We start from the raw sequence: 57671 nt of genomic DNA, 5'->3' as shown, positions 1-57671 counted from the left end.
GGAGGGACGGCGCGGCGCACATCGGCGGTGAACAACCTCCGTCAGGACTTCGTCGCGAGGCCGGCGGCCGATCGGACCCGCTCCGGAGCCACCGACGGCCGACCCGCGCCTCGACGACGTGCCGGCACCCGATCCCGCCGCGCTCCAGCTCCTCGCGCTCGCGGCGGAGCCCGACGCGGACCCGCCGCGCCTCGGCCAGCGGCAGCACCGCCTCCGGATCGACGGTCGCCAGCAGGAGCGCCGCCCGCGACCTCGCCGCCACCCGCACGTCGAGGCACGGCGTCGCCTCGGCGAGTCCGAGCAGCGCGGCCACCAGCAGCTCCAGCTCGACCGCCGTCGCGTGGAGCACCAGCACCCGCGAGGCCGGGCTCGACGGGCGGCGGACGAGGAGCGTCGCTCCGGTCATCGTCGCCGCCCTCCCCTGCTCAGTACCGGACGTCCGCCCCGCCTCGGCCCTCGGCGACCGCCCGCGCGACGTCGGCGTGCACGCATGGGTTCCTTCTCTCGTCCTGCTGCGGTGCGAACCGCGCCGCACCTCCATCCCACGACTCGGGCACCCGGCCGGGGAGAGGGTTGCCACGCGCGCGTCGGCGGGTCAGGAGGCGCCGGGGCCGCCGGGGATGAGAGGGTTGCGCGATGTCCACAGCGAGCGTGCCGTCGCCGCGCGCCGGAGTCCGGACCCGGCGCTTCCGGCGCCTCGCCCGCACGGGCTTCGCCGTGAACGGACTGATCCACCTCCTGATCGGCGGCCTCGCCCTGCGCGTCGCGGTCAGCGACGAGACCTCGCGGGAGGCGGACGCGTCCGGAGCGATCGGGCGCATGGCCGACTCCCCCGTCGGGCTCGTGGTGGTCTGGGCCGCGCTGGTCGGGCTGGTCGCGCTCGGCCTCTGGCAGCTCTCCCTCGGCGGGCGCTCCTCCGCGCCGGGGCTCCCCGCCCGCCTAGGCCGCCGGATCGTCGAGTCGGGCAAGGGCTTCGCCTCGCTCACGCTCGCGGGCACCACGCTCGTCTTCGCGCTCGGCGGCTCGACGAGCTCGTCGGCGACGATCCGCCGCATCAACACCGAGCTGCTGACGAGCACGGTCGGCGTCGTGATCCTCGTGATCGTCGGCGGGATCGTGCTGGGCAGCGGGATCGGCTTCGTCGCGATCGGGATCCGGCGCGGCTTCCGCAAGCTCGTCCGCATCCCCGAGGGCCCGACGGGGACGGCCGTGCTGATCCTCGGCGCGACCGGCTACATCACGAAGGGGCTCGCTCTGGGCCTCGCCGGCGGGATCTTCGTGGTCGCGGCGCTGACCGGCGACGCCCGCCAGGCGACCGGGCTCGACGGGGCCATCCGCTTCCTCGACGTCCCTCCGTACGGCACGATCGCCCTGACCCTCGTCAGCGCGGGACTGGTCATGTACGGGCTGTTCCTCGTCGCCCGGGCGAAGCTCGCGAAGCTCTGAGCCGACGCGGCAGTCGTTCACAGTCGCCACCCATATCGCTGAGTATCGTTCGGAGAAACAGGAGGTCATCATGAACGGATCGTCATCGACCGGCGCGTTCGGCACCGGCACGCCCATCGAGAGCATCTGGCGCGCGATGGAGCAGGCCCGCTCCCGCATGGAGAAGCGCGTCGGCTCCCGGGTCGGCCGCGGGGACGTGCGCACCGCGGTGCTCGCGCTCCTCGCCGAGCAGCCCATGCACGGCTACCAGATCATCCGCGAGATCGAGGAGCGCAGCGGAGGCGACTGGAAGCCGAGCCCCGGCTCGGTCTACCCGACCCTCCAGCTCCTCGCGGACGAGGGACTCATCACGGCCGACGAGCAGAACGGCCGCAAGACCTACACGCTGACCGATGCCGGCCGCGCGACGGTCGCCGAGCACGGCACCTCGACCCCGTGGAACGACTCCGACCACGTCGACTTCGGCGCCCTGCCCAAGGCGGGCCTCGAGCTCGCCCAGGCCGCGGCCCAGGTCGGACGCTCGGGCACCCCCGAGCAGATCCGCAAGGCCGTCGCCGAACTCGAGGACGTGCGCCGCCGCCTGTACGCGATCCTCGCGCAGGACTGACCCGGGTGGCCTCGGTCAGCCCGGGTCCTGCCGCCCCGGGCCACCGAGAGCGGGAGGACCGGCGGCGCTACCGCCGGATCCTCCGCTTCGCCGCGTGGCATCTCGCGGTCACCTGGTTCTTCGACCTGCTCCTGCCGCGGGTGGGGCTCACGCGCGTCGCGCTCCGCACCCGGCCCGGCCGGATGCGCCGCTTCGCCCGCAGCTTCCACGTGCTCGCGGTCGACCTCGGCGGCCTGATGATCAAGGTCGGCCAGTTCATGTCGTCGCGCCTGGACGTGCTGCCGCCCGAGATCACCCGCGAGCTGGAGGGGCTGCAGGACGAGGTCCCGCCCGTCCCGTTCCCGCGGATCCGGGTGCTGGCCGAGTCCGAGCTCGGGCTGCCGCTCGAGCGCGCGTACGCCGGAGTCGACGAGTCGCCCGTCGCCGCCGCCTCTCTCGGGCAGGCTCACCGCGCCCGGCTCTCCCCCGTCGACGCCGAGGACACCGGCTACTCCGCCGCCATCATGAAGGTGCAGCGGCCGGGGATCGACCAGATCGTCGAGGTCGACCTCGCGGCTCTGCGCCGCGTCGGCGGCTGGCTCAGCCACGTGCGCCTGGTCTCGGACCGCGTCGACGCCCCGGCGCTCGTCGAGGAGTTCGCGGTCACCAGCCTCGAGGAGATCGACTACCTGCAGGAGGCGGCCAACTCCGTCCGCTTCGCCGCCGACTTCGCGGGCGACGCCCGGGTGGCCGTCCCGGACGTGGTCTGGGAGCGCTCGACCCGCAAGGTCCTCACGCTCGAGGACGTCACCGCGATCAAGATCACCGACCACGCCGCGCTGCTGGCCGCCGGGATCGACCCGCGGGAGGTCGCTCCGGTCTTCGCGGCCGTGATGTTCGACCAGCTCTTCACCAACGGCTACTTCCACGCGGATCCGCACCCCGGCAACGTCTTCGTCACGCCGACCCCTGGGGGCGAGCTGCCCTGGCGCCTCACCTTCATCGACTTCGGGATGATGGGCGAGGTGCCGCCGAGCACCCGCGCAGGACTGCGCCGGATGCTGATCGCCGCCGCATCCCGCGACGGCAAGGGGCTCGTCGACGCGGCCCGCGCGGTCGGCGTCCTCCTCCCCTCGGCCGACTCCCGCGAGCTGGAGCGGGCGCTCACGCAGCTCTTCGCCCGCTTCGGCGGCATGGGCTTCGCCGAGCTGCGGGAGGTGGATCCGCGCGAGTTCCGCGACTTCGCCGTGCAGTTCGGCGACGTGGTGCGCGCGCTGCCGTTCCAGCTCCCCGAGAACTTCCTGCTCGTCATCCGCGCGATGTCGCTGACCTCGGGCGTCTGCAGCGCGCTCGACCCGGCCTTCAACCTGTGGGACTCGGTCGAGCCCTACGCGCAGCAGCTGATCCGCGAGGAGCGCGGCTCCGTCGTGCAGGACGTCGGCAAGCAGGCCGTCGACACGCTCGGCCTGATCTGGCGCCTGCCGCGCCGGCTCGACGAGCTCGTCACGACCCTCGACGACGGCGAGCTCGCGGTCACCGTCCCCACCATCGAGCGCCGGCTGAACCGGCTCGAGGGCACCGTCCGCCGCGTGATCTCGGCCGTGCTGTTCGCGGGACTGCTGATCGCCGGCGCCGTCGTGCGCCCGGACGACAGCGGCTTCGGGACGGTGCTGATGATCGCGTCGGCACTGCCGCTGCTGCACGCCCTGCTGGCCCGCGGCCCGCGCGGCTGAGAGCCGCCGTCAGGCCGCGGCCGCCGCGTCGCATCCGTCACCTCCTCCGCCCACCTCACCGGCGGCGCGGTCGACATCGGCTACACGGACGCGGACAGCTGGCTCGCGCAGCACGGCACCGACTACGGGCTCTGCCAGATCTACGCGAACGAGATCTGGCACTTCGAGCTCGCCACCGAGCCGGGCGGCGACTGCCCGGAGCAGCTGCCCGACGCGAGCGCGACCTGAGCGGCTCTCCCGCGCTCCCGGGATCCGATGCGTCGCGAAAGGTCGTCATCGGAGGCGAAGGGGAGCCGTTCGCGACGCATCGATCGCGCAGGCGGCCGGGCTCAGCGGCTGGTGAGCAGCTCGACGAACTCGTCGGCCATCGCGAGCTGGGCGCTCAGCGCCTCGCGGCGCTCGCGGGCCTGCGCGACGAAGGCGTCGAGCTGCGCGCGGACCTCGGCCGGCGCGTCGTCGCCCTCGGCCTCGAGGGTGTCGATCACGCGGAGCAGCGCGGCCATCTCCTCCAGCGAGAAGCCGAGCGGCTTCATGCGGCGGATGAGGATCAGGCGGTCGTAGTCGGTGGACGTGTAGAGGCGGAAGCCGCCCTCGGTGCGGCCGGACGCCTTCACGAGGCCGATCTCGTCGTAGTGCCGCAGGGTCCGGAGCGAGAGGCCGGTCCGCTCGGCGAGCTCGCCGATGTGCATGGTGCCGATCCTGCTCACCCCTTCAGATCTACCCTTACGTGAGGGTAGGGTTGCCCGTGCTGCTGACACGCCTCTGCAAGCTTGGCATCCCCGCCCGCTTCCGCCGACCCGATGCCGCAGCCCTCCGCGCTCCTCGTCGAGCACCCCTCCCACTCCCTGGAGCCGCCGCGATGGCCCTCGCCTCGAAGACCCCTGCCCGCCCCCACGCCGAGCCCACCGTGATGACGGCGCTGCGCACCCCCCGCATCCTGACCCGCGAGGTCCTCGCCGGCCTCGTGGTCGCGCTCGCGCTCATCCCCGAGGCGATCTCGTTCTCGATCATCGCGGGCGTGGATCCGCGGGTCGGCCTCTTCTCGTCGTTCGTGATGGCCGTGTCGATCGCGTTCCTCGGCGGACGCCCCGCGATGATCACCGCCGCCACCGGCGCCGTCGCCCTCGTGATCGCCCCCGTCGCCCGCGACTACGGGATGGACTACTTCATCGCGACGGTGATCCTCGCGGGCGTGTTCCAGATCGCGCTCGGGCTGCTCGGAGTGGCGAAGCTCATGCGCTTCATCCCCCGCAGCGTGATGGTCGGATTCGTGAACGCGCTGGCGATCCTGATCTTCTCGGCGCAGATCCCCAACCTGATCGGCGTGCCCTGGCTGGTCTACCCGCTGGTCGCCGTCGGCATCGTGATCATGGTCGTGATGCCGCGCCTGACGAAGGCCGTTCCGGCGCCTCTCGTCGCCATCGTCCTCATCACCGCGGCGGTCGTCGTGACGGCGGTCGCCGTCCCCACCGTGGGCGATCAGGGCGAGCTGCCCCGCAGCCTCCCCGAGCTGTTCCTGCCGAACGTACCGCTGACCTGGGAGACCTTCACGACCATCGCGCCGTACGCCGTCGCGATGGCGCTCGTCGGACTCCTCGAGTCGCTGATGACCGCGAAGCTCGTCGACGACATCACCGACACCCCCTCCCGGAAGACCCGCGAGTCGCTCGGGCAGGGCGCCGCGAACGTGCTCTCCGGCCTGTTCGGCGGCATGGGCGGCTGCGCGATGATCGGCCAGACGATGATCAACGTGAAGGCGTCCGGCGCCCGCACCCGCATCTCGACCTTCCTCGCCGGCGTGTTCCTCCTGATCCTCGTCGTCGCGCTCGGCGACCTCGTCGCGATCATCCCGATGGCCGCGCTGGTCGCGGTGATGGTGATGGTCTCGGTGGCGACGTTCGACTGGCACAGCATCCGCCCGTCGACCCTGAGGCGGATGCCCGTCGGCGAGACGGTCGTCATGATCGCCACGGTCGTCGTGGTCGTCCTCACCCACAACCTGGCGATCGGAGTCGTCGTCGGCGTCCTCGCCGCCATGGTCGTCTTCGCCCGCCGGGTCGCCCACTTCGCCACCGTCGAGCGCACCCTCTCGGCCGACGGATCGACGGCCCACTACACGGTCACCGGCGAGCTGTTCTTCGCCTCCAGCAACGACCTCACCACGCAGTTCTCGTACGCGGAGGACCCTGCGCACGTCGTGATCGACCTCTCCGGCTCCCACATCTGGGACGCCTCGACCGTCGCCGCGCTGGACGCCGTCACGACCAAGTACGAGCGCCACGGCACCCGCGCCGTGATCGCGGGCATGAACGACGCCTCCACCCGGATGCACGGCCGCCTCGCCGGGAATCTCGGCGCGGGGCACTGAGGGTCGGGGCTGCGGGACCGCACGCGCAGCCCCTCAGAGCGGCGCGAGCACCAGCGACCAGAGCCAGCGCCCGCCGACGACCCGGTGCACGACCACGAACAGGGCGGTGATCGCGAGTCCGACCGGCAGCAGCACGGCGCCGGCCGCGAGGCGGTCGGCGGGCACGGCGAGCAGCAGGCCGAGCGGCACCGACGCGCAGGCTGCGACCAGCGCCGCGACGAGAGCGGCGCGGCGGTCCCGGGTCGGCTGCGGCACGACGCCGATCCGGCGCCGGACCAGCCAGTGGGCGAGGGCCCACGCGGCCGTGGTCCCGAGGGCGGTGCCGCCCGCGATCGCCGGCACGACGAGTTCGGCAGGCAGGAGGAGCCCGCCGACGAGCGCCCCCGCCGCGACGCCGACGGCCGAGACGACCTGGGTCGCCAGCGAGTCGCGGGCCCGACCCAGCGCGAACATCGCCCGGTTGAGAACGTAGGTCTGGCTGAAGCCGACCAGACTCAGGGCGAGCAGCTGCAGGACTCCGCCGATCACCGGTGTGCCGAAGACGAGCTGCGTGAGCAGTGGCGCCGCCGCGACGAACAGGAGCGTCGCGAGCAGAGTGACGGCGAGCACCGCGTCCTCGGTCCGTCGGAGGTTCACCGCCGCGGCCGCCCGATCGCCGCGGTGCAGGTCCCGGCTGAGCGGCGTGAACATCGCCGTGGCGACGGAGACGACCAGGATGCCGTGCGGCAGCAGGAGCAGCAGCTGCGCGCTCGAGAAGGAGTTGAGGCTCGGCCCGTCGACGCCGGCGCGGTTCATGGCCTGGCCGGCCGCCGTCGCCGCGTTCGAGACGACGATGTACGACACCTCTGCGACGAGGGCGCCGAGGAACACCCAGACCGCGTCCCGCGACACTCCGCCGAGCCCGGCGACGCCGAAGCGCGGCCGCAGGCGGACGCCGACGGACCGCGAGAACGCGACCGCGATCACCCCCTGCACCACGATCGCCGCAGTGGCAGTGCCGCACAGGAGCGCCACCATCTCCGGCGTCCACTCGTCGGCGGGTGTCGACGCCGCCTCGGGGTGGATCAGGAGGAACACCGCGATCCCGAGCACCGAGATCACGTTCGCGCAGGCGGGCGCCCACGCGCCCGGCCCGTACTTCTCGGCGGAGTTGAGCAGCTGCGAGAAGACGGCGAAGACGATGTAGAAGAAGATCTGCGGCAGGCACCAGTAGGCCATCTGGGTGGCGAGCAGAGCCCAGTCGGCCGACCAGCCCCCGGCGTAGAGCCCGACGATCAGCGGCGCCGCGAGCGTGCAGGCGGCCGTGAGGAGCGCCGCTCCGCCGAGGCACACGGTGAGCAGCCGCTCGAGGGTCCGCACGCCCTCCGGTCCGTCGGCCCGCGCCCGGACCATCTGCGGCACGAGCACCGCGCCGAGCACCCCGCCCGCGATGAGCCCGTACAGGTAGGTGGGCGCGGAGTTCGCGACCTCGAACACCTGCCCGCCGACCGACGCGCTCGTGCCGCCGACCGCCACGATCAGGAGCGCCAGCCGGACGAACCCGAGGATCCGCGAGACGAACGACGCGACCACCATCCCCCCGGTCGCGCTGCGCATCCGGGCAGCATAGGCGGTGCGACCCGGGTCGCCACCGACCGCGGCGCCCGCCGGGGTCGATGCGTCACGAACGGTCGTCACGGGCGCGGGAGAGGGGCCGATCGTGACGCATCGATCCCGCGGAGGGCGGGCTAGACGCGCACGGGTGCGACGGAGGCGCGGCGGATCAGCCGCGTCTCCAGCTCCATGCGGGTGGCCGAGGCTCCCGAGGCGAGCGGGGTCGCCGACCGGTGCGCCTGGTGCAGCATCCGGAAGGCGATGGCGCCCATCTCGCCGATGGGCTGCTGGATCGTGGTCATCGGCGGGGTCGCCCAGGCCGACTCCTCGACGTCGTCGAAGCCGATGACGCTGAGGTCGCGGGGGATGCGGAGGCCGGCGTCGTCGGCGGCCTCGTAGACGCCGAGCGCCATCACGTCGGAGCAGGCGAAGAAGGCAGACGGCGCGTCGGGCTCGGCGAGCATCAGCCCGGCGGCCTCGCGGGCCAGCTCGCGGTCCCAGTCGCAGTAGGCGACCCGCGGATCCTCGACCCCGGCGGCGCGGAGCGCGGTGGTGAAGCCGTCGATCCGGGCGCTGCTGTAGAGCTGGGTGCGGGTGCCGCCGAGGACGCCGAAGCGGGTGTGGCCGGCGTCGAGGAGGTGCTCGGCGGCCATGCGGCCCCCGTCCCAGTTGGTCGCGCCGACGCTCGCGACGTCGGCCGGCGGCCGCGTGCTGGGGTCGACGACGACGACGGGCAGCTCGGCGGTGGTCAGCAGGTGCAGCTGCGCGGCCGAGACGTTGACCAGCACCACGATGGCGCCGAGCGAGGGGCGGCGGAGGAGGCGGCTGATCCAGGCGCCGTCGTCGCGGGCGCGGGTGAGCACCAGGTCGACCCCGGCGGCGGAGGCCTCGGCCTCGATGCCCTCGAGGACCGGGCCGATCCACGTGCCGCCGATGTGGCCGACGACGACGTCGACGATCTGGGCGGAGTGCGGATCCTCCACCGGCGGGCGCAGGCGCGGACGGCGGCGGTAGCCGAGCGCGTGCGCCGCCTCCATCACGCGCAGACGGGTCGCCTCCGAGACGTCGGTGCCGCCGTTGAGCACCTTCGAGACGGTGGGGACGCTCGTCCCGGCGCGCTCGGCGATGAGCGCCATGGTCGGGCGGGTGGTCGCTCCGGAGACGTCGTCGTGGTCGGGCATGTGCTCACCGTAGCGGATACCGACTTTCGCAACTGGACCGGCGCGCGGACGGCTTGCTCCCGCCGGGAACCGCGGTGCATGATGGTCGGACGCCGGGGCTCCCGCGCAGAAGTTGCGCAAGTCCTGTTCGATGACGAACCGCGGAGCGATCCGCCCGCACGTGAGGACGACGATGACCGACCACTCCCCGACCACTCCCGGCAAGACGGCCCTCGTCGTCCGAGGGGGCTGGGACGGCCACCAACCGGTCGAGGCGACCGAGCTGTTCCTGCCGTTCCTCCGCGACAACGGCTACGACGTGCGCGTCGAGGAGTCGACCGCCGTGTACGCCGACGAGGCCTACATGCGGACGGTCGACCTGATCGTGCAGTCGAACACGATGACCTCCATCCAGTGGGAGGAGTTCCTGGGCCTCCGCGCGGCGGTCGAGCGCGGCACGGGCCTCGCCGGCTGGCACGGCGGGATCGCCGACTCCTACCGCGACAACTCCGACTACCTGCAGCTGATCGGCGGCCAGTTCGCCTCGCACCCCGGCAAGCACCCGGACGAGCGCACCGGCCAGCAGTCGGACAACTACATGCCGCACACGATCGAGATGACGGCCCTCGCCGCCGACCACCCGATCACGCAGGGCATCTCCGACTTCGAGCTGGTCACGGAGCAGTACTGGGTGCTGCACGACGACTACAACGACGTGCTCGCCACGACCACGCAGGCCGTCCGCCCGTGGGACCCGTGGAAGCGCCCCATCACCTCCCCCGCGATCTGGACACGCCTCTGGGGCGAGGGCCGCATCTTCGTCTCGACGCCGGGCCACCGCGTCGAGATCCTCCAGGACGACAACGTCCGCACGATCATCGAGAGGGGAATGCTGTGGGCGTCCCGCTGAGAGTCGGCATCATCGGCGTCGGGAAGATCAGCGAGCAGTACCTCGCGAACCTCCCGACCTTCCCCGGCCTCCGCCTCGTCGCGGTCGCCGACCTGAACCAGGAGCGGGCGCAGCAGGTCGCCGACGAGCAGGGCGTCCGCGCCCTCACCGTCGACGCGCTGATCGACGACCCGGAGATCGATGCGGTGCTGAACCTCACCATCCCGGCGGCGCACGTCGAGATCGGCACCCGCGCCTTGAAGGCGGGCAAGCACGTCTTCGCCGAGAAGCCGCTCGGGCTGAACCCGGCCGAGGCCGCGCCGATGCTCGACCTCGCGGACGAGCTGGGCCTGCGCTTCGCGAGCGCCCCGGACACGGTGCTCGGGACCGGCGTGCAGACCGCGCGCCTCACCCTCGACTCCGGAGCGATCGGCACCCCGATCGCCGCGCAGGTGCACTGGGCCGCGCCCGGCCACGAGCGCTGGCACCCGGCGCCCGAGTTCTACTACCAGCCCGGCGGCGGCCCGCTGCTGGACATGGGCCCGTACTACCTGACGGCGCTCGTGCACTTCTTCGGGCCGGTCGTCCGCGTCACGGGCCTGGCCACCCGCTCCGACCGCCCGCGCACGATCGAGACCGGGCCGAAGGCGGGCACGCCGATCGAGGTGACGATCGACACGCACATCACCGCGCTGCTCGAGCACGCGAGCGGAGTCGCCACCACCGTCACCGTGAGCTTCGAGGTCTGGCGCAGCCGGGCCCCGAAGTTCGAGGTCTACGGCACCGAGGGCACCATCTCGGTCCCGGATCCGAACATGTTCTCGGACCCGGTCGAGGTCGCCGTCCGCGACGAGGACTGGCGGGTCGTCCCCGACTCCGCCGGCGTGATCGACACCGGTCGCGGAGTGGGACTGGCCGACCTCGCAGAGGCGATCGCGGAGGACCGCCCTCACCGCGCCTCCGGCCGCGTGGCCCTGCACGTGCTCGAGATCATGGACGCCGTGCTCCGCTCGAACGAGGAGAAGGCGGTCGTGACGATCGCGAGCACCGCCGAGAAGCCCGACGTGATGCCGCTGCGCACGGCGGGCTCGATCGGCGCCTGACAGCGCCGGGGGGCGACGACGGGAGGCGGGGGATCGCCGCCAGCGCGTCGCTCCCCGTTCGGGGGTGACGGCGGGGCGCGACGCCGTAGACTCGGCGGATCGACGGTCCTCAGCCGCCGTCGCACGCGGAGGGGGATCGGCCGTGGCAGTCGGCTTCCGGCGGAGCGGTGAGCTCCGTGCCCTCGTGCGCCCCCGGCTCCGGGCGGCCGGCGAACCGCTCTCCCTCGAGGACCACCGCTCCCGGCTGTCCGGCTGGCTCAGCATGCCCGGCGGGCCGGGTCTCGTGCGCCCTTCCGCCCTCGCTCCGGCGTGGGAGGCGCCCCTGCTCCGGCTCGTGCGCGCCGGGGCGCCGGCGGAGGACCTGCACGAGGCGACCACCGGCTCCCCCGAGGGCTCGCGCCTCGCGGCCGTCGTCGAGCTCGTCCGCGACGCCCTGCACTCCGCGGACGACGATCGCGCTCTGCGGCTCACCGGCTGGCTGGTGCGCATCCGCTACGACCCGTCGGCCGACTCCTTCCTCCGCCGCTACGGGATCGCGCTGACCGTCCGCCTGCCGCTGAGCGGCGGCCTCGACGTGGAGGTGCCGCTCGACGCCCCGGCGCTGCGCCTGCTCTACGCGGAGCTGGCGGCACCCACGGATCCGGCCGCGGCGGTCGTGGCGGTCGAGACCCTGGAGCCGTCGACCCTCGCGGCGTCGACGCTCGCCTCCCTCTACTCCGCCCGCCGACGCTGGAGCGACGTGGCCGAGTTCTCGGCGCCCGTCGACAACGTGGACGCCGCCTCCGCCGCGGTGCTCATCCGCCGCGGCGTCGCTCTCCGCGAGCTCGGCCTGATCGAGGGCGCCCTCGAGGCGTTCGACCGCGTGGTGCGCCCGACCGTCACCAGCGCGCGTCCCGTGGAGCTGCGGGCGGAGGCGCTGCTCGAGCGCGCGAGCACGCTCCTCTCGGACGGGCGCACGGCTCCGGCTCGGCGCGATCTGGAGCGCGTGCTCTCCCGCTACCCGGACAGCGCCGCGGCGCACGAGCTGCTGGCGGTCACCGGGCGCTGACGCGACGGAGGGGCGCACCCTCTGCAGGATGCGCCCCTCCGGGGAGTGCGTCGGCTCAGTGCGTCGGCTCAGCCCTCGGCCTTCGAGGGCTTGCCCTCGGCGGGCAGGACCTCGTGCGGGGTGTCGCGCTCGTCCTCGCCCTCGGCCTGCGACGGCTTGTCGGACTGGTCGTCCGGGTCCTCGACGGGGCTCGGGGTCTGGTCGCTCATCGGAGTCCCTCCGGCTCGTCGGACGTGGCGGACGGCTCGGGGTGCGCCTCGAACTCCATCCAGGCGCGGTCCAGATCGGCCTGCGCCGACTCGGGCTCGCTGGCGAAGTAGCCGTCGTAGATCGCGCGGCCGCCGTGCTCGGGCAGGTCGTCGCGACCGCCGAAGGCCTGCGCGAAGCGGCCGACCTCGTCGTCCCTCTTCTGCTGATCCCGCAACCAGGCGGGGAAGGTCTGCGTCATGGTGACACCTCTCTCTCCTGCCCTCCAGCCAATCGCCCGCCGCGGATCCGGGCAAGCCCTTCCGCCGCGGGCCCCGAGGGGCCAGGCTCCGCCCTGGAGGGCGCGGGCTCCGCCCTGGAGAAGCGGCGCTCCGCCCTCTAGAGGACATGTCCGCTACAGGGCGCCCCCGCCCCCGCCGTGGACGAGAGCGGACCCCTAGCGTGAGCCCGTGACCGACCCCGCTTCTCCGCGCCCCGCCCGCACCGCCGCGGGTCTGCGCCGCACTCTGCTCGCTCTGACCGCGACCGTCGCGCTGCTCGCCGGCACTGCGGCCCCCCTCGCCTCCGCCGAGCCGGACCCGGTGCCGGTCGGGAACGACCACCTCGCCAACGGCGTCGCCGCCTGGGGGCGCTACCTCAACGGGGAGTGGGACGTGCCGGCGGGCATGTCCGACCTCACGGACGTCGCGAGCAGCTACAGCCACACCCTCGCGCTCCACACCGACGGCACCGTCGAGGCCTGGGGAGCGGATCTGGAGGGCGAGCGGGACGTGCCGGCCGGGCTCCGCGAGGTGACGGCGATCTCGACCGGGTACCTCCACAGCATCGCCCTCACGATGGAGGGGACGGTCGTCGCGTGGGGCGACGACCGTCAGGGCCAGACCGACGTCCCGGCCGGACTCGGCGGCGTGACCGCCGTCGCCGCGGGCAGCTACCACACCCTCGCTCTGCGGGGCGACGGGACCGTGGCGGCCTGGGGCTCCGATCAGTTCGGAGCGACCGACGTGCCGGCGGGTCTCTCCGGAGTGGTCGCGATCGCCGCGGGCGGCTGGAACAGCCTCGCGCTGCGCGCCGACGGGACGGTCGTGGCGTGGGGCGGCGACGACAGGGGCGCGTACACCGCCCCGGCAGGCCTCCGCGACGTCGTCGCCGTCTCGGTCAGCTACTCCCACAGCCTCGCCCTGAAGCGGGACGGCACCGTCGTCACCTGGGGCGACCCCGCCGACTCCGGCTTGCCGCGGGTCCCCGCCGATCTCGGCGGCATCACCGCGATCGCCGCCGGCATCGGCTTCAGCGTCCTGCTGACGTCCGACGGCACCGTCGTCTCCCTGCACCCCGACGGCGACACGGAGCTGGACGTCCCGGCCGGGATCACCGGCGCCACCGGCATCGCGGTCGGCTTCAACCACGCCTTCGCGATCGGCCCGCTGCCGACCCTCACCGCCGACACCGCCGAGACGCTCGTCAAGACCGGGACCCGCTACTCCGCGACCTTCACGGCGTCCGGCCCGGCCGCGACCTTCGAAGTCTCGTCCGGCGCCCTTCCCGCGGGGGTGGCCCTCTCGCCGGAGGGCGTCGTCTCGGGCAGGCCGACCACCGCAGGCGACTCCACCTTCACGGTGAGCGCGCGGAACGCGTACGGCACCACGGCCGGCGTGCCGCACACGGTCACCGTGGTCCCCGCGAACACCCCGCCCGTCGTGACGGTCGCCTCCGCCACCGACGGCGCCTCCTACGAGAAGGGCTCGGAGCCGAGGGCCGCCTGCGCGATCACGGATGCGGAGAGCGGAACGTTCAGCGAGGAGGCCGTCGTCACCGGCACGCTCGTGAACGGCCTCGGCACCCGCACGGCGACCTGCACCTGGACCGACCCCGGAGGACTGACCACGACCGCCGCGGCGACCTACCGGATCGTCGACACCGGCGTCCCCACCATCACCGCGACGACCGCGCCGGCGGCTCCGAACGCCGCGGGCTGGTTCCGCTCCCCCGTCTCCGTCGGCTTCTCCTGCGCCGACGGCAGCGGCTCCGGGATCCGCAGCTGCACCCCCGCGCGGATCCTGCGCGAGGGCCCCGGCCAGAGCGTCACCGGCACCGCCGTCGACAACGCGGGCAACCGCGCCACGACGACCCGCAGCGGCATCGCCATCGACACCACGAAGCCGCAGCTCTCGTTCACGTCGAGGCCCGAGGGGTCCTACCCGTACGGCACGGTGCTCCCGGAGGCGCGCTGCCTCGCGGACGACGCGCTCTCGGGCCTCACCGGCGCCTGCGTGATCACGGGCGGCGGCCGCTCCGTCGGTCCGCACGTGTACCGGGCGACCGCGACCGACCGGGCGGGCAACGTCTCGACCCTCACCGCGTCCTACACCGTGACCCCGTGGACGATCGGCGGGCTCAGCACCTCGGTGAAGAGCGTGGCCGCCGGAGCCGCGACCGGCATGACGTTCCAGGTGACCTCGACGTCCTCCGCGGGAACGTTCCGCCACTCCGCCCTCGCCGACGTGCGCAGCGTCACGCAGAGGCAGACCTCCTGCACCGCCGGCGCCGTCCTCACCGGAGCGCCGACGACCACCCTGACCGGACGCCTCCGCTACGACACCGCGACGAACCGCTACGTGAAGGCGTGGACGGTGCCCGCGAAGCGGGGCACCTGCTGGACGCTGACGGTCACGACGGCGGACGGCAGCACGGGGAGCGCCCGGTACTCGGTGAAGTAGCGGCGCCGGACGGCCGCCGCGGTCCTGTCAGGCTCCCGCCGCGGCGTACCGCTCCGCGAGCACGCGGAACGCGGCGGCCAGCTCGGGCGGCTCGGCCCCCGCCATCGGAGCGTCGAACCGGCCGAACGACGCGGCGAGCGCCTCCCACGACCAGGCGCCGAGGGCGAGTCGGCAGCCCGCGTCGCCGAGGTCCTCCACCTCCCCGTCGCCCGCGTAGGGCAGGACCTCGGCGGCGGGCGCCTCGAGCACCACCGAGCCGCGGCACGGCCACCCCTCCCCGGGCGCTCCGCCGCGGAACCGCGCCTCCAGGAACTCGGCGGGACTCCGGACCGGCAGCGCCCGGCGGCGGAAGCGGGCACCGCGGGGTGAGCGCGGCTCGAGCCGGTCGACGCGGAACACCCGCCAGTCGTCGCGGTCGAGGTCGAAGCCGATGAGGTACCAGCGGCCCTGACGCGCGACCAGGTGGTGGGGCTCGACGCGGCGCACCGCCTCCGCGTACGCGAAGCGGAGCACCTCCGAGGCCCGGACGGCCGCCGCGACCGCGACCAGCCGCTCCGGAGGGACCGCGGGGGCCGGCGCCGCCGCGACCGTGAAGCGCAGCGCATCAGCTCGGGGCCGGAGCCGGGCGGGCAGGACCTGCCGCACCGTCGCCAGCGCACGGGCCGACGCCTCCTCGAGCCCCGCGACCGGCGCGCGCAGGGCGGCGGTGAGGGCGAGCACCTGCTCGTCGTCGAAGAGCAGCGGCGGGAGCTCGGCGCCGGCCTCGAGCCGGTACCCGCCGTCGGGGCCCTTCGCCGCGTCGATCCGGTAGCCCATCGTGCGGAGTCGGTCGACGTCGCGACGCACCGTCCGCGGCGCGATCCCCAGGCGCTCCGCGAGCACTCCGCCCGGCCAGTCGCGGCGGGTCTGCAGGAGGGAGAGGAGCAGGAGGAGCCGCTCGGTCGTCGTGGGCACGTCCCGAGGGTATTCCGAGAAGAGGACCGTCACCGTCCTCTTCTCCTGGGAGCGTCGGGGCACCGGGTGATCGACCCGGCACGACTGCGAGGAGCGCACCATGAGCATCACCACGACGACCCACCTCAACTTCCGCGGACAGGCCCGCGAGGCGCTGGAGTTCTACGCCTCGGTCACGGGAGGCCGGGTCGACGCGATGTCCTACGCGGACGCGAACGCTGTCACCTCGCCCGACGAGGCCGACCAGCTGATGTGGGGCCAGGTCGTCTCCGAGGCCGGCTTCCGCGTCATGGCGTACGACGTCCCCGCGCACACGGCTTACGACCCGGGCACGATCCCGGTGTTCGTGTCGCTGCGCGGCTCCGACGCCGACGAGCTGCACCGCCTCTGGGACGGCCTCTCGGAGGGGGCGGCGGTCGTCGTGCCCCTGGCCCCGGCGGCCTGGTCGCCCCTCTACGGGATGCTGCGCGACCGCTTCGGAGTGACGTTCGTCGTCGACCTCGAGGTCGCCTGGGGCTGAGGCCCGCGGGCTCGGCGGCGGGGCGCGTCCCACTGCGGACGCGCCGGCCGCCGACTCGGTACGCTCAGCACCGGATCCGGTCGGAGGGACGCTGCATGCTGGAGACGATCTCCGAGGCCCTCTCGCTGGTCACCCTCCCCCTCGGCGTGCTGTTCCTGCTCGCCGCGTTCGTCGCGGCGCTGATCGACGGACGCTGGCTGACGACGACCGCCTACCTCGAGGAGGGTCCGCCCCTCGCGCTGCACTGGGTGACCCGGGCCGGCGAGGTGCGATCGCGTCCGCTGTCCGCCGGGGACCCGCTGACGCCGACACGGTCGGACCAGCGGGAGGTGCACTACCGCGAGGAGGATCCGCACCGCATCCGCCTGCACCGGTGGAGCGACGCGGTGCGGGCGCTGCGCCTGACCGGCCTGATCCTGCTCGGGGCGGGCGCCGTCCTCGGGATCCTGTCGACGGCGCTGGCGGTCCTCGCCTAGGCGACGCTCCGTGCGCGAGGATCGGACCCGTGGATGCGGAACGGGTTCTCGGAGACGGTCGGGCCGACGGGGTGTGGTGCCGGCTCGGGGAGCCGCTGACGGTCGCGCAGATCGCTCGCGGCGGGCCCGCGTGGCTGTGCCTGGACGCGCAGCACGGCGCGTTCGACGACGCCGCGGTCCTCGCCTCCCTTCGCGCGCTCGGCGCCGTGAGCGGGAGGCCGCCCGTCGGCGTCCGGGTCGCCGGGCTCTCCGACGCGCTGATCGGCAGGGCGCTCGACGCCGGAGCGGACGTCGTGGTCGTCCCGATGATCGAGACGGTCGAGGAGGCGCTCGCGGCCGTCCGCGCCGCGCACTACCCGCCGCTCGGCCGCCGCAGCTGGGGGCCGATGTCCGATCTCTGGGGCGCCGCTCCCCCGTCGGCCGCCGAGGCGCGCACCGCGCTCTGGGTCATGATCGAGACGCAGGCCGGCCTCGACGCCGTCGATCGGATCCTCGCGGTGCCGGGCGTGAGCGGAGTCTTCGTCGGCCCGTTCGACCTCGCGATCGGCCTCGGACGGGACCTGTCCGACCTTCTCGCCGCCGACGGTCCGGACGACCCGCTGCCGAGGATCGCCGCGGCGGCCCGGCGCGCGGGCAAGGGCGCCGGGGCCTACGCGGGCGACCGCGAGCGCGCCGGGCTGCTGCGAGCGCTCGGCTTCCCGAGGGTCGCGGTCGCGACGGATCAGTCGCTGATCGCGCTCGGCACCGCGGCGGCGCTCGACGCGGACGCCGCCGACTCCGGCTGCTGAGCCCGAGGCCGGGAACGGGGCCGGACGCCGGTCACCGGCGAGCGCTCCCGCCGGGGGGATGCACGGGCTCCGGCGGCTCGGGGACGAAGCGGAGGCCGCCGGCGGAGTTCGCGAGATCGGTGAGCGCCGAGATCCAGGCGGGGTTGATGCGGGGCATGCGGCCGCCGGCGTAGGTGTAGCGGAGCGTGTGCGAGGGGTGCAGCCAGATCGCGCTGCGGCCGTCGCTCATCCCGTTCTCGTCGCGCCAGGTGAGCAGGCACGACTCCCCCCGGCGCAGCTTCGCGGTGAGGACGATCTGCAGGTGGGCGAGCACCCGGTCCTCGACGTCGATCTCGACCGATCCGTCGTAGTGCAGCTTCCCCCTCGGCGTCTCCCGGCCTCGTCCTCGGAGGACGGGCGCGCCTCCGGCCCACCATCCTCGGGTGTCGTCCAGTGACCAGTTCGGGGCGGCGACAACCAGCGGAACAGCTGGTATCGGCGGATCCGCTGGTCTCGACGGGGCAGGGCTCAGGCCGGCGGGTTCGCCGCCATGAAGTCGCGCATCGGCAGCAGGTTCTGGAGGGGCGCGAAGTACCCGAAGCGGGGCAGGTCGAAGACCACTCCCGCGACTCCGGAGGATCCCATCGCCGCGATCCACTCGAGCGCGGCCGGCATCGGCACCTTCAGCACGCGCGACGCGTCCTCGTCGGAGAGGCCGGCGTGCAGCGCCCCGGCGCGGGCGCGCTCCCCCGTGGTGAAGGCGAAGACCATCGGCCCCGACTCCAGGCCGCCGACGAAGGGGGTGGGCGCGTCGTCCGGCCCCCGCGCGATGAAGCACCACATCGGCAGGGCGTAGACGCTGCGCCAGAGCGCGTCCATCGCGGCGAAGCTCTCGGGGTCGGCGCGCAGGGCCTCCGCCCGGGCGTCGATCTCGACGGTCTGGTCCATGGGGCTCCCCTCGGCGCCGGCGATCGGCGCGGACCTCCACGCTAACGATGGTCCCGCTGGGCCGCACCCGCGATCGATCCGTCAGCAGCGGCCCGTCCCGGCGGCGGGCACGGGCCGCGGACGACGGATCGACGCGGCGGCGGCCCGCTCAGGCCGTCGCGTGCAGCGCGGCGTACGCGCCGCCCGTCGCGAGCAGCTCATCGTGCGTCCCCTGCTCCACGACGCGCCCCTCGCTGAGCACCACGATCCGGTCGGCCGTGCGGACGGTGCTCAGGCGGTGGGCGACGATCAGCGTCGTGCGCCCCTCGCGCAGCCGGTCGAGGGCGAGCCGGACCTCGCGCTCGGTGCGCGGATCGAGTGCGGCGGTCGCCTCGTCGAGCACGAGCAGACGGGGGTCGCGGATCAGGGCCCGCGCGATCGCCAGGCGCTGGCGCTGGCCTCCCGACAGCAGGGCGCCCCGCTCCCCTACGACCGTGTCCCAGCCGTCGGGCAGCTCGAGGACGAACTCCGCGTTCGCCGCCCGCAGCGCCGCCTCGAGCCGGTGGTCGTCGGCGTCCCCTGTCCCGTAGAGCACGTTGTCGCGGATGCTGCCGCGGAAGAGCACCGACTCCTGCGGCACGACCGAGACGAAGCGGCGGGCCGTGCGCATGTCGAGGGCGGCGATGTCACGGCCGTCGAGCAGTACTCGGCCCTGCGAGGGGCGGACGAATCCGAGGACCACCCGGGTCAGCGTCGACTTCCCCGAGCCGGAGGGACCGACGAAGGCCACGGTCTCCCCCGGGGCGATCCGGAGCGACACGTCGTGCAGCACGCGCCGGTCGCCGTAGTCGACGCTCACCCGGTCGAGCTCGACTCCTCCGGCGAGGGCGTCGACGACCGGCTCGCCCTCGTTGTGCTCCACGTCGGGGTCCGCCAGGACCTCGGCGATCGAGCGGCGCGACTCGAGGCCGCGGGTGACCAGCGGAGCAGTCTGGAACGCCGCCGTGATCGTCCCGGTGAGCAGCGCGAAGTACGAGCTCAGCAGCACGACCTCGCCGACCGTCACCGGCAGGACGCCCGTCATCGCGATGACGGCTGCGCCGAAGAGCGAGCCGAGCGTGATGAGCTGGTAGCTGCTCCACGACAGCGCCCCGAAGCGCCCGTTCAGGCGGTCGAGGGCGACGCCCGCCCGCTCGACGCGGCGGGCGGCCTCCACCACCCGCTGGACCGAGACCTTCTCGAGGCCGTGGGCGCGGGTGACCTCGAGGAGCGCGGACATCTCGCCGACGGTGCCGGACATCGTCTCGACGTGGCGCCGGAACGCCTCGTTGCCGGCCGCTGTCCGCCGACGGAGCCAGAGCACGAGTGCGGCCGCGAGCGGGACGGTCAGCGCGAACACCAGCAGGAACTGCGGCACCCTCGTGCCCGTCGCCACTCCGGCTCCGACGAGCACCACCAGCGCTGTCAGCACCGGCCCGAAGGCCTGCTGCAGCATCAGCTCGAGGTTCTCGACGTCGCGCACCACCTTCGTCTGGGCGATGGAGGCGCTGCCTCGCGAGTGGTAGTCGAGCGAGAGGCTCTGCAGCCGCTCGGCGAGCGCCTCCCGCAGCCGCAGGCCCAGCGCGCGGACGGCGGACGAGGAGAGCCGCACGTAGACCGCGTTCGCCCCGATGTTCGCGAGGATCGTCGCCGCGGCGGCCGCGGCCGGCACGACGAGCGCCGATGGCGACCGGCCGTCGACGAGGGCGTCGACCACGGCGGCGGTGACGAGCGGCAGGATCCACAGCGGGCTGTCCTTGACGACGTAGGCGAGCGCCGCCCCGACGACCCGGTGCCGCGACGGGCGCAGGGCCGAGCGGAGCGGATGCTCGGAGGAGATGCCGCTCACGGCACGAGGGCGGGCTCGCGCGCCGCCGCCGTCGATCGGAGGATCAGGGCGGCCGCGCCGATCAGAGGCCCCTCCCCGCCGAGCCCGGACGGGCGGACGTCGAGACCGCGGGCGTAGTCCAGGACAGCGTGCTCCCGGGCGCTCGCCTGCACGAGGTGGAGGTAGTCGCGGGTCACGCCCGCGAAACCGCCGCCGACGGCGAAGTCGTGCACGTCGAGCAGGGTCGCCGCGCCCGCGATCGCCGTGCCGACGGCCTCGGCGGAGCGGCGGACCGCGGACAGGGCCACGGCGTCGCCGTCCGCGGCCGCGCGCCCGAGCTCCTCCCCGGTGCTCCCGGCGAAGCCCCGGCGCCGGGCCCAGGCGACGGTGCTCGGTCCGGAGGCGATGCTCTCGAGCGTCCCGTCGCTCCCCTCCTCGGGGTCGGCGTCGGCGACGTGCACCTGGCCCAGGTGGCCGGCGTTGCCGGAGCGGCCCGCCAGCACCCGGCCGTCGAGGACGATCCCGCCGCCGATCCCGGTCGACACGACGAGGCTCACCGAGGAGACGGCGCCCCGGTTGGCCCCGTACCAGTGCTCGGCGAGGGCGATGCAGGTCCCGTCGAGGCGCAGCTCGACCGGCCGACCGGGCACGAGCCGCTCGAGCGCCTCCCGGAGCGGGACGCCGTGGAGCAGCGGGAGGTTCTTCGGTCGGATCCGGCCGCCGTCGAGGTCGATCGGCCCCGCGGATCCGGCGCCGACGCCGACGACGTCCGCCCCGGCCGTCGAGGCGGCGACGCACTCCGCGAGCCCCCGCTCGAACTCCTCAGGAGTCAGGGCGGGGCCGGTCGCGCGCCGGTGCCGCGTGCCGGGCACGAGCCCGCCCCCGGCGTCGACGAGGGCGGTCTCGATCTTCGTGCCGCCGACGTCGACGGCCAGGGCGGGCTGCGTGCTCACCGCGGATCAGGCCCAGTCGGCGACGAGCTGGTTGGCCGTGCGCAGCACGCTCGGCGACACCAGCGCCTCGGTGTCGAGACCGGAGCCGCGCACCGTGAAGACGACGCTCTCGCCCGGCAGCAGCGTGACCAGCTGGTCGTCGACGACGGCGGACGGGTCCACCTTGTCGACCAGGAGGGTGACGTCGCGCACGAGGTTCTCGGCGGTGACGGTCACCTGCACTCCGCCCTCGACGGGGGCGGCGCTCGTGCGCAGGCGCGCGGCCTCCAGGGCGGAGTCGCGGTACTCGGCGAAGAACCAGAACGCGCGCGTCCCGGCGAAGTCGACGACGAGCAGCTCGGCGGCGGCGTCCTCGGGCGTCGCCACGCCGGACCCGATCGGCAGGGTGCGCACCGAGCGCGCCCCGACCGCGAGCTCCTGCCGCTCCTCCGCCAGCACCGTCCCGTCGAACGCCAGGCGGCGCACGACGCACTCGCCGGCCCACTCCTCGGGGGAGTCGCCCACGGCGACCACGGCGAGCCCCTCCCCGCGCGGCTGCACGGTGAGCAGACGGTCCTCGAAGACGTGCTTGAGCGCGTAGAGGAGCGGCTTGGCGGTGCCGTCGCCGTCCACCGCGGCCCACGAGGTGACCGGCCAGCAGTCGTTGAGCTGCCAGACGATCGAGCCCATGCAGCGCGGGCTCTCGGAGCGCTGGTGCTCGATCGCGAGCGTCACCGCGAGCGCCTGGTTGAGCGACATCGCCCAGTGCCAGTCCTCCGTGTCGTCGGGCAGCGGGAGGTGAGCGACGAGACCGTCGGTCAGCTTGTCGTTGCCGTCGGTCGCCTTCTGGTGGTGGATCATCCCGGGCGACTCGGGAGTCAGCGGCGAGTCCGAGATCGAGCGCTGGATGGTCGACCACGACGCCGGCCCCTGCCAGCCGAACTCGGCGACGAATCGCGCGTGGGCGTCCCGGTAGGCGGGGTAGTCGACGCGGTTCCACAGCTCCCAGAGGTGCACGGAGCCGTGGTCGAGGTCGTTCGCGAAGATCTGCGGGTCGCCCGACCAAGGGCTCCCGGGCGTGTACGAGCGCGCCGGGTCGAGCTCGGCGACCAGGCGCGGGAGCAGATCGAGGTAGTAGCCCAGGCCCCAAGTGCGGCCCTGGAGGCGCTTCTCCCAGCCCCACTCCTCGAAGCCCCAGATGTTCTCGTTGTTGCCGTTCCAGAGCGCGAGGCTCGGGTGCGGCATGATCCGCGTGACGTTGTCGCGGACCTCCGCCTCGACCTCGCTGCGGAGCGGCTCCTCCTCCGCGTAGGCCGCGCAGGCGAAGAGGAAGTCCTGCCAGACGAGGATGCCGCGCTCGTCGCAGAGGTCGTAGAAGTCGTCGGACTCGAAGTAGCCGCCGCCCCAGATGCGGAGGAGGTTGAGGTTCGCGGACTCGGCCTGGTCCATCCTGCGGGCGAGGCGCTCGCGGTCGACCCGGGTGATGAAGGCGTCGTCCGGGATCCAGTTGGCTCCGCGGATCCAGACGGGCTCGCCGTTGACGACGAAGCGGAACGAGGTGCCCTCGTCGTCGCGGTCGAGCTGCACCTCCAGGGTCCGGAAGCCGATCCGCTGGCAGCGCTCGTCGATGACGGCTCCGCCCTGCAGGAGCGCGACCTCGAGGTCGTGGAGCGGCTGCCCGCCGAAGCCCCGCGGCCACCAGAGGGCCACGTCGGCCGCCTCGAGGTGGAGGACCGCGGTGCGCTCGCCACCGGGGACGCTCGCCACGGCCTCCGCGCCGGCGACGGAGGCGCGCACCTCCACCTCGGCGTCCGAGGCCCGGTCGAGCCCCACGTGCAGCTCGACGCGGCCGGTCGTCCCGTCGACCGTGACCACGGGGCGCACCGAGGCGAGGCGCGCACCGCTCCAGGCATGGAGGGTCACCGGCTTCCAGATGCCGGCGGAGGCGGCGTCCAGCCCCCAGTCCCAGCCGAAGTTGCAGGCGGCCTTCCGCAGGGCGTTGAAGGGGTGGGAGTAGGTGTGCGGCCGGTAGCCGATCTCGAGGCTCGCTCGGTCGGCCTCGGCGACGGGCGAGGCGAAGGCGACGACCAGCTCGTTCGCCCCCTCCTGCAGAGCCTCGTCGACGCGGATCCGGTAGGTGCGGTGCTGGTTGCGGGTGCGGGCGATCTCGCGCCCGTTCAGCGTGACGACGGCCACCGTGTCCAGGCCCTCGAAGACGAGCTCGTGCACGTCGCGGCCGTCGGGGGCCCAGTCGAACGAGGAGGAGTACTCCCAGTCCGTCTCGCCGATCCAGGTGACCTTCTTCTCGTTCTGGTCGAGATAGGGGTCGGGGATCAGACCCGCGGCGAGCAGGTCGGTGTGCACCAGGCCGGGCACGACCGCGGGGACGACGGCGGCGACGAGCTCGGCGGGGACGGGCCCGCGGGTCGCGCGGACGCTCCAGCCCTCGTGCAGGCGGCGGGTGGCCGCGGTGGTCGCCCGGCTGTCGGTGTCGATGGTGTGGGTCACTTCGTGGCTCCTGAGGTCAGTCCGTTGTAGATGAAGCGCTGGAGGAAGAGGAAGGCGACGAGGGTCGGCACGATCACCAGGATCGTGCCCGCCGCGATGACCTCCCACTGGGCCCCGAACGGGCCCATGAAGCGGAAGAGGGAGGTCGAGATCACGCCGAGGTCGCGCGAGGGCATGTAGAGGAAGGGGATGTAGAACTCGTTGTAGACCGCGATGCCCTTGATGATCACGACGGTCGCGATCGCGGGCTTCAGCAGCGGGAGCACGATCCGCCAGTACACGGTGAAGCGGCTCGCTCCGTCGAGCATCGCGGCCTCGTCCAGCGAGACCGGGATCGACTGCATGAACTGCAGGAAGATGTAGATCGCGACGATGTCGGTGCCCGTGAACAGCAGGATCGCCGACCATCGGGTGTTGAAGAGGTCGAGGGCGTTGATCACCTGGAACGTCGCCACCTGCGTCGTGACGGAGGGGACCAGCGTCGCGAGCAGGAAGAGCCCGGTCACCAGGCTCCGCCCGCGGAAGCGGAACCGGTCGATCGCGTAGGCGGCCATCGTGCCGATCAGCACGGTGCCCACGATCGAGACGACGAGAATGATCCCGGTGTTGAGGAACCCGGTGACCATCCCGCCCTGCGTGAAGGCGATGGCGAAGTTCTCGAGGTTGAACCAGTTCGAGGGCGGCGTGAGCGGTCCGGTGCCCCGGTACTCCGCCGAGGTCTTGAACGCGAGCATCACGATCGTGACGATCGGCACGAGAGCGAAGAGGCAGGCCACGATCAGCGAGCCGTACTTCCCGATCGAGCCGAGGACGGATCCCGCCGACCGGCGGGTGCGCCGCTCCTTCACGGCCGCCTGCCGCGTCACCGGGAGACCGGTGACCGCCGGGGGGCGCTGCTGGGTGCTGGTCATTCCTGGCTCGCCTTCTCGTCGGGGAACACGCGCCGCTGCACGGCCGTGATGATCAGCACGATCGCCAGCAGCACCACGGCCATCGCCGACGCGAGGCCGACCTTGGAGTAGCGGAAGGCGGTGTCGACGGTCTGGATCACGAAGGTCTCGGACCCGTTCGCGCCGCCGGTCATGATGTAGGGCATCTCGAAGGCCGAGAGCGCCCCGGCGATCGCGAGGATGAAGGACAGCCCGAGGATGCGCCGGATGCTCGGCACGATGATGTAGCGGAACTTGTCGAACGCGCTCGCGCCGTCGAGATCCGCCGCCTCGTACTGCTCCTCCGGGACCGACTGGATCGCACCGAGGAACAGCACGAAGTTCAGCCCCATGTAGCGCCAGACCGAGGTGGCCGCGAGGGACACGTTGACGACGGAGGGGTCGCCGAGCCACTGCGGGGTGTCCTTTACGCCGAAGACGCCGAGCACCGCGTCGAGCGTGCCGTCCGGACGGAAGAAGTAGAGGAACATCAGCCCGATGGCGACGCCGTTGATCAGGTAGGGGAAGAAGATGACGCCCTTGAAGAAGTTGCGGAACCGGGTGCGGAAGCTCAGCAGCGTCGCGAAGAAGAGGGCGAGGCCGAGCTGCGCGATCGCGCCGACGAGGTAGAACAGGCTGACGAAGAAGACGCGGAAGATCTCGGGCCGGGTGAAGATCTCGACGTAGTTCTCGAGGCCGACGAAGGTCTTGTCGGGGTCCAGGCCGTCCCAGTCGGTGACGCTGTACCAGAACATGTTCGCGACCGGGATGTACGTCAGCACGACCAGGAACGCCAGCGGGACCGCCAGGAAGAGCCAGGGGGTGATGCGCCTGCCGGTGAGGCGCTGCCGGCGGCGGGGCCGGATCCGCTTGCTCGCTCCGACCTCGATGGGCGGAGCGTCGGTGATCGCCATGGTCGATCCTTCCGTCGTTCGGGGGTGCAGGAGCCGTGGAGCTCCGGAGGGAGGGGGCGGGCGGCCGCGGGAGGCGGCCGCCCGCGGGGACTACTCGGCGACGTCGGCGCGGGCCGCGGCCCAGCGCGAGTTGAGGTCGGCGAACAGCGACTCCTTGTCGCCGGCGCCCGCACCGCGCGCGGCGTCGATCAGCTCCTGGCGGTAGGCGTTGCCGAACAGGTCGATCTCGGCCTCGTTGGCGATGTCGTTGATGACCGCCTCCTTGCCGACCGGGTCCGGGGCGAGCTCGAGGTACTGCACACCGAGCGCGTCGAAGTCCGCGAGGGTGTCGGGAGCGGGGTCGCTGATCACGGGGCTGATCGCACCCTGGCTCTCGGCGTAGCCGGACTCGTTCGTGAACCAGTCGATCCACGCGCGGGCGGTGGCCTTGTTGTCCGAGTTCTTGTTGATCGCGAGGAACTTGTCCGAGGCGGTCACCGAGGTGAAGGTCCCGTCCTGCGCCCACGGCATCGGCCAGAAGCCGATGACGTCGCGGGACTTCCCGGCCTTCTCGGCCGCGTCCTGCATCTGCGAGACGGCCCAGGAGCCGAGCACCATCGAGCCGATCTCCCCGCTCGCGAGGAGGTCCTTCGACTCCTCCCAGTTCGTGGTGGTCGGGTCCGCCTCGCTGAGGCCCTGCGCGACCGTGTCGTAGAGCAGGCCGTCGATGTTGTACTGGTCGTTGCCCTCGGTCCAGGGCGCGTCGTCCGCGATCATCTCGGTGCGGACGTCCGCCCCCTGCACCGTGCCGAGGTTGCCCTCGATCGTCGCGAGGGGCCACCCGTCCTTGTAGTTCGTGTAATAGGGGACGACGCCGTCGGCCTTGATCTTCTCGAGGTCGGCGAGGTACTCCTCCTCCGTGGCGGGCGGGTCGGTGATGCCCGCCGCGGTCCAGACGTCGCGGTTGAACACGTAGCCCATGGCCGAGCCGAAGGTCGAGACTCCGTAGGCGGTGCCGTCGAACGAGCCCTCGTTGGTGAAGCGGTAGGTCTTCGACAGCTCCTCCGTCGAGCCCAGCGGCTCGAAGTAGTCGGAGTAGTCGTCCTTGGTGACGTTGGAGCTCGGGATGAGCAGCACGTCGCCGTAGTCCTTCGAGTTCAGGCGGATCTTGGTGTCGCCCTCGTAGTCGGTCAGGGCCTCGAACTTCACTGTCGTCCCGGGGTACTTCCCCTCGAACGTCGTCGCGTAGTCGGCGAAGGTCGTGTCGACCAGGTCGGTGCGGTTGGTCAGCACAGTGATCTCGCCGGCCGGCTCGCCGGAGTCGTTCCCCGCCGATCCGCCGGAGCAGCCGGCGAGCGCGAGGGAGGACGTGACGGCGACGGCGACGATGCCGGTCAGCGTGGTCCTGCGGTTTCTGGTGGGTCGTTGCACGGGTGTTCTCCTCGGTAGGGCGTCGCGGTGCGACGGTGAGTGCAGTGGGTGCGGGACGGAGGTCAGTGACGGGCCTGCCACCAGTGCCGGATCGTCGGGAGGTACTGGCGCACCAGCGACTCCAGCCACGACGGCACGTGGGGGTGGGGCGAGGGTCCGGCCGTCGGCGGCGCGGTGGGAGTCGTCGGCGGTGCGGTGGGCGTCGTCGTCGGCGGGGTGGTCGGCGTCGTCGTGGGCGGAGCGGTCGGCGTCGGCGTCGGGGCGGGCCCGGCGGCGACCACCGTCGCCACGTCGTCGACGGTGAGGACTCCGGTCCCCGATCCGTTCACGTAGAGGGCGTACTGGGTCACCGAGGTCAGGTCGAGATCGGCCTCCGGGGCCCACGACGGCGGAGCGAAGGCTGAGAAGGGGACGACGGTCGGCCCCTCCGTCGCCGGGGTGACGGAGGCCTCCCAGTAGGCGCCGTTCGCGACGAACTGCACCGAGAACGGGGCCGCGGCGTCCACGTCGAGGGTCAGCCCGGAGTAGCCCCACCAGTTCTGCGGAGCATCGAACGTCTTCACGACGCCCGCGTAGCCGGCCGTGCCCGTGTCGTAGTCGAAGCGCGCGGCGCTGCCGGCGCCGGAGGGCACCAGCGTCGGCGCGATGGTGCCGCCCCCGCTGTTCCGGACGTAGGCCTCGCGGACCGCCGCGTCGTCGGCGTAGCCCTCGAAGTCGTCGACCACGACGGGCTCCGTCGGCACGGCCGAGGTCTCGAACGAGCGGACCTCGGACACGGCGGAGCCGACGCCGTTCACGGCGGTCACCCGCCAGGAGTAGCGCGTCTCGGGGGCGAGGTCGACGTCCGGGCGGACGGTGGTCGCGGTGAGCCCGGTCGTCTCCACGATCGGGTCGGAGAGGTCCTCCGATGCCGAGAGGGTGAAGCGGTAGAACGCGGCGTCGGCGGCGGGCTCCCACGAGAACGCGGGGGTCGCGGTGATCCCGTCGGCGCCGGCGGCCGGCGCGACGAGCGCGGGGGCGGCCGGGGCGCCGAGCGGAGCGGCGTTCGGCGAGAAGAGGTTCACGGAGCCGATCTGCGGCGTCCACGCCTCGCCCGGGCCCTGCGGCCACGAGACGCGCAGCTGGTTCACGCCGGAGAGGCCGCGCACCGACAGCGTGTACTGCTTCCAGTTCCCGGTGCCGCCGCGGGTGTCGACCGCGATCGGCGCCCACGTCGCGCCGTCGGCCGAGCCCTCCACGGTGAGCGGGGCGACCGGCTGGTCGGGCCAGTACCAGGCCGTCACGTCGGCGCCGCTGATGTCGTCGAAGCTCCAGGTGAGGCTCGCCGGATCGGTGCTCTCGCGCTTCACGCGGGAGACGTCTCCGCCGAACTGCGCGGGCGAGCCGGAGTCGATCGCGAGGCTGCCCGTGCGGGCCGACACCTTCGAGAAGTCGTCGAGCGGGTCCGCGAGGGCCACCGCCTCCGCCGCGCTCGTGACGGTGGCGCGCTCGAGGGTGGCGCTGCCGCTCCAGGAGAGGCGGACGGCGTCGCCGTCGAGGCCGTCCGCTCGGAGGGCGCCGCCGTCGACCGTGGTCGCGGCCGGAGTCCAGGTCGTCCCGTCGGTGCTCGACGAAACGGTCGCGGCCGAGGGGTCCGAGAGGAGGAACTCGGCGGCGGTCACGCCGTCACGCTGCCAGGTGATGCTCGCAGCGCCCGTCGCGGCGACGACTCCGCCGGCCGGCGTCGGCTCGAGCCGCGCGTTCTCGTGTGCCGAGCTGAGGGTCCAGGTCTGCAGCGGGTCGACGAGCACCGTGCCGGCCTCGGGCGCGGCCACGGGGTCGGAGGCGGGGCCGGGGCGATCGCCCTCGCCGACCGCGACCACGCGGTAGCGCGCTCCGTCGGGCGAGTCGTAGTCGGTGACCGGGGAGGCGGAGGCGGAGACGGCGCCGTCGGTCACGTCGCTCCAGGCACCGCCGTCGACCGAGCGCTGCACGAGATAGCCCTGCGCTCCCGCGGTCCCGCGCCACGAGACGGTGGTGATGCCGTACACCTGGTCGAGGGCCGTGACGAGCGGGGCGCCGAGCTCGTGCCGGCCGGGCGTGCTGCCGACGGCCGCGCTGTAGCGCTCGACCGCGTCCACGCTCTCCCGCTCCCGCACCGAATCGCCCGGGTAGTGGAGGGTGAAGCCGTCGTCGTGCGGGACGAAGCCCCCGCGGTCGTTGTTCCCGAACAGCGACCAGAAGAACATGCCCGAGACGTTCCGGTCGGCCGCGGCCGCGTCGAGCAGCGTGGCGGAGGCGGCCGTCGAGGCGTACTCCCCCGCGATGTAGACCTTGCCCGCGTCCGCGACGGTCCGCGCGTCGGCCGAGACCCGCTCGGCGGTCGGCGGGTAGTAGTGGACGTCGACGATGTCGAGGTCCGGCGACGCGAGGGTGTCGGGATCGATGTCGAAGCGGCGGCCGGCGGCGACGAGCTGCTCCGGGGCCTTCTCCTTCAGGTGCGCGACCTGGGCGTCGATCCACTCGCGGGTCATGCCCTCGAGCTCGTTGCCCAGCTCCCAAGCCATGATCGTCGGGTCGTCGACGAAGCGCGTCCCGGTGATCGTGTTCGTGTGGTCGAGCACGTGGTCGACGTAGTCCTGGTATGCCGCGATCGCGGCCGGATCGGTGTAGAAGTCGTCCGACTCGAGGCCGAGCGGAGTCGTGAAGTCGCGGTGACCGCCGTGGTAGTACTCCCACTGGTCGGTGAGCGGCAGCACCAGGCGGATGCCGAGGGTGCCCGCGTAGGCGACCGCGAAGTCGATGGTGCGGAACGCCTCCTCGTTGTACTCGCCGAGCCGCGGCATCAGCGCGAGCGGGTCGGCGTCGTCCTGGCTGGTCGACGTCATCATGTGCGAGCGCACGACGGTGACACCGAGCCCGGCCGCCGTGTCGAGGGCGTCCTTGATGCGGAAGTAGGTCGGGTAGTCGATCCCGCCGACGTTCTCGTCGAGGCCGAGCCAGTAGATGTTCGTCCCGCTGGCACGGAAGCGCTCGCCGTCGAGGGTGAGGGCGCTGCCGTCGCGCTGGACGAACGCGGTGTTGGCGCTGGTCCAGTCGGCCGGCGCGGCCTGGGCGGAGGACGCGGTCGCGACGAGGGTCGAGGCGACGACGGCGGCGATCGCTCCGCCGGCGAGGGCCGAGCGGAGGCGGGAGCGCCTCGGGGCGGGCGGTGCTGCGGCACGGGTCATATGTGTTCCAGGGCTCCTTCGACCGGGGTGGAGGACCGGCTCGCGTCGTTCCGCTCTCGGGATCGGGGCTCGTCGCCCCGCCCTCGTCGGCCGGTCCTCGGACAGACTCCCCTGTCCTCCCCGTCGAGGTCAATATCAAAAGTAAATAATTTATGTAACGAATCGAGACGGCTGTGCGAGCACGCGGGGCGTGGCGACGGCCGTCGACCGACGGTCGGAGATGCTCAGGCCGCCGGCGCGCCCGTGGATCCGCGCGGGACGATCACGACGGCGGGGCTGCTGATCGCACGGCTCTCGCCACCCGCGATGCCGGCCAGGAGCTCCCGACCTGCGAGCATCCCGATGACCTGCACGTCGTGCGAGACCGCCGAGAGCGGGGGCTCGCTGAGCTGGCACTGCGCGGAGTCGTCCCAGGCGAGGAGCGAGAGCTCGCCCGGGACGGCGAGACCGCGATCGCGGGCCTCGTCGAGTCCGCCGAGCGCCATCAGGTCGCTGTCGAAGACGACCGCCGTCGGCCGCTCGTCGCCGTCGAGCAGGGCCGCCAGAGCACGGGCCCCGGAGGCCCGCGAGTAGTCGCCCCCGGCCGTCGGTCCGGACACTCCGTGCCGCGCGCACTCCTGCGCGAACGTCTCCTCGCGGATGCGCGTGTGCAGCAGCTCCGCGGGTCCGGCGACGCGGCCGAGCCGGGAGTGGCCCTGACCGGCGAGGAAGTCGACGGCCGCGCGCATCGCGTTGTCGTCGTCCGTCCACACCGCGCGGAAGCCGACGGCGGCGCTCGGTGGGCCGATCACGACGGCGGGGAGGCCGAGGCCGCGCACGAACTCCGGCCGCGGATCCCCGTCCTCGAGGTCGACCAGGATCACGCCGCTCACCTCGCCGTCCTCGCTCCACCGCCGATAGGTCGCGAGCTCGGCGTCGGCGTCGGGCAGGACGTTGAGGAGCACCGAGTAGCCCGAGGGGCGGACCGCCCGCTCGACACCGGCGATGAACTCGTGGAAGTACGGCTCCGCGCCCATGATCTCGGTCGCCCGCACCAGGGCCAGGCCGATCGGTCTCGTCCGCGTCATCGCCACCGCCCTTCGTCGCCCGTCCAGAGTAGGGGGCCGATCGGCGGCGGAGCCGTCCCGTACGCTGACGAGCGGAACGGGAGGTGACGGCATGGCACGGCGCGAATCGACACCCGCGGCCCCCGGGAGCCGCGCCCTCGTCGTGGACCTGATCCGCTCCTCCGGGCCGATCAGCCGCGTCGAGCTGACCGCCGCGACCGGCCTCACCCAGCCCGCGATCTCGATGATCGTGCGCAAGCTCCTCACCGACGGCATCGTCCGCCAGACCGGCTCGACCTCGACCGGGGGCAAGCCGCGGCAGCTGCTCGAGATCAACGCGCGGGCGAGGATCGCCATCGGCCTGCAGCTCGGCTTCGAGTCGATCACCCTGGTCGCGACCGACACGGGCGGAGGCGTGATCGCACGCCAGCAGATCGACGGCGCCGCGCTCGCCTCACCGGAGGAGGTCACCGCGCGCCTTGTCCGGGCCTACGACGACTTCATCCGCGGGACCGGGATCGACCGCGGCTCGATCGCGGGCGTGGCGGTCGTCGCTCCCGGCCCGATCGACCAGGCCGCGGGCCGCGTCCTCGGCCCGCCGACGCTGCACCACTGGCGCGACCACCCGCTCCGCCAGGAGCTCGGCGCCGGTCTGGGCGCGCCGATCCTGCTCGACAACGACGCCGCCGCCGCCGCGATCGGCGAGTTCTGGAGCCGCGGCGTCTCGCGGCACCGCACCTTCGGGAGCATCTACGTCGGCACCGGCATCGGGGCCGGCGTCGTCCTCGACGGCGCACTGCTGCGCGGGGCGAGCTCGAACGCGGTCGAGATCGGCCACGTCACGATCGTGCCGGGCGGGCGCGAGTGCTTCTGCGGCAACGTCGGCTGCCTCGAGCGGTACGCCTCGCCGACGGTGGTCGTGGAGGAGGCGCGCTCCGACCGCGCCGCGTTCGCCGACCTCGACCTCGCCTTCCGCGCCGAGGAGCACGCCCGCGACTTCGACGTGCTCAGCCTGGCGGCGATCAACGGCCATCCGGCGGCCCTCGCCCTGATCGAGCGCGCGGCCGGGCACCTGGCCGACGGCGCTCTGATCCTGGCCAACCTGTTCGACCTCGACGAGCTGGTCCTCACCGGCCCCGGAGTCGCCATCGCCGGATCGATCCACACCCGCGCGATCCGCGCCCGCCTCGACGAGCGCCGCTTCGCCCGCCGGGCCCACCCGATCGAGGTCGAGCTCTCGACCAACCCGCGCGACGCGGCCGCCGTCGGAGCGTCCTCCCTCGTGCTGCAGAGCACCCTCTCGCCCGGGCACGGGCCGGTGCTCCTGCAGCCCGGAGGGCGCGATGGCTGAGGCCGTCGTCTCCGCCGGCCGGCTGCTCGGGCGGACCGTCGAGACGCCGGACGGAGCGGCGCACGCGTTCCTCGGGGTGCCCTACGCGGGCGACCCCCGGCGCTTCCTCCCGGCTCCGCCGCTCGAGGCCTGGAGCGGACGGCGCGAGGCGTTGGAGCCCGGACCGCGGGCTCCGCAGACGTCGGGTGGAAGCGAGACCGGCTGCCTGACCGTGAACGTCTGGACGCCGGAGGCAGCCGAGGCCTGCCCGGTGATCGTCTGGATCCACGGGGGGCTGCACGTCGCCGGCTCCCCCTCCGAGCCCTTCTGCGACGGAGCACGGCTCGCCGCCCGGACCGGCACCGTCGTCGTGGCGCTCGGCCACCGGCTCGGCGCGCTCGGATTCCTCACCGTGGACCACCTCCTCGGCCACGAGTACCGCGACTCCGCGAACGCGGGCCTGCACGACACCGTCGCCGCGCTCGAGTGGGTCCGCGACGAGATCGCGGCGTTCGGAGGAGACCCCGGTCGGATCACGCTGGCCGGCCAGTCCGCCGGCGCGACGTCGGCCGCGATGCTGCTCGCAGCGCCCCGCGCCGAGGGCCTCTTCGCGCGAGCAGTGCTGCAGAGCGCGAACCCCGAGCGCGTCGGGTCCCGCGAGTACGGCGAGGAGGCGACGGCGGAGCTGCTCGACCTGCTCGGCGCGCCGCCGGAGCGGCTCCTGGACCTGCCCTGGACGCGCCTGATCGAGGCGCAGGACCGCCTGCTCGCCCGCCGCTCGGCCGCGGGTCCGAACACCGTCGCCGTGTTCCGGGCGGGCCTCGACGGCCGCCTGCTGACCCGCGACCCGGTGTCCGCCGTCGCGGCGGGAGCCTCGAGCGGAGTGGATCTCGTCGTGACGACGAACGTCAACGAGGGCTCGGGCTCCGTCGACCTCCGGGCTCCCGACTCCGTCGAGCTGCGCGCACAGCTCGACCGGCACGTCGCCGACCTGCTTCCGGGAGGGGACGCGGGGTCCTATCGAGAGGCTCTGGCGGCCGACCTGGGCCGCACCCCCTCGGACGCCGAGGCCCTGGAGGCGTGCCTCGCCGACGAGATCTACCGGCAGCCGAGTCTGCGGCTGCTCGACGCCCGGACCGCAGCGACCGGATCGACGCGCGCCGCCCTGTTCGCCTGGCGCGCCGACGACTCCCGCGGCGCGACCCACTCCCTCGAGCTGCCCTTCCTCTTCCGCAGCCTCGACGACGCCCGTGGCACGATCGGGCCCGCCCCGCAGCGCCTCAGCGACGAGGTCTCGTCGCGCTGGGCCGCCTTCGCGGCGACGGGCGACGCCGGCTGGCCCGAGTACGGATCCGAGCGCACGACGCTCGTGCTCGACGACCCCGTCCGGATCGTCGACGCTCCCCGCGAGCACCTGCGCCGCCTGGTCGCGTCCCACCGCCGCTGATCCCACCGGCCACTGGCCCCGTCCAGGCGGTTAGGTTAGGTTAACCTTCGCAACCCCCACCACCCCCTTCGAAGGATCGCCGTGCCCGCCACTCGCACCCCCCTCCGCCTGACCGCCGTCGCCTCGCTCGGCCTCGCCGCGCTGCTGCTCACCGCCTGCTCGGGAGGAGCCGACGCCGGCTCCGAGGGCACGTCCGAGAGCAGCGCCGCCGAGAGCGGCGAGGGCTTCCCCGTCACCGTCGACCACGCCTTCGGCAGCACCACCGTCGAGTCGGCCGACCGCGTCGTCGCGACGAGCTGGACCAACCAGGACGTGGCGCTCGCGCTGGGCGTGACCCCGGCCGGCTTCACCCGCGCCTCCTACGGCGACGAGGACGGCGACGGCCTGCTGGCGTGGACGAAGGAGGCGCTCGACGCCTCCGGCGCCGAGACCCCGACCCTGTTCGACGAGACCGACGGCGTGCCCTTCGAGGCGATCTCGGACCTCAGCCCGACCGTGATCCTCTCGGCCTACTCCGGCATCACCCGGCAGGACTACGACACCCTCAGCCAGATCGCCCCCACCGTCGCCTACCCGGGCCTGCCCTGGGGCACGACCTGGCAGGACTCCGCGAAGCTCGACGGCGCCGCGCTGGGCCTCGAGGACGAGGCCGTCGCGAAGGTCGGCGAGATCGAGAGCGACATCACGCAGACCACCGCGTCCTACCCGCAGCTCGCGGGCACCACGTTCATGTACGGCTGGTACGACCCGACCGACGCGAGCACCTTCACCTACTACACGCCGAACGACGCGCGCGTGAAGTTCGTCGAGGACCTCGGGCTCGACGTCGCCCCGAGCGTCGTCGAGCTCTCCGGCGACTCGGAGGCGTTCAGCGGCACCATCAGCTCCGAGAACGCCGACCAGCTCGACGCCGACGTGCTCGTCGTCTACGGCGACGACACGACCCTCGCCGCGCTGCAGGCCGACCCGCTGCTCTCCAAGATCCCGGCCGTCGAGCGCGGCTCCGTCTACGTGCTGGAGGACGGCTCCTCCGCCGCCATGGCCACCTCGTCGCCGAACCTGCTCAGCATCCCGTGGGTGCTCGACGAGTACACCGCAGGCCTCGCCGCGGCCGCCGACAAGGTGTCGTGACCCGCACCGCACCCACCCGGAAGACGAGGGCGACCGCGCTGGCGGTCGCCCTCGTCGCGCTGGCCGTCGCCTCGGTCCTCTCGCTCGTGTACGGCTCCCGCGAGATCCCGCTCGGCGAGGTCTGGCCGGCGCTGACCTCCCCCGATCCGGCGTCCATCGTCGACGCCGCGGTGCAGGGGCGGGTGCCGCGGACGGTCCTCGCGATCCTGGTCGGCGCCGCGCTCGGGCTCGCCGGAGCCGTGATGCAGGGCCTGACCCGCAACCCGCTCGCCGATCCGGGCATCCTCGGCCTCAACTCGGGCGCCTCGCTCGCGGTCGTGCTCGGGATCGCCGGGGTCGGCGCGACGAGCCTGCCGCAGTTCATCTGGCTCGCGTTCCTCGGAGCCGCCGCCGCCGGGGCGTTCGTCTACGCGGTCGCCTCGCTCGGCCGCGAGGGCGCCACTCCGCTGAAGCTCGCCCTCGCCGGAGCCGCCACCGCCGCCGCGCTCACCTCCCTCATCAGCGCGGTCCTGCTCACCCAGGAGACCACGCTGAACCGCTTCCGCTTCTGGCAGGTCGGCGGAGTCGGCGGCGCCGAGACCGCGAGCATCCTGCAGGTCCTCCCGTTCCTCGCGGTCGGCGCGGTGCTGGCCCTCTCCAGCGCGCGAGGGCTCGACGCCCTGGCGCTCGGCGACGACCTGGCGACCGGCCTCGGCCGGCGCGTGGGGCGCATCCGCCTGGTCGCGGGGCTCGCGGCCGTGCTGCTCTGCGGCGCCGCGACCGCGATCGCCGGACCGATCGGATTCATCGGCCTGGTCGTCCCGCACCTCGCCCGCCGCGTCACCGGCCCCGCGCACGCCTGGCTGCTGCCCTCCTCCGCTCTGCTCGGCGCCCTGCTGCTGCTCGTCGCCGACGTGGTCGGCCGCGTGGTCGCCCGGCCGAGCGACGTCGAGGTGGGCATCGTGACCGCGCTGATCGGCGCCCCGGTGCTCATCGCGATCGTGCGCCGCTCGAAGGTGCGGGCGCTGTGAGGACCGCGGAGGCGCCCGCCGCGGTCGGCATCGCGGCCGGCCGCACGCTGCGCCGTCGGCGCACGGTCATCGGCTGCGCGGTCCTCGCGGTGCTCGCGCTGGCGCTCGTCGTCGTCTCGCTCACGGTCGGCAGCACGGTCTACTCGGTGCCGGAGGTCGTCCGCGTGATCCTCGGCGAGACCGTGCCGGGCGCCTCCTTCACCGTGGGCACGCTGCGGCTGCCGCGCACCATCACGGCCGTCCTGGTGGGCGTGGGCTTCGGGATGGGCGGCGTGATCTTCCAGACGATGCTGCGCAACGCCCTCGCCAGCCCCGACATCATCGGCATCACGTCGGGGGCGAGCGCGGCGGCCGTCGTCGCGATCGCGTTCTTCGGGCTCTCGGGCGGCGCGGTCTCGGTGATCGCGGTCGCGGCCGGGCTCGCGACGGCCCTGATCATCGCCGGGCTGGCCGAGGGCGGCGGAGTGATCGGGGCGCGGCTGATCCTCATCGGCATCGGCGTCGCGGCGATGTTCCAGAGCGTGATCGCCTACGTGCAGACCCGCGCCGACTTCGAGGACGTCCAGGAGTCGCTGCGCTGGCTGACCGGCAGCCTCAACTCGGCCGCCTGGCCCTCCGTCCCGCCGCTCGCGCTGACGATGCTCGTGCTGGTGCCGCTGGCGCTGCTGCTCTCGGGCCGGCTCGGCGTGCTGCAGCTCGGCGACGAGTCGGCGACCGCGCTCGGGCTCGACGTGCGGCGCAGCCGGCTGGCCCTGCTCGCGGTCGGAGTCGGCCTCGTGGCCGTCGCGACCGCCGCCACCGGCCCGATCGCGTTCGTCGCCTTCGTCTCGGGGCCGATCGCGCGGCGGATCCTGCCGAGCGCGCGCACGCTGCTGATCCCCTCCGCCCTGGTCGGCGCGGTCGTGGTGCTCGCCGCCGACCTGCTCGCCCAGTACGTCGTCGGCGCGCTGTTCTCGGGCGCGCGCTTCCCGGTCGGTGTCGTCACCGGCGCCCTCGGCGCGCCCTTCCTGCTCTGGCTCCTCGCCCGCCGCAACCGCTCCGGAGGCTCCCTGTGACCGACGCCCCGCCCACCCTCGCCGCCGACGCGGTCACCCTCGCCTACGACGAGCGCGTGGTGGTCGACGGGCTCTCGCTCGCCGTGCCGCCCGGCCGGATCACGGTGATCGTCGGCGCGAACGCCTGCGGCAAGTCGACGCTCCTGCGCGCGATGGCGCGGCTGATCACCCCGCGCTCGGGGAGCGTCCTGCTCGACGGGCGCGCGATCCACCGGCTCCCGACGCGCCAGGTCGCGCAGCAGGTGGGCCTGCTGCCGCAGACCCCGATCGCGCCGGAGGGGATCGCCGTCTCGGACCTGGTCGCCCGCGGCCGCTACCCGCACCGGGGCCTGTTCGGCCGCGGCTCCGGATCGGACGACGACGCGATCGTCGAGGAGGCGCTGCGCGACACCGGCACGCTCGAGCTCGCCGACCGCCCCGTGGACGAGCTCTCGGGCGGGCAGCGCCAGCGGGTGTGGATCGCGATGGCCCTCGCCCAGCGGACCGACGTGCTCCTCCTGGACGAGCCGACGACCTACCTCGACGTGTCGCACCAGGTCGAGGTGCTCGACCTGCTCACCGACCTCAACCGCTCGCGCGGGACGACCATCGTGATCGTGCTGCACGACCTCAACCTCGCCGCCCGCTACGCCGACCACCTCGTCGCCGTGCGCGACGGAGCCCTGTACGCCTCGGGCACGCCCGCCGAGGTGGTGACGCCGGAGACGGTGCGCGCGGTGTTCGGGATGGAGTCGCGCGTGATCGAGGACCCGGTCTCGCGGACGCCGCTGGTGCTGCCCATCGGGCGCCACCACTCGGGCTGAGCCCGGCCGTTCAGGGCCGAGCGGTCAGGGCCGGCCGGTCAGGCCGGGGCCGCGGCCAGGGAGGCGCCGTCGACGAGCGTGCAGCGGAGGAGCTGCTGCTCCCGTCGCGCGGGGTCGCCCTCGATGAGGATCTGCACGGCGCGGCGCCCCATGTCGCGCCGGGGCAGCTCGAAGCCGGCCTGCCAGCCGGTGCGGTCGGCCGATCCGGAGAGCGACACCAGCGACAGGTCGCCCGGCACCGCCACCCCCTCGGCCTCGGCGGCCTCCTGCAGGAGGACGAACTGCTCCTCCTGCTCGGCGAGGACGACCGTGACGCCCTCGGCGGCGATCCGGCGGATCCACTCCCGCGGCGACGCCTCCGGCCCCGGGACGAGGTGGAGGAAGCCGTCGCCGAGCTCGGCCCGCGCGCCGGCCATGCGGTCGGTGTACGACTCGACGCCCTCGCCGTGGCCGGCGTAGGCGAAGCGGGTGTGGCCGAGGGCGCGCGCGCAGGAGATCAACTCGCGGACGATCGACGCGTAGTCGGCGGCCACGTAGGGCACGGGCCCGCCGGCGTCGTCGCGGCGGCCGACGCTGACGAAGGAGAAGCCGCTCGCGTTGAGGAACTCGAGCTCCTCACGGGGCATGTGCTGCCCGAGGAGGATGCAGGAGTCGGCCAGGCGCAGCCGGGTGGTGCCGCCGCTCAGGCCGCCGCGGCGGCCGCCGACGCGGCCGCTGGTCAGCAGGAGGAGGTCGATGTCGCGGTTCTGCGCCTCCTCCTCGATGCCGGCGAGGAACGGGTGGAAGAAGTCCTCGCGGTCGAGCGGGAACAGGCTCTCGTAGGTGTAGACGCCGATCATGCCGGTGCCGACCTGCTTGAGGCGGCGCGCGATGGGGTCGGCGACGTACCCCGTCTCCTGGATCGCCTTGAGGATCCGCGCCCGCGTCGCCTCCGGGACCCGAGCGAGCTGCTCGCCCTTGTCGTTGAGCACGAACGACACCGTCGTCTGGCTGACTCCCGCGAGACGCGCGATGTCCTTCTGCGTGATCCGCGGCACCCGGACACCCCCGCTTCATCCTGGTAATAGGTATTACGTCTTGACCTCAGGCTACCGATGACGAAGGATCGCCGTACGCCCATCCGGGGCGAGAGAGGGCGGAACGTCGACGATGATGAATCCCGCAGACCCAGACAACCAGACCACGGCCTCCCCGAGGCCCGATCGGCAGCACAAGCCCGATCACCAGCCCGAGCACGATCCGCAGCGCAGGCCCGACAACTCGCGCCGCCTCTTCCTCGCCGGGGGCGCCGCCGCCCTCGCCGGCGCGGCAGGGGCCGTCGGCGCCGCCACTCCGGCCGCCGCCGCGCCCCCGGCCGACGCTCCCGGGCAGAAGAAGCGCCTGAGCGTCACCGAGGGGCCGATCTCGCCGCTCGACAAGGAGTTCCGCTGGGACGACCGCGCCGGCGCCGACAACACCCGCGCGGTGCAGGCGGCCATCGACAAGGCGATGACCGCTCCGGGCGGCGAGGTGTCGCTGCCCGCCGGCGAGATCCGGGTGACGGGCCTCGCGGTCGACTACCGCGGCTACCCGGTGCAGCCCGAGAACGGGCCGCCCTACGGCTACGCCGGGCCGAAGATCGTCGGCGCCGGCATGCGCCAGACGAGGATCGTCCAGATCGAGGGCTCGACCCGCGACATCTTCACCGTCTCCGGCCAGACCGGCGACGCGGCCGGCCCCGCCAACAACAACAAGGCCACCGGTGTCGTCCTCGCCGACTTCGAGATGACGGGCACGCCCTCCGGCGGCCACGGGATGTCGCTGCGCTCGCTGGTCAACTGCGAGTTCCGCAACCTGTGGATCCAGAAGACCGGCAAGTCGGGCATCTTCCGCGAGCGCGCCACCTTCGTCTCGGGCGTCGACGACGAGTACTCGTACGCCAACTCCTGGAACAAGATCAAGATCGTCGCCCCCGCCGGCTGGGGCGTGGAGGACTCGGGCAAGGCCTCCATCGGCGGCTCGATGACCAACGTCGAGGCGATCAGCCCCGGCCTCGGCGGCTTCCTCCTCGCGCCGACGAACATGACGCTGCTCGACTGCCAGGCCATCGGCGGCACGGTCGGCCTCCGGTCGATCCGCAACGAGAACCGGCGCTCGGTCAACTCCGGCCTGACCCTGATCAACTTCCGCTCGGAGGGCTCCCGCGACGGCTGGGAGGTGCTGATCGAGGCCGGCACGAGCCACATGATCGTGAACCCGAACTTCTTCCCGACCTCGGGCGCGAACTGCCTCGGCGTCGGCCTGACGAACGGCGGAGCGGACTTCGAGGTGCGCAACCTCACCGTCCTCGGCGGCTTCTACGGGCTCAGCCTCGGCCGCTTCCCGCAGCAGAAGGCGATCGTGCTGGGCAGCGACTCCTCGCAGACGCGCCTCGTGAACCCGTTCATCGAGCGCGGCGCCGCGGGAGTGGACGAGGGCTCGCTGATCGTCGACGACGGACGCCTGACCTCGTTCGAGCTCGGCCGCGGCCGGGTGGAGCGCGCGGCCGGCTACACCACGGTCGCCCGCGCCCCCGAGACCATCCCGACCCCTCCGGCCGGACAGGTCAACGAGGGCTGGGAGCGCTCCGGCGACACCTGGCGGAAGGTGGCCGTCTTCCCCGACGGGCACCGCGTCGTCATCGCCTCCTGACCCCGGGCGGCGGCGCCCTCCGCGCCGCCGCCCTCCCCCACTGCACACGGAACGAGCACCAGAACGCATGCATGACGACAGCACCCGCATCGAAGCCCGCATCGCCCGCTTCCGCGCCGAGAGCCTCCGGCCGGCTATCCACCGGGCGGTCGAGCCGCTCGGGATCGAGTCGTGGACCGCTCCGGGCGAGCCGGTCCCCTTCGACCAGGCGCGGGCCGCGTCCTACGCGCCCGCCCGCATCGGGGAGCCGTGGGGCGCCCCGTGGGGCACCGTGTGGTTCCACGTGCGCGGCGAGATCCCCGCCTCCTGGGTCGGCGTCGACGGCTGCGAGCCCGAGCTCGTCGTCGACCTCGGCTACACCGGCGCCCAGTCCGGCTTCGAGGCGGAGGGGCTCGTCTTCACCGCGACCGGCACGGTCGTGAAGGCCGTCGAGCCGTTCAACCAGTCGGTCCCGCTCGACCGGCTGCCCGGCCGCGAGGCGGGCGACCGCACGGTCGAGCTCTACATCGAGGCCGCCGCCAACCCGAACATCACCGGCGACTGGTCCTTCACCCCCACGGCGCTCGGCGGCCGCCCCGCCGACGGCGCCCTGCCGTCCGACCCGCTCTACCGCCTCCGCCGTCTCGAGCTCGGACTGCTCGACCGGGAGGTCTGGGAGCTGGAGCAGGACATGGCCGTGCTCGTCGGGCTGATCGGGCAGCTGCCCGAGTCCTCCCAGCGCCGCGCCGAGATCGTGCGCGCCCTCGACCGCGCCGTCGACGTCGTCGATCCGGACGACGTGTCCGGCACCGCCGCCGCGGGCCGGGAGGCGCTGCGGACCGTCCTCGAGCGCCCCGCCTCGGCCAGCGCGCACCACCTGCACGCCGTCGGCCACGCCCACATCGACTCCGCCTGGCTCTGGCCCGCCCGCGAGACCGCCCGCAAGGTGGCCCGCACCTTCTCGAACGTCTGCGACCTGATCGAGCGCGAGGAGGGCTTCGTCTTCGCCGCCTCCTCCGCGCAGCAGTACGCGTGGCTGAAGCGCGACCACCCGGAGCTGTTCGAGCGCGTCCGCGGCCACGTGCTCGCGGGCCGCTTCGTGCCGGTCGGCGGGATGTGGGTCGAGTCGGACACGAACATGCCCGGCGGCGAGGCGCTCGTGCGCCAGCTGCTCGAGGGCAAGCGCTTCTTCCTCGACGAGTTCGGGATCGACACGGAGGAGGTCTGGCTCCCGGACTCCTTCGGCTACTCCGCCGCGCTGCCGCAGATCATCGCCGGAGCGGGCGGGCGCTGGTTCCTCACGCAGAAGATTTCGTGGAACGAGACCAACACGATGCCCCACCACACCTTCTGGTGGGAGGGCATCGACGGCACCCGCGTGTTCACGCACTTCCCGCCCGTCGACCTCTACAACTCCGACCTCTCCGGCGAGGACCTCGCCCGAGCCGAGCGCCAGTACGCCGAGAAGGGCAGCGGCACCATGTCGCTCGTGCCCTTCGGCTACGGCGACGGCGGAGGAGGCCCCAACCGCGAGATGATCGCGGCCGCCCGCCGCACGCGCAGCCTCGAGGGCTCGCCGACCGTCGAGCTGTCCACGCCCCGCCGCTTCTTCGAGGAGGCGCAGGCCGAGTACCCGGACGCGCCCACCTGGTCGGGCGAGCTCTACCTCGAATTCCACCGCGGCACCTACACGTCGCAGGCGCGCACCAAGCAGGGCAACCGCCGCAGCGAGCACCTGCTCCGCGAGATCGAGCTGTGGGCGACCACGGCCCTCGTCCGCGCCGGGGTCCCGTACCCGGCCGACGAGCTGCGCGAGATGTGGCGGACGGTCCTCCTACAGCAGTTCCACGACATCCTGCCCGGCACCTCCATCGCCTGGGTGCACCGCGAGGCGGAGGAGAACTACGCCCGCATCGCGCAGCGGATCGAGGAGATGATCGCCGAGACCGTCCGGGCCCTCGCCGGCGAGGGCTCCGCGGAGCTGCTGGTGAACTCCTCCCCCTTCGCCGTCGGGGGCGTGCCGGCGCTCGGCGCGGCCGCGGCCGACCCCGCCGCGGAGCACTCGGCCCCGACGCTCCGCTCCGACGGCGACGCCCACGTCCTCGACAACGGGCTCGTCCGGGTGCGGATCGGCGCCTCCGGGCTCCTCGAGTCGGTCGTGGACCTCGCGAGCGGCCGGGAGGTCGTGCCCGCCGGCGCCGCCGCGGGGCTCCTCCAGCTCCACCGCGACACCCCGAACAAGTGGGACGCCTGGGACCTCGACGACAACTACCGCCGCACGGTGGAGGACCTCGTCGGCGTCGACTCGGTCCGCGCCGGCACCGTGAGCGACCCGCTCGGCCGCGAGGTGCCGGCGGTCGTGATCACCCGCTCGTTCGGCGGCTCCACGGTCGTGCAGACCGTCTCGCTGCAGATCGGCCGGGCGGCCGTCGACCTCCACCTCGACATCGACTGGCACGAGCGCCGCAAGCTGCTCAAGCTCGCCTTCCCGCTCGACCTGCTCTCGGACCGGGCGACGTCCGAGATCCAGTTCGGCCACGTGCACCGCCCGACCCACGTGAACACGACGTGGGACGCCGCCCGCTTCGAGACCGTCGCGCACCGCTGGGTGCACGTCGGCGAGCCGGGCTTCGGCGTCGCGGTCGTCAACGACTCCACCTACGGGCACGACATCACCCGCGACCGGGCCGCGGCCGGCACCCCGACGACCACGGTCCGGCTCTCGCTCCTGCGCGCGCCGCTGTTCCCCGACCCGGACGCCGACCAGGGCCGCCACCGCCTCGCCGTCTCGCTCGTGGTCGGCGCCGATCTGCCCGACGCCGTCGAGGCCGGCTACGCGCTGAACACCCCGGTCCGCAGGCTCACCGGCGCCGCGCCCGTCGCTCCCCTGGTGTCGATCGACGACCCCTCGGTCATCGTCGAGGCCGTGAAGGCGGCGGACGACGGGAGCGGCGACGTGATCGTGCGGCTCTACGAGTCGCTCGGCCGCCGCGCCGCAGCGACCCTCCGCGCCGCCTTCGCCGTCCGGGCGGTCACCCGCACCGACCTGATGGAGCGCCAGACCGAGCAGGTCCGCATCGAGAGCTCCGTCGAGGCGGAGTCGGCCGACGTACAGCTCGAGCTGCGCCCGTTCGAGATCGCGACGGTGCGCCTGGCGCGCTGAGCGCGAGGGGACGCGGGGCGGGAGCAGGCCGGGCCGGCTTGCTCCTGCCCCTGCGTCATGTGGTCTGCTCGATGCACACCGTCCCGATCGGAGAGGTCCCCCATGCCTTCGTTCCCCGCCCCGCCCCGCCAGGTGCAGATCGGCGACGCCGCCGCGTTCGCCGGCGTCACTCCGCGGGCGATCCGCCACTACCACCGGCTCGGCCTGCTCCCCGAGCGCGAGCGGGGCGGCGACGGCCGCAGGCGCTACGGCTACGACGACATCATCCGGCTGCTCTGGATCCGCCGCCTGGCCGACGCCGGGGTCGCGCTCGAGGACATCCGGGACGCCTTCGCCGTCGCAGCCCCGGCCGGCGCCGAGGACAGCGCCGACCGCGAGGACGAGGTCGCGGGCGTCCTCGCGCGGCTGGACGACGCGCTCGCCGCGCAGGAGGAGGAGCTGCAGCGGAAGCGGGCCTCGGTCCGGCGCATGCGGACCCTCGGCGGCCGGCTGGGGCTGCTCGACGACATCGTCTCGCGCCGCCTCGAGGGCGCGCCCGAGGGCTCGCTGCGCCAGGCCGACCTCGACACCCTGCTGGTCACCGAGCGGATGTTCGGTCCGCTGGGCGCCGTCTCCCAGGCCGGCCGCTTCGTCGTCCTGGCCGCCGATCCGGCGCTGCGGGCGGAGGCCGACCGCGTCGACGCCGCCGAGGAGGCCCTCGACGACACGGTCGCCGAGGACGACCCCCGGGTGGAGCAGGTGGCGCGGGAGCGGCACGCCTTCGAGGCCCGGCTGATGCGCGTCGTCGAGGAGTCCGGTCAGCTCGAGGAGGACGAGGCGATCTTCGACGCGTGGGACGAGGCGCATCCGCCCGAGGACCCCGCGCCGGCCCCCGATCCCGCACAGGGCTCCCGCGCCCGGAGCGCCGGCGAGATCATCCGGAGCCTGCCCTACGACGTCTCGCCGGCCCGCCTGCGTGCCATGGACCTGGCGATGCGGCTCGGGATGGAGGAGGCGCCGGCGTCCTGAGACGCGGAGTCACGCCCGTCCGGTCACCCGAGGACCTCCCGCAGCACCTCCAGCGCCCGCTCGCGGTCGCCGACCCCGCCGCCCTCGTGCCCGCTGTACGGCCACACGTCGATCGACGTCTCGCCGCCCGAGACGTTGTGGGAGGCGAAGACCGTCGAGGGCGGGCAGATCGGGTCCATCAGGCCGACCGAGCGGTGCACCCGGCAGCCCAGGCGCCGCGAGAAGTGGACGCCGTCGACGTAGGAGAGGGTCCGCTCGACGGCGTCGAGGTCCTCGGGGCGGGTCGCCAGGTAACGGGCGATCTCGACGTAGGGCGCCTCGTTCGTGACGGTCGTGGCGCGGAGGACGTCGGAGAGGAAGGGCACCAGGGCGATCGCGGCGCGCACCCGGGGGCGCAGCGCCGCCGCGGCGGTCGCGAGCGCTCCGCCCTGGCTGCCGCCGAAGACCGACACGCGGTCCGGGTCCAGCCCGGGGAGCGCCTCCACGGCGTCGACGGCGAGCGCCGCGTCCGCGATCAGGCGCCGGTAGTAGTACGTCTCGGACGACTCGATGCCGCGGGTCGTGACCCCGGGGTACGCGGGTCCGCTGCCGTGGGGGTCGGGGGTGGCTCCGGAGCGGGCGAGGCGGCCGGCTCCCTGGCCTCGCGCGTCGACGACCAGGTGCGCGTACCCGGCGGCGGCGATCCAGAGGTGCTCGATCGGACGGCCCCGTCCGCTCCCGTACCCGGGGTACTCGATCACCACGGGGAGCGGGGCGCCCGGGTCGACCGCGGGGGTCACCAGCCAGGCGGCGATCGGCTCGCCCGCGAAGCCGGGGAATCGCACGTCCCGCACCCGCACCAGCGGGAGGCCCGCGTCGACCGGCGCGGCGCTCACGGCGGGGCCGCCCTCCCGCCCGAGCGCGAGGGTGGCCCGCCAGAAGGCGTCGAAGTCCTCGGGCTCCGCGACCTCCGCACGGAACTCGCGGAGGGCGGCGAGGGGGCGATCCGTGAACACCGGGTCAGCCTTTCAGACCGGAGTGCGCGAGCCCTTCCACGAACTGCCGCTGAGCGAGGAGGAACACGGCCAGCACGGGCACGACCGTCATCGTCGCCGCGGCGAGCTGCACGTCCCACATCTCCCCGCCGTAGGCGTCGGTGAAGCGGGTGAGCGCCTGGGGCAGGGTGAAGAGCTCGGGTGAGGTCAGGTAGACCGTCGGCTCGAGGTACATGTTCCAGGACCCGAGGAAGGTCAGGATCGCGACGGCCGACAGCGCGGGCTTGGACAGCGGCAGGAAGATGCGCCGCCAGATCCCGAAGCGGCCGAGGCCGTCCAGGCGCGCGGCCTCCTCGAGCTCGCCGGGCATCGCGATGAAGTACTGCCGCATGATGAACGTGCCCAGCACCGCCGGCGCTCCGACCATCGGCACCAGCAGCAGCGGCACGTGGGTGTCGATGAAGCCGAGCTGCCGGAAGATCTGGAACAGCGGGATGATCGTCACCTCCGTCGGCACCAGCAGGCCGGTCAGGACGACGAGGAACACCGCGTTGCGTCCCGGGAACGGGATCCGGGCGAAGGCGTAGCCGGCCAGGCTCGAGACCAGCAGCGTCACCACGGTGACCGTGACCGCGATGTAGAGGCTGTTCCAGTACTGGAGCGCGAACGGCTGGAACCGGAACGCCTCGGCGTAGCCCGCCAGGCTCGGCGAGTCCGGCAGCAGGGTCGGCGGGTTCGAGAAGATCTCGTTCACCGGCTTGAACGACGAGGCGATCATCCAGAACGTCGGCACCGCGAACGGCAGGACGAGCAGGATCAGCGTCACGACGAGCAGGGCGGTCATGAGCGGGCTGCGGCCGCGGCGGCGCTTGACGGGCGGCTCCGGGACGGCTTCGAGGCGTGGCGTGAGCGGGGTCCCCTCCTCGACGACGGCGTCAGTTCTCATAGAAGACCCATTTCTTGCGCAGCTGCCACTGCACGACCGTGAGGATCAGGACGAAGAGGAGCAGCATCAGCGAGAGCGTCGCGCCGTAGCCGATGTCGCTGAACTCGAAGGCCTGTTGGAACACGTAGTAGACGAGCACTGTCGTCGACAGCTCGGGCCCGCCCTCGGTCAGGACGGCGACCTGCGCGAACGCCTGCAGCGAGCCGACGATCGTGAGGATGCCGGTGAGGAGCAGGGTGGGCGAGATGAGCGGGAGCGTGATCCGGAAGAAGATCGCGCGGGGGCTCGCGCCGTCCAGGCGGGCCGCCTCGTAGAGGTCGCCCGGCACTCCCTGCAGCGCGGCGAGGAAGAGCACCATGTTGACGCCGACGCTGCGGATGACCTGCGTGACGATGACGCTCGCCATCGCGGTGGGCCCCTCCTGGAGCCAGTTCGGCCCGTCGAGGCCGACCAGCGAGAGCAGGCCGTTGATCGCGCCGTTGTCCTGGAGGAGGAAGCCCCAGACGAGGGTCCAGGCGACCACCGAGATGACGACGGGCGAGAAGAAGAGCGTGCGGAACAGGGCGCCGCCCGGGATCCTCCGGTTGAGCAGCACGGCCAGGCCCAGCCCGAGGGCGAGGTTCAGGACGACCACTCCCCCGGAGAAGACCGCGGTCGTGCCGAGCACCGCGCCGATGCTCGGGTCGTTGATCGCCCGCTCGTAGTTCTCGCCGCCCACGAAGGTCATGGAGCCGGTGAAGACGTTCCACTCGTTGAGGCTGAACCAGACCGCGAGCCCGACGGGCAGCAGCACGAACACGATCACACCGAGCAGCTGGGGCGCGATGAAGAGCCAGCCGGCGAGCGCGTCGCGGCGCCGGAGGTTCCAGTAGGCGCCGGCGGGAGCGGATCGGCGGCTGTCCGTCGAGGTCGCGGTCACGGGATCACTTCCCCTGGAGGACGGGCGCGATGGCGTCGCAGACGCCTCCGAGCACCTCGGCGACGTCGGCATCGGCCGACCACATGCGGTCCAGCGCCGTCTTGCCGACCGAGGTGATCTCGGCGGGGCTCGTCACCGGAGGGGTGGCGGACACGTCGGCGAGCTCGTCGACCACGACGCGGTCGAGCTGCTCGGCGCTGAGGCGCGTGTTGACCTTCGCCAGCTCCTCACCGGACAGCAGCGACTCGCGGGGCGGCGGGAAGAACTGCGCGAGCTTGGCGGAGTTCTCCGGGTTGGTCATGAACGAGAGGAAGCCGGTCGCCTCCTCCACGTGGTCGCCGCCTGCGAGCGCGGCCATGCCGGCCTGGCCGATGTTGCCGTACTCGCCGGCGGGGCCGACGGGCAGCGGGTAGATCTCGAACGGGAACGAGCCGTCGAGCAGGCTCGCGCGCGAGACCTGCGCGGTCGTGAACGCGGCGTCGCCGGCGAAGAAGTCCGCCGTCACGCCGGGTCCGGGGGTCGCGCCGCTGACGTAGACCGAGTCGTGGAAGAACTGGAACGCCTCCACCATCTCGGGCGAGTCCATCGTGCACTGGGTCCCGTCGTCGCTCCAAGGCTGGGCTCCCCAGCCCGCCCAGAGGTTCGCGAGGCTCAGCCAGCCCGAGAAGTCGAAGTCGCGGATGATGTAGCCGGCCTTGCCGGTCGACTCGTTGACGGCCGCGCCGATGCGGTCGACGTCCTCCCAGCTGAGCGTCGCGGGGTCGACGGTCTGCCCGGCCTGCGCGATGAGGTCCTGGTTCACGTACAGCGCGAACGGCGAGTTGGAGAACGGGTACGCGTAGAGCTCGCCGTCCTGGCTGAACGACTGCGCCACGCTGGGCAGGATGTCGTCGTACTCGTAGCCCTCGGTCCCCTCGAAGGTCTCGGTCAGTGGAGCGAGCGCTCCGGCGTCGATCAGGTCCTTCGCGATGTCGCCCACCCAGGCGAGGTCGGGGGCGTTGCCGCCCGCGGCCTGCGTGGTCAGGGTCGAGTTGTAGTCCGCGAACGGGAGGGACTCGAAGGTCACGGACTCGATCTCGGGGTGGTCGGCGATGTACTCGTCGGCCATCGAGTCGAACAGGGCGAGCTGCTTCTCGTCGGAGGTCCAGACGGACATCCTCAGAGCGACGGGTGCTGAGTCGTCCCCGCCGCCGGCGGCGCCGCAGCCCGAGAGGGCGGCGATCACTCCGACTGCGGCGAGCGAGGCCATCAGCTTCTTCGCTGGTCTCATCGTCTCTCTTTCTCCAATGGTCTTCTCGGTGTTCCCGGTCAGTACCCGACGACGTCGGGCCAGTGGGTCTCTACGCCGCGCGACTCGAGCCTCGCCTGCAGGCGGGCGACGAGGGCGGGGTCGGCGGCGATCTCGTGGGGCGACAGGTCCTCGGCGAGGGCGAGGGCCGCCAGCTCGCCGACGGCCTCGCCGATGTTCCACTCCACGGGGTGGAGGCGGTACGCGCCGTTGGTGATGTGCGTCGTCCCGATGTTCTTGCCCCCGGGCAGCAGGTTCGTCGGGGTGCGCGGCACGAGGGCGCCGAGCGGGATCTCGAACGGCGAGCACTCCACGTCGAGGTAGTTGTCGCCTCCGGTGGTCGGGTGCAGGTCGATCCGGTACATGCCCACGCCGACGGAGTCGTCGAAGCGCGCGGGGCTCCCCGTCCCGCGGGCGGCGACGGAGACGTCCTGCTCGCGCACGGTGGTGAGCGCGCGGATCCGGCGGGACTCGCGGATGTAGGGGGCCTGCGCGAGGCCGTCGGCGGTGCCCATCACGTCGCCGCGGAGCCGGAGCCCGGGCCAGCCGCGGCCGCCGTCGGGCCGGGGCGCCTCGGTCTGGAGCCAGTAGAAGTACGACAGCGAGAGCGCGCGGGCGCCGGCGAGGTGCTTCTCCGGCTCCGACACGTCGAGGATCGAGCTGTCGAGGTAGTCGAGCATCGGCCAGTTCGCGAGCACGATGTCGCTGTCGAGCGCGCCCGGCCGGAGGGTCTCGGTCGCGAGGATCCGGCGGAACATCCAGAGGTCGGTGTCCCCGCCCTGCGCGCGCTGGTCCGCGGTGCGGGTGTCGCCCACGGCGTTGACGTGCATCGTGCGGGTCTCGGGGCGCAGCGTCCTCGGGTTCGGCGCGGTGAAGGAGAGGAGCTTCCCGCCCCAGAACGGCACCTCGTACTCGTGCCAGTAGTCGTAGTCGGCCGGGCGCTCGATGGTGTGGTCGCCGTCCGCGCTGTCGAAGCCGAAGCACCAGGTGACGGCCTGCACGTTCATCGGGTCGGCGACGGCGGGAGCGCTGGGCTCGCCGTGCTCGTCGCGCGACTCGGAGCCCGTGACGTAGTCGACCTCCGCGAGGGGGAGCAGCTCCCCCGTCTCGGTCGCGTCGACCACGTACCGTCCGGAGACGGCGAGCTCCTCGCCCGAGACCGCGTCGCGCAGCAGGACGCGCTCGATCCGGCCCGGGCCGCCGTCGACGGCGAAGGGGACGACGCCGGTGACGACGCGGATCGCTCCGCTCGAGCGGTAGGGGGCGAGCATCTCGTCGAGCACGGCGACGGCGACGCGGGGCTCGGCGCAGAGCCGGCTCACGAGTCCGCGGCCGGGGTTCAGGCGGTCGTCGCGCATCGCCTCGGCGGTGAGGGGGTAGTTGCGGCGGTAGTAGCCGCGGATGCCGTCGCGGAGGCGCCGGTAGTCGGCGGTGACGCCGAACTGCTCGACCCAGGTGTGCTCGTCCGGCGGGACGCCCTGCGAGGTGAGCTGGCCGCCCAGCCACGGGTACTGCTCGGTCAGCACGACCGAGAGGCCGTTGCGGGCGAGGGCGATCGCCGCCGCCACTCCTCCGAGTCCGCCGCCGATCACGGCGACATCTGCTTGCATCGGGGTCACGCGTCCGCCTCGTCCTCGTCGACAGTCTGGGTCATCGGCCTACTACCCACGGGTAATACGTATTGCCGATTGGTTAGACCGTAACGCACGAGTGTCCGGTTGGCAACGGTCTCCGCCGTTCCGAGCGACGCCGCGGCGACCCGCGGGCGTCCTCAGCCGGGAGTGGGCCGGATGTCAGGGCTCGGTGGCATGCTCGACCCCGAGCGCGGCCGGCGGGCGGCGGCGCGGAGCGGAGCAGCATGATCGGGTTGGATCTCACCGGGCGCACGGCCCTCGTCACGGGGTCGGGGCAGGGCATCGGGCTGGCCATCGCGACGACGCTCGCGGAGGCGGGCGCCGAGGTGATCGTGAACGCCCGCTCCGAGCGGTCGATCCGCCGGGCGATCGAGGCGGTCGGCGCGGCGGTGCCGGAGGCGCGGGTGCGCGGAGTCGCCGCCGACGTGTCGACGGAGAAGGGCACGGGCTCCCTCCTGCGCGCGGCCGCCGACGTGGACGTGCTCGTCAACAACCTCGGGATCTTCGGCTCCGCCGATGCGCTCTCCATCGACGACGACGAGTGGCGCCGCTACTTCGAGGTCAACGTGCTCACCGGCGTGCGCCTCACCCGCGCCTACCTCCCCGGGATGATGGAGCGCGAGTGGGGCCGCGTCCTCTACATCGGCAGCGACTCCGCCGTCGTCACACCCGCCGAGATGATCCACTACGGAGTGTCGAAGACCGCGCTGCTGGGCGTCTCGCGCGGCTTCGCCAAGGCCGCCGCCGGCACCGGGGTGACGGTGAACAGCGTGCTCGCCGGGCCGACCCACACGGGCGGCGTCGAGGACTTCGTCTACGAGCTGGTCGACCGCGAGCTGCCGTGGGAGGAGGCGCAGCGCGAGTTCATGCGCCTGCACCGGCCGCAGTCGCTGCTGAAGCGCCTCATCGAGCCGGAGGAGATCGCCCACATGGTGGCGTACCTCGCCTCCCCGCTCGCCTCGGCCACCACGGGCGCAGCCGTGCGCGTCGACGGCGGCTACATCGACTCGATCGTGCCGTAACGCGCGCTCCCGGGGCTTCCCGGGGCGCCCGTCAGTGCGGAGGGGCGACCGAGCCGCCGGGGCGCCACGGGCCGCCGATGCGCTCCTGGAGGAGCGGTGCCGCGGGGTCGGCGAGGCGGGCGAGCAGCGCCTCCACTCCGCGGCGGCCGAGCTCGCGGCCGGGCGCGACGAGCAGGTCGAGCGCCGGGTCGGCCAGGTCGGCGACGTCGGGGTCGGAGGCGAGCAGGACGATCGAGAGGTCCTCGGGCACGCGCAGCCCGCGGTGCCGCACCTCGTGCGCGAAACCGACGGCGGCGCCCCCGTTGACGATCACCACGGCGGTCGCGGAGGCGGGGTCGAACGAGCGGGCGAGGGTGCGGCCGCCGGCGGGCGACTCCTCGCAGCGCAGCAGCACGCCCTCGACGCCGCGGGCCGCGCAGGCGAGTGCGAACGCCTCCTGGGTGCGCGCGTAGGGGCCGAAGTCGGCCGCGGCGTCGCGGTCCGGGCCGAGCACGAGCGCCACCCGCGCGTGCCCCAGGCCGGCGAGCCGGCCGAGCGCCTCCTCGACCATGCCCTCGAAGTCGATGTCGACCCAGTCGAGGGCGGACGGGTCGCGGGTGCGCCCGATGAGGGCGAAGGGCGTGCCGGAGTCCCGCAGGACCGGCACGCGCTCGTCCTCGCTGGTGACCTGCATCAGCACGACGCCGTCGATCAGGCCGTCGGCGCGCAGGTCGGCGAGGCGGTCGGAGCCGCCGACCGTCGGCCACAGGACGATCGAGTGGTCCTGCTCCGCCGCGGCCTCGGCGGCTCCGAGCAGGAACGAGGTGGCGGTGTTGAGCGGCCGGCTCGACACGAGCGGATAGACGACCGCGATGATCCCGGAGCGGCGCCGCGCGAGAGCGCGGGCCAGGGCGTGCGGCCGGAAGCCGAGCTCGCGCATCGCCGCCCGCACCCGCTCGCGGGTCTCGGGCGAGACGGGCTTGGTGTCGTTGACCACGAACGAGACCGTCGCGATCGAGACCCCCGCGAGGCGCGCGACATCCCTCATCGTGGCCACCGCGCCTCCTCCGCTCGCGCCGCCGGGCCGTGGTTGACGCGGGGCGGACGTCTCCCGCATCCTAGGAGACGCGGCCGGTAAAGCGGTTAACCCCGTGTCGGGCCGCCCACTGCCGCACCGTCTCCACCGTCGAAGAAGGAACACCGTGACCACACCCTCCTCCCCCGTCCGCGTCCTCGTCTGGGGCGAGAACCGCCATGAGCAGATCGAGGAGAAGGTCCGCGCGATCTACCCCGACGGCATGCACAGCACGATCGCCGACGGCATCCGCGAGAACCTCGGCGAGCGCGCCACCGTCTCCACCACCACGCTCGACGAGCCCGAGCACGGCCTCACCGAGGACGTCCTCGACGCCACCGACGTGCTCGTCTGGTGGGGCCACATGGCCCACGGCGACGTCTCCGACGAGATCGTCGAGCGCGTCCAGCGCCACGTCCTCTCGGGCATGGGCCTCGTCGTCCTGCACTCCGGCCACTGGTCGAAGATCTTCGGCAAGCTCATGGGCACCACCTGCACGCTGCGCTGGCGCTCGGAGCAGGACCGCGAGCTGGTCTGGACCGTCGACCCCACGCACCCCATCGCCCAGGGGATCCCGCACCCCTTCCTGATCCCGCAGCAGGAGATGTACGGCGAGTTCTTCGACGTGCCGGCGCCCGACGAGCTCGTGTTCCTCTCGACCTTCACGGGCGGCGAGGTCTTCCGCTCCGGCATGACCTGGAAGCGCGGCCACGGGCGCATCTTCTTCTTCTCCCCCGGCGACCAGGACTACCCCGTCTACCACCAGGCCGAGGTGCGCCGCGTGATCGCGAACGGCGTCGAGTGGGTGCGCTCCTCGCGCCCCGAGCGCCGCCTCCCGGTGCTGCAGCGCTACGAGACCGAGGACTTCCACAACGGCCAGGACTACGAGGGAGCGCTCGTCCGATGACGGTCCGCCTCGTCCAGGTCGGCGCCGGCGCGATGGGCCGCGCCTGGATCCGCACCATCCGCGACTCCCCGGACGCCGAGCTCGTCGGCCTGGTCGACCTCGACGTCGACCTCGCCACGGCTGCCGCGGAGGAGGAGGGGGTCGGCCCGGTCGCGGTCGGCACCTCCGTCGCCGAGGTCGCCGCGCGCTCCGGCGCCGACGCCGTGGTCAACGTGACCGTGCCGCGGGCGCACCTGCCCGTCAGCTCGGAGGCGCTGTTCGCCGGGCTGCCCGTGCTCTCCGAGAAGCCGATCGCGCCGACCATCGCCGAGGCGCTGGTGCTCGCGGCGACGGCAGAGGCCTCGGGCCGGCTCCTGATGACCAGCCAGTCGCGCCGCTACTACTCGGCGATCACCGCCTTCCGCGAGCAGATCGCCGGGCTCGGGCAGCTGGGCACCGCCTCCGTGCACTTCGCGAAGGCACCCCGCTTCGGCGGCTTCCGCGACGAGATGGACCACGTGCTCCTGGTCGACATGGCGATCCACGCCTTCGACGCGGCGCGGTACCTGCTCGACAGCGACCCGGTCGCGGTCTACTGCGAGGAGTACAACCCGGGCTGGAGCTGGTACGCCGACGGAGCCGCGGCGAGCGCCGTGTTCGAGTTCGCCGGCGGAGTGCGCTTCAGCTACACCGGCAGCTGGTGCGCCGACGGCCTCGAGACCTCGTGGAACGGCGACTGGCGCGTGAACGGGGCCGGCGGCACCGCGCACTGGGACGGCGACGGCGCTCCGGAGTGGCAGTCGCGCGAGTCGGAGCCGGTGCGGACCGCCACGCTCGAGCCCGTGCCCGAGGAGATCGCGGGCTCGCTCGCGGAGTTCGTGCGAGTGCTGGGCTCGGGGGCGGTCCCCTCGGGCGAGGTGCACTCGAACGTGCGGAGCCTCGCGATGGTGGAGGCGGCGGTCCGCTCCTCCGAGACGGGTGCGCGGGTGCGGCTCGACGACGTGCTGGAGGAGGGGTACGCGGAGGCGCTGACGCTCGCGCGCGACGAGCGCGTCCGCGCGGCCCTCGGCTCCTGGGGCTCGGCCGCGGAGGGCCTCGCGCGCTGACCACGCCGCCTGGCGGATCTCGAGGCGTCCGTGCCGGCGTCTCGAGACCCCCGCCCGGTCGCGGCTCCGCCACCGCGCGTTCGCCGGGCGGACACCTGCGGGCGGCGGGGCGTTCACCGGGGGCGGCCAGCGTGGGCGGGTTCCTTCGAAGCCGCTCAGGAGACCCGTGTCCTCTCGTCACACCCGCACCCGCACCCGCACCCGCACCGCCGCCCTCGCCCTCACCGTCACCCTCGCCGGCTGCACCCTCGGAGCCGCGGCCCTGCCCGCCTCCGCCGCGGGCGACTCCTTCTTCACCCGCATCGCCACGGTGCCGGCCTACCTCAACGCGGCCGACCCGTCCGCCGACTCCGCCGTCGCCGAGATCTCGAGCGCGTCGCCCGACGGCCGCCTGGTCTACTCGACGGACTCCGCCGGGCAGCGCATCGACGTCCTCGACATCTCGGACCCCGACGCCCCCGAGCCGCGCGGCGGCGTCGGCGTGGGCGGCGAGCCGACCTCGGTCTACGCGACCGGCGAGTACGTCCTCGCGGTGGTCGACACGAGCGACGGCGACTTCGCGAACCCCTCCGGCCACGTCAGCGTGCTGCACGCCGACGACCTCGCGCCCGTCGCGAGCATCGAGCTCGGCGGCCAGCCCGACTCCATCGACGTCACCACCGACGGCTCGACCGCGGTCATCGCGATCGAGAACCAGCGCGACGAGGACCTCGCCCCCGAGGGCGGCGAGGAGGGCGACCTCCCGCAGGCGCCCGCCGGGGAGCTCGTGGTGATGGACCTCGCGGGCGACCCCTCCGCCTGGGTGCCGGAGCACGTCGACCTCACCGGTCTCGCCGGCCTCGACACCCCGTCGGACCCGGAGCCCGAGTACGTCTCGATCAACCCGGCCGACACGGCCGTCGCCGTGACGCTGCAGGAGAACAACGCCGTCGCGATCGTCGACCTGGCCACCCGCTCCGTCACCGCCTCGTACACCGCGGGCACCGCCTCCGTCAGCGGCATCGACACGCTCGACGACGACTCGATCTCGCTGACCGGCTCGATCACCGACGTCCCGCGCGAGCCCGACGCGATCGGCTGGGTCGGCGACGACCACGTCGCGATCGCGAACGAGGGCGACTGGAAGGGCGGCACGCGCGGCTGGTCGATCCTCGACGCCGCGACCGGGGCCGTGCAGTGGGACGTCGGGAACTCGTTCGACCACCTCGCGGTGCGCCTCGGGCTCTACCCGGACAAGCGCTCCGACGCGAAGGGCTCCGAGCCCGAGGGCCTGCTCTCGGCCACCTTCGACGGCGTCCCCTACGTGTTCGTCGGCGCCGAGCGGGCCAACTTCGTGGCCGTCTACGACGTGTCGGAGCCGACCGCGCCGCGCTTCGTGCAGGCGCTGCCGTCGACCCCGGGTCCGGAGGGGCTGCTCGCCCTGCCCGAGCGCGACCTGCTGGTCGTCTCGAGCGAGACCGACGACGCCGAGGCCGCCGTCCGCGCGAGCGTGCAGCTCTACGCGCTCGGCGCCTCCGCCCCCGCGTTCCCGACCGTGCTGTCGGCCGACGTCGACGGATCGCCGCTGCCCTGGGGCGCGCTCTCGGGCCTCTCGACCGATCCGGCGGCGCCCGACCGCCTGTACGCGGTGAGCGACAGCGCCTACGCGCCGAGCACCCTCCACTCGATCGACACCTCCGTCTCGCCGGCGCTGCTCGACACGACCCTCACGGTGACCGAGGGCGGCGAGCCCGCCGCTCTGGATCTGGAGGGGATCGCCGCCCGCGTCGACGGCGGCTTCTGGGCCGTGACGGAGGGCGGGACCGGCGACGGCAACGCGCTCCTGCGGCTCGACGCCGACGCCGCGGTGACCGAGCGGATCGCCCTGCCCGCGGAGCTCGCCTCCGCGCTGGGCAAGCAGGGCTTCGAGGGAGTGACCGTCGAGGACGGCGCCGCCGGTGAGATCGTCTGGACGGCGCTGCAGCGCGAGGCCTCGATCGACGCCGACGGAGTGGTCCGGATCGGGCGCTACGACGTCGCCGCCGACACCTGGAGCTTCTTCGGCTACCCGCTGGAGGCCGTCTCCGGGGCGGACGGCGACTGGAACGGACTCTCGGAGATCACGCTGACCGCCGCGGGCACGCTCGCGGTGATCGAGCGCGACAAGCTCAACGGGCCCGATGCCGCGCTGAAGGCCGTGTACACGGTGCCGCTGCCGACGGAGGCCGGCGCGGCGGTCGGCGAGACGCTGCCGATGCTCGAGAAGACGCTCGCGGTCGACGTGCTGCCCGCGCTGCAGGCCGGGAACGGCTGGACCCAGGAGAAGCTCGAGGGCCTCGGGATCACCGGCTCCGGCGAGGTGTTCGCGGTGACCGACAACGACGGCGTGGACGACGCGAACGGCGAGACGGTGCTCGCATCGCTCGGCTCCGCGGAGTCCGTGTTCGGGGCGGGGACGGTGCCGACGCCGGGGCCGACTGTCGAGCCGACGGTGGCGCCGACGGCTGAGCCGACCGCGCAGCCCACGGTCGCGCCGACGGCCGAGCCGACCCGCACGCCGACTCCCGCTCCGGCCGGCGCCGTTCCTCCGCGGACCGGCTCGGGACTCGCGAGCACCGGCGTAGAGACTGGCTGGACCGCCGCGGCGGCTCTCGCCCTGCTCGCCGGTGGAGCGCTCGCGCTCGGAGTCACGCGCCGCCGCCGCGACGCGCGCTGACGGACGCCGACGGCCCGGGGGACAGTGTCCTCCGGGCCGTCGGCGTTCCCGCCGCGAGCGGGGCGGGTGGGGCGAGTAGTCGGGTGTCAGCTTCCGGTGTCAGCTTCCGGTGGGGGCGTCCTCGGTGTCGGGAGAGGTGCTCTCGGAGGGCGCCTGCGGGGCGACGGGCGCAGCAGGGCCGGAGCGAAGGTGCTCAGCTCGCGGGAGAGGTCCTCGCCGGAGACGAGACCGCGTTGCGC

At 73.4% G+C, this 57671-nt stretch carries 47 protein-coding genes; 24 read left to right on the top strand and 23 right to left on the bottom strand.

Going from position 1 to position 57671, the window contains the following annotated elements:
- Nucleotides 1-636 precede the first annotated feature (636 nt).
- From C5D66_RS12335 to C5D66_RS12325, 3 genes are all read left to right on the top strand, one after another.
- Nucleotides 637-1446 (top strand): DUF1206 domain-containing protein, encoded by an 810-nt coding sequence (locus C5D66_RS12335; RefSeq protein ID WP_104227140.1) that lies wholly within the window; start codon nt 637-639, stop codon nt 1444-1446.
- A 70-nt stretch (nt 1447-1516) separates the two neighbouring features.
- Entirely contained in the window at nt 1517-2053 is a 537-nt protein-coding gene (locus tag C5D66_RS12330; protein WP_104224292.1) for a PadR family transcriptional regulator, read from the top strand.
- A 5-nt stretch (nt 2054-2058) separates the two neighbouring features.
- The gene (locus C5D66_RS12325) at nt 2059-3765 is read left to right on the top strand and encodes an AarF/ABC1/UbiB kinase family protein (protein ID WP_104255957.1); all 1707 of its coding nucleotides are present in this window, start codon (nt 2059-2061) and stop codon (nt 3763-3765) included.
- A 329-nt stretch (nt 3766-4094) separates the two neighbouring features.
- Here the strand turns inward: C5D66_RS12325 and C5D66_RS12315 are convergent, their stop codons facing one another.
- Nucleotides 4095-4454 carry a MerR family DNA-binding transcriptional regulator gene (locus C5D66_RS12315; RefSeq protein ID WP_104227142.1) on the bottom strand — a complete coding sequence of 120 codons (360 nt, stop codon included), beginning with the start codon at nt 4452-4454 and terminating at the stop codon, nt 4095-4097.
- A gap of 170 nt (nt 4455-4624) precedes the next feature.
- Between C5D66_RS12315 and C5D66_RS12310 the strand changes: the two genes are divergently transcribed.
- The gene (locus C5D66_RS12310; RefSeq protein WP_104255956.1) at nt 4625-6133 is read left to right on the top strand and encodes a SulP family inorganic anion transporter; all 1509 of its coding nucleotides are present in this window, start codon (nt 4625-4627) and stop codon (nt 6131-6133) included.
- A gap of 33 nt (nt 6134-6166) precedes the next feature.
- Here the strand turns inward: C5D66_RS12310 and murJ are convergent, their stop codons facing one another.
- Nucleotides 6167-7729, bottom strand: coding sequence for a murein biosynthesis integral membrane protein MurJ (gene murJ / locus C5D66_RS12305; RefSeq protein ID WP_104255955.1), 1563 nt, complete (start codon nt 7727-7729; stop codon nt 6167-6169).
- A gap of 131 nt (nt 7730-7860) precedes the next feature.
- A complete protein-coding gene (locus tag C5D66_RS12300; protein WP_104255954.1) occupies nt 7861-8907 on the bottom strand; it encodes a LacI family DNA-binding transcriptional regulator in 1047 nt (348 codons plus the stop codon).
- A gap of 172 nt (nt 8908-9079) precedes the next feature.
- On the opposite strand from C5D66_RS12300, the gene C5D66_RS12295 reads away from it, so the two are divergent.
- The 3 genes from C5D66_RS12295 to C5D66_RS12285 all read left to right on the top strand — a co-directional run bounded on the left by C5D66_RS12295 (nt 9080) and on the right by C5D66_RS12285 (nt 11926).
- Nucleotides 9080-9796 (top strand): ThuA domain-containing protein, encoded by a 717-nt coding sequence (locus C5D66_RS12295; protein WP_104255971.1) that lies wholly within the window; start codon nt 9080-9082, stop codon nt 9794-9796.
- Nucleotides 9781-10878 carry a Gfo/Idh/MocA family protein gene (locus C5D66_RS12290; protein ID WP_104255953.1) on the top strand — a complete coding sequence of 366 codons (1098 nt, stop codon included), beginning with the start codon at nt 9781-9783 and terminating at the stop codon, nt 10876-10878. Before C5D66_RS12295 ends, C5D66_RS12290 begins: the two co-directional genes overlap by 16 nt.
- A gap of 142 nt (nt 10879-11020) precedes the next feature.
- Nucleotides 11021-11926 carry a tol-pal system YbgF family protein gene (locus C5D66_RS12285; RefSeq protein ID WP_104255952.1) on the top strand — a complete coding sequence of 302 codons (906 nt, stop codon included), beginning with the start codon at nt 11021-11023 and terminating at the stop codon, nt 11924-11926.
- A 68-nt stretch (nt 11927-11994) separates the two neighbouring features.
- On the opposite strand, the gene C5D66_RS17205 is transcribed toward C5D66_RS12285, so the two are convergent.
- The gene (locus C5D66_RS17205; protein WP_159940045.1) at nt 11995-12135 is read right to left on the bottom strand and encodes a hypothetical protein; all 141 of its coding nucleotides are present in this window, start codon (nt 12133-12135) and stop codon (nt 11995-11997) included.
- Nucleotides 12132-12374 carry a hypothetical protein gene (locus C5D66_RS12280; protein WP_104227148.1) on the bottom strand — a complete coding sequence of 81 codons (243 nt, stop codon included), beginning with the start codon at nt 12372-12374 and terminating at the stop codon, nt 12132-12134. Before C5D66_RS12280 ends, C5D66_RS17205 begins: the two co-directional genes overlap by 4 nt.
- 208 nt (nt 12375-12582) lie before the next feature.
- On the opposite strand from C5D66_RS12280, the gene C5D66_RS12275 reads away from it, so the two are divergent.
- Nucleotides 12583-14853, top strand: a complete 2271-nt coding sequence (locus tag C5D66_RS12275; protein WP_104255951.1) for a PxKF domain-containing protein — start codon at nt 12583-12585, stop codon at nt 14851-14853.
- Between the two features lie 27 nt (nt 14854-14880).
- Here the strand turns inward: C5D66_RS12275 and C5D66_RS12270 are convergent, their stop codons facing one another.
- Complete coding sequence (locus C5D66_RS12270; protein ID WP_258063919.1) at nt 14881-15807, bottom strand: YafY family protein; 927 nt, start codon at nt 15805-15807, stop codon at nt 14881-14883.
- 100 nt (nt 15808-15907) lie between these two features.
- On the opposite strand from C5D66_RS12270, the gene C5D66_RS12265 reads away from it, so the two are divergent.
- From C5D66_RS12265 to C5D66_RS17195, 3 genes are all read left to right on the top strand, one after another.
- The gene (locus C5D66_RS12265) at nt 15908-16327 is read left to right on the top strand and encodes a VOC family protein (protein WP_104251003.1); all 420 of its coding nucleotides are present in this window, start codon (nt 15908-15910) and stop codon (nt 16325-16327) included.
- Between the two features lie 95 nt (nt 16328-16422).
- Complete coding sequence (locus C5D66_RS17200; protein ID WP_181067923.1) at nt 16423-16803, top strand: hypothetical protein; 381 nt, start codon at nt 16423-16425, stop codon at nt 16801-16803.
- A 29-nt stretch (nt 16804-16832) separates the two neighbouring features.
- A complete protein-coding gene (locus tag C5D66_RS17195) occupies nt 16833-17591 on the top strand; it encodes an HpcH/HpaI aldolase/citrate lyase family protein (RefSeq protein WP_159940053.1) in 759 nt (252 codons plus the stop codon).
- 31 nt (nt 17592-17622) lie between these two features.
- Here C5D66_RS17195 and C5D66_RS12255 read toward each other — a convergent pair whose 3' ends face one another.
- The 10 genes from C5D66_RS12255 to C5D66_RS12210 all read right to left on the bottom strand — a co-directional run bounded on the left by C5D66_RS12255 (nt 17623) and on the right by C5D66_RS12210 (nt 31333).
- Entirely contained in the window at nt 17623-17904 is a 282-nt protein-coding gene (locus tag C5D66_RS12255; protein WP_258063920.1) for an ATP-dependent DNA ligase, read from the bottom strand.
- A 194-nt stretch (nt 17905-18098) separates the two neighbouring features.
- The gene (locus tag C5D66_RS12250) at nt 18099-18518 is read right to left on the bottom strand and encodes a hypothetical protein (RefSeq protein ID WP_104224305.1); all 420 of its coding nucleotides are present in this window, start codon (nt 18516-18518) and stop codon (nt 18099-18101) included.
- 148 nt (nt 18519-18666) lie between these two features.
- On the bottom strand, nt 18667-20385 hold the full coding sequence (locus C5D66_RS12245) for an ABC transporter ATP-binding protein (protein WP_104238484.1): 1719 nt from the start codon (nt 20383-20385) through the stop codon (nt 18667-18669).
- Nucleotides 20382-21317 (bottom strand): ROK family protein, encoded by a 936-nt coding sequence (locus C5D66_RS12240; RefSeq protein WP_104255949.1) that lies wholly within the window; start codon nt 21315-21317, stop codon nt 20382-20384. The genes C5D66_RS12245 and C5D66_RS12240 overlap by 4 nt, the downstream gene beginning before the upstream one ends.
- 6 nt (nt 21318-21323) lie before the next feature.
- The gene (locus C5D66_RS12235) at nt 21324-23804 is read right to left on the bottom strand and encodes a glycoside hydrolase family 2 protein (RefSeq protein ID WP_258063921.1); all 2481 of its coding nucleotides are present in this window, start codon (nt 23802-23804) and stop codon (nt 21324-21326) included.
- A complete protein-coding gene (locus C5D66_RS12230) occupies nt 23801-24715 on the bottom strand; it encodes a carbohydrate ABC transporter permease (protein ID WP_104255948.1) in 915 nt (304 codons plus the stop codon). The genes C5D66_RS12235 and C5D66_RS12230 overlap by 4 nt, the downstream gene beginning before the upstream one ends.
- Nucleotides 24712-25647: a carbohydrate ABC transporter permease gene (locus C5D66_RS12225; protein WP_104255947.1), complete on the bottom strand. Its 936-nt coding sequence runs from the start codon at nt 25645-25647 to the stop codon at nt 24712-24714. Before C5D66_RS12225 ends, C5D66_RS12230 begins: the two co-directional genes overlap by 4 nt.
- A gap of 90 nt (nt 25648-25737) precedes the next feature.
- Nucleotides 25738-27057, bottom strand: a complete 1320-nt coding sequence (locus tag C5D66_RS12220) for an ABC transporter substrate-binding protein (protein WP_244230529.1) — start codon at nt 27055-27057, stop codon at nt 25738-25740.
- A 62-nt stretch (nt 27058-27119) separates the two neighbouring features.
- Complete coding sequence (locus tag C5D66_RS12215) at nt 27120-30266, bottom strand: carbohydrate binding domain-containing protein (RefSeq protein WP_104274465.1); 3147 nt, start codon at nt 30264-30266, stop codon at nt 27120-27122.
- 224 nt (nt 30267-30490) lie between these two features.
- Nucleotides 30491-31333, bottom strand: a complete 843-nt coding sequence (locus tag C5D66_RS12210; protein ID WP_208543581.1) for a LacI family DNA-binding transcriptional regulator — start codon at nt 31331-31333, stop codon at nt 30491-30493.
- Nucleotides 31334-31424: 91 nt separating this feature from the next.
- On the opposite strand from C5D66_RS12210, the gene C5D66_RS12205 reads away from it, so the two are divergent.
- The 6 genes from C5D66_RS12205 (at nt 31425) to C5D66_RS12180 (ending at nt 38088) form a co-directional block, all read left to right on the top strand.
- Nucleotides 31425-32663, top strand: coding sequence for an ROK family transcriptional regulator (locus C5D66_RS12205; RefSeq protein ID WP_104326926.1), 1239 nt, complete (start codon nt 31425-31427; stop codon nt 32661-32663).
- Nucleotides 32656-34089 (top strand): carboxylesterase/lipase family protein, encoded by a 1434-nt coding sequence (locus tag C5D66_RS12200; protein WP_104274380.1) that lies wholly within the window; start codon nt 32656-32658, stop codon nt 34087-34089. Before C5D66_RS12205 ends, C5D66_RS12200 begins: the two co-directional genes overlap by 8 nt.
- An 81-nt stretch (nt 34090-34170) precedes the next feature.
- Nucleotides 34171-35220 (top strand): iron-siderophore ABC transporter substrate-binding protein, encoded by a 1050-nt coding sequence (locus tag C5D66_RS12195; protein WP_181028823.1) that lies wholly within the window; start codon nt 34171-34173, stop codon nt 35218-35220.
- On the top strand, nt 35217-36230 hold the full coding sequence (locus C5D66_RS12190) for an iron ABC transporter permease (protein WP_104224306.1): 1014 nt from the start codon (nt 35217-35219) through the stop codon (nt 36228-36230). The genes C5D66_RS12195 and C5D66_RS12190 overlap by 4 nt, the downstream gene beginning before the upstream one ends.
- Nucleotides 36227-37285, top strand: a complete 1059-nt coding sequence (locus C5D66_RS12185) for an iron chelate uptake ABC transporter family permease subunit (RefSeq protein WP_104238784.1) — start codon at nt 36227-36229, stop codon at nt 37283-37285. Before C5D66_RS12190 ends, C5D66_RS12185 begins: the two co-directional genes overlap by 4 nt.
- Nucleotides 37282-38088 carry an ABC transporter ATP-binding protein gene (locus tag C5D66_RS12180; RefSeq protein ID WP_104224308.1) on the top strand — a complete coding sequence of 269 codons (807 nt, stop codon included), beginning with the start codon at nt 37282-37284 and terminating at the stop codon, nt 38086-38088. Before C5D66_RS12185 ends, C5D66_RS12180 begins: the two co-directional genes overlap by 4 nt.
- A 38-nt stretch (nt 38089-38126) precedes the next feature.
- On the opposite strand, the gene C5D66_RS12175 is transcribed toward C5D66_RS12180, so the two are convergent.
- Nucleotides 38127-39125, bottom strand: a complete 999-nt coding sequence (locus C5D66_RS12175; RefSeq protein ID WP_104255943.1) for a LacI family DNA-binding transcriptional regulator — start codon at nt 39123-39125, stop codon at nt 38127-38129.
- A gap of 112 nt (nt 39126-39237) precedes the next feature.
- Here C5D66_RS12175 and C5D66_RS12170 point away from each other — a divergent pair, with 112 nt between their 5' ends.
- The 3 genes from C5D66_RS12170 (at nt 39238) to C5D66_RS12160 (ending at nt 44908) form a co-directional block, all read left to right on the top strand.
- Nucleotides 39238-40758 (top strand): hypothetical protein, encoded by a 1521-nt coding sequence (locus C5D66_RS12170; protein WP_104255942.1) that lies wholly within the window; start codon nt 39238-39240, stop codon nt 40756-40758.
- 67 nt (nt 40759-40825) lie between these two features.
- Complete coding sequence (locus C5D66_RS12165) at nt 40826-43900, top strand: glycoside hydrolase family 38 C-terminal domain-containing protein (protein WP_104255941.1); 3075 nt, start codon at nt 40826-40828, stop codon at nt 43898-43900.
- A gap of 102 nt (nt 43901-44002) precedes the next feature.
- Nucleotides 44003-44908, top strand: a complete 906-nt coding sequence (locus C5D66_RS12160) for a MerR family transcriptional regulator (protein ID WP_104255940.1) — start codon at nt 44003-44005, stop codon at nt 44906-44908.
- Nucleotides 44909-44931: 23 nt separating this feature from the next.
- Here the strand turns inward: C5D66_RS12160 and C5D66_RS12155 are convergent, their stop codons facing one another.
- Genes C5D66_RS12155 through C5D66_RS12135 form a run of 5 tightly spaced genes read right to left on the bottom strand, consistent with a single transcriptional unit; the run spans nt 44932 to nt 50645 of the window.
- Nucleotides 44932-45903: an acetylxylan esterase gene (locus C5D66_RS12155; protein WP_104255939.1), complete on the bottom strand. Its 972-nt coding sequence runs from the start codon at nt 45901-45903 to the stop codon at nt 44932-44934.
- Between the two features lie 4 nt (nt 45904-45907).
- Nucleotides 45908-46828 (bottom strand): carbohydrate ABC transporter permease, encoded by a 921-nt coding sequence (locus C5D66_RS12150; RefSeq protein WP_258061417.1) that lies wholly within the window; start codon nt 46826-46828, stop codon nt 45908-45910.
- Nucleotides 46818-47747 carry a carbohydrate ABC transporter permease gene (locus C5D66_RS12145; RefSeq protein ID WP_159912158.1) on the bottom strand — a complete coding sequence of 310 codons (930 nt, stop codon included), beginning with the start codon at nt 47745-47747 and terminating at the stop codon, nt 46818-46820. The genes C5D66_RS12150 and C5D66_RS12145 overlap by 11 nt, the downstream gene beginning before the upstream one ends.
- Before the next feature lie 4 nt (nt 47748-47751).
- Nucleotides 47752-49017: a sugar ABC transporter substrate-binding protein gene (locus C5D66_RS12140; RefSeq protein WP_104224315.1), complete on the bottom strand. Its 1266-nt coding sequence runs from the start codon at nt 49015-49017 to the stop codon at nt 47752-47754.
- A gap of 38 nt (nt 49018-49055) precedes the next feature.
- A complete protein-coding gene (locus tag C5D66_RS12135; RefSeq protein ID WP_104255966.1) occupies nt 49056-50645 on the bottom strand; it encodes an FAD-dependent oxidoreductase in 1590 nt (529 codons plus the stop codon).
- Between the two features lie 251 nt (nt 50646-50896).
- Here C5D66_RS12135 and C5D66_RS12130 point away from each other — a divergent pair, with 251 nt between their 5' ends.
- Nucleotides 50897-51691 carry an SDR family NAD(P)-dependent oxidoreductase gene (locus tag C5D66_RS12130; RefSeq protein ID WP_104255965.1) on the top strand — a complete coding sequence of 265 codons (795 nt, stop codon included), beginning with the start codon at nt 50897-50899 and terminating at the stop codon, nt 51689-51691.
- Between the two features lie 31 nt (nt 51692-51722).
- On the opposite strand, the gene C5D66_RS12125 is transcribed toward C5D66_RS12130, so the two are convergent.
- On the bottom strand, nt 51723-52718 hold the full coding sequence (locus C5D66_RS12125) for a LacI family DNA-binding transcriptional regulator (protein WP_258061427.1): 996 nt from the start codon (nt 52716-52718) through the stop codon (nt 51723-51725).
- A 154-nt stretch (nt 52719-52872) separates the two neighbouring features.
- On the opposite strand from C5D66_RS12125, the gene C5D66_RS12120 reads away from it, so the two are divergent.
- From C5D66_RS12120 to C5D66_RS12105, 3 genes are all read left to right on the top strand, one after another.
- Nucleotides 52873-53652: a ThuA domain-containing protein gene (locus C5D66_RS12120; RefSeq protein WP_104224317.1), complete on the top strand. Its 780-nt coding sequence runs from the start codon at nt 52873-52875 to the stop codon at nt 53650-53652.
- Entirely contained in the window at nt 53649-54737 is a 1089-nt protein-coding gene (locus C5D66_RS12115; protein ID WP_104255936.1) for a Gfo/Idh/MocA family protein, read from the top strand. Before C5D66_RS12120 ends, C5D66_RS12115 begins: the two co-directional genes overlap by 4 nt.
- A 166-nt stretch (nt 54738-54903) precedes the next feature.
- A complete protein-coding gene (locus C5D66_RS12105; RefSeq protein ID WP_146084786.1) occupies nt 54904-57432 on the top strand; it encodes an esterase-like activity of phytase family protein in 2529 nt (842 codons plus the stop codon).
- Nucleotides 57433-57671 lie beyond the last annotated feature (239 nt).

The organism is Rathayibacter sp. AY1B4 (assembly GCF_002932815.1).
In the GTDB taxonomy this organism is placed as follows: domain Bacteria; phylum Actinomycetota; class Actinomycetes; order Actinomycetales; family Microbacteriaceae; genus Rathayibacter.
The sequence above is the reverse complement of the archived record's forward strand: the minus strand, read 5'-3'. Positions and strand labels throughout refer to the sequence as shown.

Coding starts and splice junctions, on each gene's coding strand:
- C5D66_RS12335 (WP_104227140.1), top strand. CDS start 637: ATGTCCACAGCGAGCGTGCCGTCGCCGCGCGCCGGAGTCCGGACCCGG.
- C5D66_RS12330 (WP_104224292.1), top strand. CDS start 1,517: ATGAACGGATCGTCATCGACCGGCGCGTTCGGCACCGGCACGCCCATC.
- C5D66_RS12315 (WP_104227142.1), bottom strand. CDS start 4,454: ATGCACATCGGCGAGCTCGCCGAGCGGACCGGCCTCTCGCTCCGGACC.
- C5D66_RS12310 (WP_104255956.1), top strand. CDS start 4,625: ATGGCCCTCGCCTCGAAGACCCCTGCCCGCCCCCACGCCGAGCCCACC.
- murJ (WP_104255955.1), bottom strand. CDS start 7,729: ATGCGCAGCGCGACCGGGGGGATGGTGGTCGCGTCGTTCGTCTCGCGG.
- C5D66_RS12300 (WP_104255954.1), bottom strand. CDS start 8,907: ATGCCCGACCACGACGACGTCTCCGGAGCGACCACCCGCCCGACCATG.
- C5D66_RS12295 (WP_104255971.1), top strand. CDS start 9,080: ATGACCGACCACTCCCCGACCACTCCCGGCAAGACGGCCCTCGTCGTC.
- C5D66_RS17205 (WP_159940045.1), bottom strand. CDS start 12,135: ATGAGCGACCAGACCCCGAGCCCCGTCGAGGACCCGGACGACCAGTCC.
- C5D66_RS12280 (WP_104227148.1), bottom strand. CDS start 12,374: ATGACGCAGACCTTCCCCGCCTGGTTGCGGGATCAGCAGAAGAGGGAC.
- C5D66_RS12265 (WP_104251003.1), top strand. CDS start 15,908: ATGAGCATCACCACGACGACCCACCTCAACTTCCGCGGACAGGCCCGC.
- C5D66_RS17200 (WP_181067923.1), top strand. CDS start 16,423: ATGCTGGAGACGATCTCCGAGGCCCTCTCGCTGGTCACCCTCCCCCTC.
- C5D66_RS12250 (WP_104224305.1), bottom strand. CDS start 18,518: ATGGACCAGACCGTCGAGATCGACGCCCGGGCGGAGGCCCTGCGCGCC.
- C5D66_RS12230 (WP_104255948.1), bottom strand. CDS start 24,715: ATGACCAGCACCCAGCAGCGCCCCCCGGCGGTCACCGGTCTCCCGGTG.
- C5D66_RS12225 (WP_104255947.1), bottom strand. CDS start 25,647: ATGGCGATCACCGACGCTCCGCCCATCGAGGTCGGAGCGAGCAAGCGG.
- C5D66_RS12215 (WP_104274465.1), bottom strand. CDS start 30,266: ATGACCCGTGCCGCAGCACCGCCCGCCCCGAGGCGCTCCCGCCTCCGC.
- C5D66_RS12210 (WP_208543581.1), bottom strand. CDS start 31,333: ATGACGCGGACGAGACCGATCGGCCTGGCCCTGGTGCGGGCGACCGAG.
- C5D66_RS12205 (WP_104326926.1), top strand. CDS start 31,425: ATGGCACGGCGCGAATCGACACCCGCGGCCCCCGGGAGCCGCGCCCTC.
- C5D66_RS12200 (WP_104274380.1), top strand. CDS start 32,656: ATGGCTGAGGCCGTCGTCTCCGCCGGCCGGCTGCTCGGGCGGACCGTC.
- C5D66_RS12170 (WP_104255942.1), top strand. CDS start 39,238: ATGATGAATCCCGCAGACCCAGACAACCAGACCACGGCCTCCCCGAGG.
- C5D66_RS12165 (WP_104255941.1), top strand. CDS start 40,826: ATGCATGACGACAGCACCCGCATCGAAGCCCGCATCGCCCGCTTCCGC.
- C5D66_RS12160 (WP_104255940.1), top strand. CDS start 44,003: ATGCCTTCGTTCCCCGCCCCGCCCCGCCAGGTGCAGATCGGCGACGCC.
- C5D66_RS12150 (WP_258061417.1), bottom strand. CDS start 46,828: ATGAGAACTGACGCCGTCGTCGAGGAGGGGACCCCGCTCACGCCACGC.
- C5D66_RS12140 (WP_104224315.1), bottom strand. CDS start 49,017: ATGAGACCAGCGAAGAAGCTGATGGCCTCGCTCGCCGCAGTCGGAGTG.
- C5D66_RS12135 (WP_104255966.1), bottom strand. CDS start 50,645: ATGCAAGCAGATGTCGCCGTGATCGGCGGCGGACTCGGAGGAGTGGCG.
- C5D66_RS12125 (WP_258061427.1), bottom strand. CDS start 52,718: ATGAGGGATGTCGCGCGCCTCGCGGGGGTCTCGATCGCGACGGTCTCG.
- C5D66_RS12115 (WP_104255936.1), top strand. CDS start 53,649: ATGACGGTCCGCCTCGTCCAGGTCGGCGCCGGCGCGATGGGCCGCGCC.